The following is a 57,671-nucleotide window of genomic DNA, read 5'->3' as shown; positions in this document are numbered from 1 at the left end:
TGGATGGTATAATTAACGGTGGTCAATGTCGAAATCGCGCTAAAAAACACGACTCCGAACCGGTCGAAAAAGGCCGTCTGAACGAGCGTATTGCCTCTGAATAACGCTGCATTGAAGCCGGTTGTATTAAAGGGAACGCCTCTGTTGTCTACCCATAGCACCGTCAGACGGTTAAAGGTCGGCCCGCTTTGCTGGCTGCCCGGCGACGTTTTTTTGAGCAAAATCTTATTGACATTTTTCGGATTGAACAAAGGGGGTTTTGCACGGTTTTCCATACTATCACTCCTTCCCGCATTTATATTAGAATATGCGAGATTGGAAGTTTCGGTATGGTCATCCCCCTATGTCCTCTGCCTAAATCGATAGGTTCATAAACTTATAGTTCCTTGACGATTGTGATATAGAGCTCGTCCTTCAGCTCCAGCTCATATGGCGTAGCCGGCATCGTTCCGTTCGCCTCCATGATGATGCGTACGCGCGGGCGGTGAACCGCCAGCTCATTGTTTTCCGTTACGACGCCGACTTGCCCCGTACTAAGCAGAAGCGAGGTCGCAACCGGATAAATCGATATATGCCTGCAAAACAGCTTGATAAGGTCCAAATCAAAAAACGTGCCTCCAGCGGCGAACAAAAACTCGATCGCTTCGCTCGCCGTGTACCTCTTCCGATATGGCCGAGGCGAGGTTAAAGCATCAAACGTATCCGCTAGGCCTACGATTTGTCCGAAAATATGGATATCGTTTTCCTTTAATCCACGCGGATATCCCGAGCCGTTGTAGCGTTCATGATGCTGAAGCGCGCAATGGGCGGAGACGATCGATATATCATGGTATTTCCGCAATATATCAAAGCCGTCCTTCGCATGCGCCTCCACGACCTTATGCTCTTCCGGGGTAAAGGCTCTCGTTTGATTCAGCAGCTTGGCCGGCACTTTTGTCATGCCGATATCAAACAAAAGAGCGCCGATCCCAAGCTCTTCAAGCTGATTGCGGTTAAATCCCTTGGCTATGCCCATAATGCCTGCGAGCACCGCTACGTTAAAGGAATGCTGAAACAAATAACCGTCCATTGCATGGATACTTGATAAATTCACAAGCATATTGGGCCTCGTTGCCAGGTCCTGCATAATCTGCCCGAAGACCGCTCGGAAATTCCGCCCCATGTCGGGCGCAATGGTTCGTCCCTTCGATACGGTCTGGTCTTTGAAGGAGTTCATCGTCTTATAAATGGTGTCGACTGCCTGCTTGCGCGTTTCTTCGCGGATCGCATCCTCGGGGATAATATCCGCTGTCATTCCATCCTCTATGAACAGAAAGTCAATGCCTAAGTTACTTAATCGATCAATATAACGATCGTTCAGCTCCACCCCTTCTCCCAGAAGAACGTTTCCGTTTTCCTGAAATATGGGCTTTGCCACCTTGTCTCCCGGCTTGACCATTCCAATTTGCACTTTTCTCATTAGATTAGTTCCCGCCTTCGATAGTTTAGCGCTTGTAACCGGATAGCATCTATTTTAGCAGAACTAGCTTCGACTGACTATGCCGATCCCATTGAAAAAAAGCCTGAACAAATTGTTCAGGCCCCTAGGCTAATTTCCGTTTCACGATTCGGTTGCGTCCGTTATATTTCGCTTCATATAGGGCTGCATCCGCCTGGGCGAGCAGCTCCCGCAGGAAAGCTTTCGGATCGGCTAGGTCAGCCGGCTCGAAATGCTCGATCGATATGACGCCCATGCTAATCGTAACCGATACCGGCGGCTCGCCGATTCCCGTGCTTATTTTGTTCTGCTCGACGGATTCCATAAGCAGCTCTGCAATGATATCTGCTTGCTCACGATTCGTATGCGGCAAATAAACGGTAAACTCCTCGCCGCCGTAGCGAGCCAATATATCAGTGAACCGAAGCGAGCCGCGAACGGCATCGACGGTACCGCAAAGCACTTCATCGCCTACCAAATGACCGTACTTATCGTTGATGGATTTGAAATGATCAAGATCGAACAGGAAAATAGAAAAAGGAATGCCATAACGGATGTTCGCTACCACCTCTTGCTCCAGCTGATGGAGCAGATATCGCCGGTTGAAGCAGCCTGTCAAGCCGTCGGTAATCGCCATTTGCTCCAGCTTCTTATTCGCTTGGAACAGCTCGTCCTGCATAATAAGCAAATCCCGGTTGCGATCATGAAGCTGCTCATTCTGGCTGTTCGTTTCCTCTACCAGCAAACGAAGCTCTGTCACGTCCTGGAAGGTCAGCACCCTTCCGACTGGCATTTTTTTATGATTGAGGATCGGTGCGGACTGAACGATAATATGGCGGTACTTATCATAGGTAATCGCGATTTCGATTTCCAGCCTATCCAATGGCCGTTTTCGCTGCTCTTCGAAAAACGCCATGAATTCCCGGGACACATCTCCCTTGAATTGCGGGCCTAGAATAGCGGGGTTGAATTTATCTCCGATTCTCAGCCGAAAAATCGGCTTAATGACCTTGTTCAGCTCGATAATGATATCGTATTCATCCAATACGATAATACCCATCGACATCGTATTCATGACATCTCTTTGAACCGTTTGGATGATATCAAGCACCTTATGCCTTCCGATGGCATGTACCAGATAAATGGCCGCGAACGCCATTCCTACCGAAATGAGCGGTATATACCGATTGATTTCTTCAATAAGGATGATATTCACGATTAAATCAGCAAAGGCGAAAGCAACCAATACGATCATGCCGTTAAAGGCTGTCTTGATTACCGTACGCTGCCGATCTGAGTTTTCTCCCCGAAGCTTATAGAACATCACGATAAACGAGACCGATACGTAAAGAATCAGCTGCACGATCATAATCCAATATAAGGGACCATGCTGGAGCTGCTTGAGCGGACTAAGCTTTTCGTTAATGCTTAGAAACATGCCGTTCGGGTTTGCGACAACCGCGGCGACCGATATAAGCGCGGGAATCGCCAAAACGAACAACCGGCTCTTTCGTATCACATACGATTGGCCGGTCAGAAAGAGAATAAAGGCAAACCATCCGAGACCAAGCAGAGAGAGCCCTACGTAAGAAGCGGATAGATAAAATAGCTTAAAGCTGGCCGAATCCACCGTTTGCGCGGCAAATTGCGAGAAGGTCCAACTCATAAAGACGACGTGCAGAAAAAGGTATATGCGATGCAGTACCGTGACGGTGCTTGTGGCAAACACGTAGAAAAACAAGCCGAGCAGCACTAGAAACATACTAAAGTCTAGCCAGATCATCCATTCCATTACGGTTCACCCATTCATTAGATAGCCATCTTCTTCCATTGTATCAAATGTTAATTCAAGCGACAATTGCTTAATATCAAAAATCTCAAAGTTTAACGATCGAATTTCATGCCTTATTCGGAAGTAGAATCCGGCCATCGCCCTTCAAGCATTTGCTCGAGAGAAGGAGAAATGCTCAGAAATTGGCGGAATTGCTTATATTGCTCCCATTTCTTCAACGAAGGCTTCTGCTCGTCGGACCTCACTGCCCGAATGAGCAGGTTTTTGGGCGTATGCTCCGGATCTACAAACTCCAGCATTTGAACCTTGTAGCCAAGCACCTCCAGCAGGGTTCCGCGGGCAGCGTCGGTAGCAAGCGCCGAGAAGCGCTCTTTCAACAAACCTTGAGAAAGGATCGGTGCGAGCACGTCATTGCTTACCTGCTTGAACAGCTCGTGCTGGCAACATGGAACCGACATAATAACCGAAGCGCCCCAATTGACCGCCTTCGCCAGCGCCGCATCTGTCGCCGTATCGCAGGCATGCAGCGTAACCACCATATCCGCTTCGTGGAGCTCCTCATAATCAGCGATATCGCCGACTAGAAATTTCAGCTTGTCATAGCCAAGCTTCTCAGAAAGCTCGGAGCAGAATGCGATCACATCCGCCTTCAGATCCAGACCGATAATGCGTATGTTGCGCTGCTGTTCGATTGCAAGCAGATGATAAAGCGCAAACGTCAAATAAGACTTCCCGCAGCCAAAGTCGACAATCGTCAGCTCTTTGTCCTTTGGCAAATACGCAAGCACATCCGTCACCATTTCTAGAAAGCGGTTGATTTGCTTGTATTTGTCCTGCTTTTTGGCGTGGACCAGCCCTTCCGGCGTCATGATGCCGAGCTCAACTAGAAACGGAGCCGCCTTGCCCTCGGCAAGCACGCGCTGCTTCTGCCTGTTATGCTGCTGGACGCTTTTTTGAGCATCTCCGGTTGGAGGCTTCTTCAGAATCGCAGCTTTGCCTTTCTTGCTAAAGAGCAGCTGAACATCCGCGACTGATGTTTTGATCAGCGCTTGCCTGTAGTGATCCTGCAGCAAAGCGATCATTCGCTCGCCCGCCTCGGACGGTGCAATATTGTCATGCGTCACCTTGTTGGCGAAATGGTATTCGAATTGGTAGAACAGGCCATTTTTCATCTCAATGGGACGAATGATTGTTTTGGGAGCTGCGGTACCGTCCTTGCGTTTTGGCTGGCTTAGCGATGCTTGCAGCAGCTCCTTGCCGCCGATCCAGCCAGCGATGTCTTGCTGCCATTGTTCTGTCATGATGCTGTCTCACTCCTAGTGCCTAATATAGCTAAACGCCGCTTCGCGCTTAGCCGGTTATACGTCATGATGCCCCGTCAATGATTCAAGCCCTAGCATTATTTCCTCACGCGGCAGTCCGCCTGCCTCAAGCGCACCGTCTGTATGCAGCAGCATTCGCCGATAAATGTCCTTTGCCTCCGCCAGTCCCAGCGCGTTATCCTCAAGCAGCTCGTGCATGAGGTTCTCGGCAAAATCGAATCGTCCTTCTTCCATATTCCACTCCAATAGCAGCCGCTTGGATTTCATAGGCAATTCATACGGAAGGAGCTTGTCCTGCAGCTCCTTGATCATCTCGCGGGGCTCGGCAAACGTTGGCTCTGCGCCGGCAAGCGCTAATCTCACAAAGAGGTGAAGGGATTTCAAATAAGCGAAGAAGCTCTCGTCCTCGCGTCCCAGCTCCGCATTGACCTCCGCTTCCTGTTTCATCAACAGGGCGATCGCTTGCAGGTGGTCCGTTTCCAATATCCCGTTCGTTGTCATCATTTTCATTAAATCCTCGTCAGACAAGGATCGAATCAGCTTGCTGCTCAGTCGGAACTTCTTGTCGAGCAGCTCATCGATGAAGAGCAGCGCATCCTCATGCTTGCGCTCGCGCCTAAGATTTAATATTTGGCCTACCGCTTCTGTCATCTGCTCAATCATGCGCATGAAATAGTCGCGTTGAAACATCTGGTTCCCCCTCTCCGTGCCTGCTACTGCTTCGCGCTCACGAAGCTGCGGATCGCCGCGATCAATGCCTTTGGCTGTTCGACCATCCCCATATGGCCGGCACTGTCAAGCTGTACCTTCGTTGTTTGGGCGTTTACCGCTGCATACGCGCTCTCTAGCGGAATCACTTTATCATTTGCGCCAGCTACGAGCAGAACAGGCAGCTCAGACTGCACTATGACGTTCTTGCGGTCTTCCCTGGCCTTCATCCCTTTAGCTGTCGCTACTGCACCACGCAGCGATGTGCCATATCCGATCTTTTTGCCGCGCTCAACCTCGCCTTGCAGCGCTTCTACGTTAGCAGGCGCAAAAAGCTTTGGAATCAAGCCGTCAATGAATGCAGGCACGCCGTTTTGCTCCAATGCCGCAACGGCTTTATCCCGGTTTTCCTTCGCAGCTTCGCCATCCGGTAGCGCTGTCGAATGGATAAGTCCAAAAGCAGACAGCTTCTTGTTGTATTTCTCAGCGAACGCCAAGGTGATATAGCCGCCTAAAGAGTGGCCTAGCAGCACCGCATTATGAACATTTAGCTTAATGAGCAGCTCTGCGACGTCGTCCGCATATTTCTCCATCGTATAGACTTCTTCTTCAGGCGCTGAGCTTCTGCCATGGCCGCGAGCGTCCGGCGCAAGGATACGTACCGATTGCTCCAGCTCCTCTACGATATGCTCCCAATAGGCAGAGCTACCGCAATAGCCGTGCAGCAATACAACAACATCAGTAATGTCGTCGGCCGCGCCTCCGTCATGGGGATGGGAGTCATAATACGCAAGCTCTAAGCCGTTATTAAGCAATACCTTGCGCTGCGCGATTGAATCTATTTCCCAAGCTTCTTCTTTACCCATATTTCTCATACTCCTTTATACAATCGGAATTTTCCATTCATTGATGCCCGCTTTGTCCTGTTCCATTTCCTCATCCTTGATCCATGCTGTCTCAATTGCGTCTACCGCATCGCGTGCCATACGCATGACCTGGTAGAGGGATGTCGTCTGCAGCATCCAATAGGCTTTGGGACCGTTCGCATTAACGACGCCGGCGATGCTGAACTGCCCGATCGGAGGCAGCCTGCGGCCGATTGCTTTGCCCGGCTGAAGCGGGCCTTCCGCTACCAAAAAGCGGCCAATGGAGGACGGCTTGCCCAAACAGGCGTCGATTGCGATGACCGTCGCTTCCTGCGGAACGACTTGCACTGCCCGCTCGACAGCGTGTGCATCGCATGGCGACTGCAAGGTTCCGATCACGTGCTTCCAGCCGCGCTCCTTGAGCATGCTCCCGATGAGCGGCCCCAAGGAATCTCCGGAGGACCGGTCACTGCCGATACATACGAAAACGATGCTGTCGCGATCACTGTGCTTTGCTGCAATGGAAGCAAGAAAGGGTTCTATTTCGAATTTCGTTAGCTGTTCCGTGGCCGTGCACCTGCCCTGTGATCGTATACTTTTCATTTCTGTTTAATTGTATCCAATTTTAAGATACTGTTCAATTTGTAGTCATTGCCGATTGAAACATGATACAATTGCAGCATTGCAAACACGTACGAAGAAACCATATCCTTCGAGACCTTTTCGGCTCGAATACCATTCAGGAGGCACTCCATGACTAATTTAGACCAGCAAACCCAAGAAAACGTCGAGTTTATGATCGATGTCATTAAAACAAAGCTCAAAATGGCTTCCGCTGCCGCTATGCAAGCATCCAACTTCGACCTCGGCAAATATGAAGATATAAGAGATCTGTATGAGGTAGTCGCATCCAAGGAAAAATTCAGCATAAGCGAAGTTGAAGCGTTAGTATCCGAGCTTGGCAAGCTCCGCATCCAATAAGAACATTTTTAAACAATATATTCCAGTATCAGACATTTATTTTCATATTGCGACAAAAGAAGAACCGAGCCTGGCAACTGCGCCTAGCTCGGTTCTTTTCGCCAATCAACTAATTCTGTTCTTCCTCTTCCGCTTCCACGCCTACGATCGACAGCTTAATAGAAACCTCTTTATGCTCGCCTTTAAGGAAATGGGCAATTCGCTCCAGCTTATCCGCAAGCTCCGGGCCGCTCAAGGCCATATTCAGCTGATAGTCAAAGCTGTCTGCTGGCAGCTTGCGCTCTGACAGTGCATTAGAGCCGGACCATCCACGGTCTCCGCCTGCGTTCGCCCGTGCGATCAGCTGCTCCTGAACAGGGTAAAATTTATCTGATTTATTCACAACTCTTTCATAGATGCGCAGCTTCTTCAGCAGCATGTAATATTGCGCAGAGTGTTTGAAATTCCAAGCCTCGCGGATATCCTTAAGCGTATAATCCATCTTCCAGCGTTTAAGCTTCTCTACTTGCTCATCTGTGCTCAGCTGCAAAAAGTCGTCCAGCGGCAGCATTTTTTCGGACATCTTGACCCCTCCGATAAATAGTTTATAGAGTTATAAATATAATAATTCATAATGCTTTGTTTATCATATAAAAAATACCATAAATTTTGTCACTTTACAAATTAATATAATTTCACTTTTCATAAATATACATCCGTTTTATCACATGCAGATCAAAAAAAGAAAACCTCCATACCCTCGCAGCAAGCTCTGGGAATGGAGGTCTAGCTATATTAAGCTTTCTGAAGCCCAATCGACGTTAAGAATCGCTCAAATGCCGCTGTGCCGGCTTGTGTCCGTTTATATACGCCAGCATCCTTCAGCACGTCAAGGAATTTGTCGCCTGTCTCGGATTCGACGATGGCTTTGGCTTGATCAGCCGTGTTTGCCGTACCGAATTGCTCGATAAGCGACAGCAGCCAGCCCGCGTGTTGATGAAGCGGATGCTCCGCTGCTTGGAGCGCCGCCGGATCAGCCGCGGAACCCTCTGTTAAGTAAGCAGCGATTTGTCCCAGCTCATCCTTCAAACGTCCAGGCAGCACCGCTAGACCCATTACTTCGATTAATCCGATATTCTCTTTCTTAATGTGGTGAAGATGCTTATGTGGGTGGAAAATGCCATCCGGATGCTCCTCGCTTGTGCGGTTGTTGCGAAGCACCAGATCGATCTCATATTCTCCGTTGTCCCGCAAGCGGGCGATCGGCGTGATCGTGTTGTGAGGCGTTCGCTTCCCGCCCTCTTCCTCCGTGAATGCAAGCACGTCAGCCGATTCGTCGCTATAAGCTCGCCACTCATCGAGCATCCGGCAGGCGGCGCTGTGCACGTCTGCCTTGGAGGACCCGTTGACCCGCACGACAGACATCGGCCAGTTCACGATACCAAAGCGCACGCCGGGCAGCTTCGGATCAACGAACAGGATATCTGTAGAAGCAGCCTCCATCGGGAACACATGCCTTCCGCCCTGGAAATGGTCATGGCTGAGTATGGACCCGCCAACGATCGGCAAATCAGCGTTGGAGCCTATGAAATAATGCGGGAATAGCTCAACGAAGTCCAGCAGCCGCGCAAAGGATGAATGGGAAATAACCATGGGCTCATGCGCGCCTTTGAAAATGATGCTGTGCTCATTGTAATAAACGTATGGAGAATATTGGAAATACCATTGCTCATTCTGAAGAGTAAGCGGCAATACGCGTAAATTTTGGCGAGCAGGATGATCAGGCCGTCCTGCATAGCCTACATTTTCGATGCAGAGCAGGCACTTCGGATATTTTGCTTGCGGCATCGTTTTGAGCAGCGCGATTTCCTTCGGGTCTTTCTCCGGCTTCGAAAGATTAATCGTAATTTCAAGCTTGCCGAACGCCGTATCATGCAGCCAGTAAAGGTTTTTGCGGATACGGTCCATTCGAATATAGTTGGAATCGATGCTGAGGTTGTAGAACGCGTCCGTAGCCGCCTTCAGCCCTTCCTCCTTCGCCGTGCTCTGGAACGAAGCACTCGCCTCGGATGGACGCGGCAATAGCATGCCCATTATGCGTGCATCCAGAAGATCGCGATAGGTCGTCGTATTGTCAGGAATCAATCCAATCGCAAAGCCATAATCGAGCAGCGGCTCAAGCAGCGGAACCGCGCTGTCCAATTGCTCAACGATGGCTTCTCCTTCGTAAGCTTCAGTGAAGCCGAATAAATCGAGCAGTTGATTTCTTGCTGCATGCGTGTCCAATTGGCCCGCAAGCAGCTTGCGCTGTTCTGCGAATTGCAGCAATCTTTCTATTAGAATCAGCGCATCCTGCGCGGATTGCGCTTGTTGTTGGTTTGACACTTGTTGTTGCCCCTTTCCGTTAAGCCCGTTTCCTACTTGTCGCCATAGCCGTTTGGATTGGCTTCATGCCAGCTCCAAGCGCTCTTAATGATATCCTCCAGCTTGTCGCGTTTCGGATTCCAGCCGAGCTCTTTGCGTGCACGGTCTGACGAAGCAACGAGCGTCGCCGGATCTCCTGCACGGCGAGCTTCGAATACCGCCGGAATTTCTTTCCCCGTAACGGCACGCGCAATCTCAATCACTTCCTTAACGGAGAAGCCCGTTCCATTGCCAAGGTTGTATACCGCGCTGTCCGCGCCGCCGCGCAGGCGATCTACCGCAAGCACATGCGCATCCGCAAGGTCGCTTACATGAATGTAATCGCGGATGCACGTGCCGTCCGCTGTCTCGTAATCCTCACCGAATACGGAGATGTGTGGACGCTGTCCAAGCGCTGCTTGAAGAACGATTGGAATCAAGTGCGTCTCCGGGCTGTGATCCTCCCCGATTTTTCCGCTTTCATGCGCCCCAGCCGCGTTGAAATAACGAAGCGACACGAATTTGATATTATGGGCCACGTCGAACCATTTCATCATTTTTTCCATAGCCAGCTTCGTTTCGCCGTAAGCATTGGTCGGAAGCGTACGGTCATACTCGTCGATCGGCACGTTCTCCGGCTCGCCGTAGGTTGCCGCCGTTGACGAGAAAACGATTTTTCGAACATTGTATTCATTCATTTTCTCCAGCAAGCATAGCGTACCGAATACGTTGTTGTGATAATACTTGCCCGGATCCTTCATGCTTTCGCCTACGAGCGAATTCGCGGCAAAATGAATAACCGCGTCGATTTCGTTTTCTTGGAATACCGTATCCATGAACGCCGCATCGCGAAGGTCGCCCTCATAAAGCTTGCCTCCAAGCAATGCTTTCCGATGCCCCTGCTGCATATTATCGACGATTACGATTTCTTCTCCGCGCTCCTGAAGCGCTGCTACCGCGTGCGAGCCAATATAGCCTGCTCCGCCAGTTACTAAAACGGCCATGATTCATTTCCCCTCTCTATTCGTTTGTGTCTGCCTGGATCTGTTTGTGTCTGCCTGGATCTATTAGACGAGACGTTCTACGCCATTGCCGATCGTACATACATAGAAATCAGCCGTTAAGCCCGTTGCTTCGTTGTATTTGCGGCCCACTTCTTCTTGGAACGCATCGATGCTGTCTTCATGAACAAGGGAAACCGTACAGCCGCCGAAGCCAGCACCCGTCATGCGGGAGCCTAGCACGCCCGGTACCTGTCGCGCCGCCGCAACCATCGCGTCAAGCTCGTCGCCCGTTACTTCATAAAGATCGCGCAACGAGTCATGCGAGCCATTCATCAGCTGGCCGAACTCTGCAAGGTTATTGGCTTTGAGCGCTTTGATCGATTGCAGGACGCGGTCGATTTCTTCTACAACGTGCTGAGCGCGTTTTTGCACCGTTGCATCCTTGATCAAATGTTTGGCGGAATTGAATTGCTCCAGGCTCAATTGGCCAAGCAGCGTAATAGCAGGGAATGCCGCTTGCAAATCGACAACCGCTTGCTCGCACTGGGCACGGCGCTCGTTATAGGCCGAATCAACAAGGCCGCGGCGCTTGTTCGTGTTTCCGATTACGAGCTTGTAATTTCCTGAATCGAAAGGAATCAAGTCATATTCAAGCGTATCGCACATCAATAGGATCGCGTGATCCTTCTTGCCGTTTGCCACGGCGAACTGGTCCATGATGCCGCATTGCACGCCATTGAACTCGTTCTCCGATTTCTGGGAGAGCAGCGCGATTTTCACCTTATCGGTCTCAAGGCCTTCGAGCGTTTGCAGCGCGAATGCCGTAACGACTTCGATGGAAGCAGACGAGGATAGTCCTGCGCCGTTTGGAATTTCCCCATGATAGAGCAGATCGTAGCCGCTGCTGAATTGCACGCCTGTTTGTTGCAGCTCATAGACGATGCCCTTCGGATAGTTCATCCAGTCATCCGCCTCGTCATACGCGATGGAATCGATCGAGAAGCTTTTAGAAGAAGGAAAGTTTGTTGTTGCCAGGCCGAGCTGGTTGTCTGCACGCTTGCGTACAAGCAGCGTCGTTCCGAAGGTCAGCGCCGCCGGAAAAACGTAGCCGCCATTGTAGTCCGTATGCTCGCCGATTAGATTGACACGGCCCGGAGCATGGAATACGGCGATGTCGCCCGCTTCTCCGCCGTATTGCTGTATGAATTGCTGTGTTAGCGCGTCAATGTTTGCCATTTGCTATCACGTTCCTTTTTATCAATTTAGTGTGAGTTGATTGCAACTTCAGTATAAGGGAATGAGGGATGAAACGAAATGGCGCCAAATGCTCATTATATGGATTTATGTGACTTTTCACGTCTTAAGCGGACATGCTATGATTATGTAAAACCTACATTCGGTCACATTCCTAATTCATTATGAAGCAGGTGAAAAGTAAAATGCAGCAGGATATGTATACGGTTGCCTCCAACCCGGTTATCTCCCTCAGCGACGCCTCGCCGCTTAATGTGCTGTTCGCGGGTGAAAGCCAGACGAAACCTCTCCATCGGCTTGGACCGAAGGTTTACGACTTCTATTTGATGCATACCGTCCTAGAAGGAAGAGGCCATTTCATATGCGACGGCATTAGGCATGAGCTGCATGCGGGCCATACCTTTCTAATTGAACCGGAACAGCTGATCAGCTACGAGTCCGACAGCGAATATCCGTGGCGGTATCGCTGGGTCGCTTTTAAAGGATCGCACGCGTCTCACCTCGTTGCCGCTGCTGGCTTCGCGGAAGGGCGCCAGGTAGTGTTTACGCCAGACAAGCGCCGGACGGGAGCGCTGTTTCGCCAGATTTTCGAGACATTCCGGCGAGGCGGCGCCGCAGCGGACATGAAGGCCGCTGGCTACCTGCATCTGCTGATTGCTGAGTACAAGATATTGCTGCATGCTTCAAGCAGCGGCTCGCTGAACAGCGGACAGCCAGAGGGAGACCATTTGCTGCAGCAGGTTGTCCATTATTTATCGACCCAGTACGCGCATCCCGTCTCCATTGCCCATATGTCCGAGTCCCTTGGGTATAACAGAGCATACCTGTCGCGTCTCTTCAAGCAGCGAACCGGGCAATCGCCAGTCTCCTTCCTGCTTAAGCTTCGCATCGACAAAGCCAGGCATATGCTTCGCGAGCGGCCCGAGCTGACCATCGAACAAATTTCGGCTTCGGTAGGCTTGCAGGATGCGCTTTATTTCTCCAAGCAATTCCGCCGTCTTTACGGACAATCCCCTACAGCCTACCGCAATGCCATGAAGAGCCTAACCGATTAATAGTACCGTTTTCCGGCATGCTCTAGTATGGTCTTCCGGCCGCTTCATATTCGTCATTTCGGGTAATACTACCTTAGGGAGTGATGAGCCATGAAGGAACTATATACCGGAAAACTATATTGGCCGGTAACATTAAACGAAACGATGGAATATGAGCCGCTGCGAACGAACAAGAAAACGCAGGTTGCGATCATCGGCGGCGGCATGTCCGGATCGATTTGCGCAGCCGAATTCGTGAAGAGCGGACTAAGCACCGTTATGCTTGAGCGAGGCCAGGTTGCGGGCGGAAGCACTTCCGCCAATACCGGCTTGCTTCAGTTCTGCAATGACATCATGCTCACCGATTTGATCGACCAAATCGGTGAGCATGATGCGCAGCTCTTCTATAGGGCATGCAAGGATGCCGTGGATTCGCTTGAAGAAGCAGCGAGGAGCCTCCCGGTTGACGTAGGCCTTATCAGGAGAAGCAGCCTCTATTATGCTTCAACGGAGCAAGACTTACCCAAGCTAAAGAAAGAATTCGAGGCATTGAGCGCTTGCGGCCTGGATGTTGAGTTCTGGGCGCCTGAACAAATCGAGGCTCACTTCCCCTTCCGCAAATCGGGGGCAATCGTTGCACACGGAGATGCTGAGGTCAATCCTTATCAATTCGTTAACGCGGTTGCAGACGCCGCTGCCCGCGCCGGACTCGAGATTCACGAGAATACCGACGTTGTCGCACATGAGACCCTCCCGAATGGGCATCACCTGCTAAGAACGGCGAGTGGCTATGAGGTAGAGGCCGAGCATGTCGTCTATGCGGTTGGATATGAGCCTGAGGAGCTGCGCGGCAAGCTGATCAAAGCGGAGCTGAACCGTTCCTTCGCGATCGTTACCGGCGTTCAGTCCGATTTCCGGAGCTGGCATGAGCGGTTTCTAGTGTGGGAAACCGCTCGCCCCTACTTATACATGCGCACAACTATCGATGGGCGAGTAGTCGTTGGCGGGCTAGATGAAGAGATCGAGCAGCCGCTGCATAGCGATAAGGAGCGAAAGAAACGTAGCGAGAAGCTGCTTGAACAGCTCCAGGCTCTCTTTCCTCAGCTGCAGGCTCCGATCGAGTTTGAATGGAGCGCCACCTTCGGGGAATCACGTGACAGCCTGCCTTTTATCGGAGTCGACCCATCATGGAGCAATGTGTATTACTGCCTCGGCTATGGCGGCAACGGCACCGTATACAGTATGATTGCAGCCAATTTGCTCCGCTGCTTGATTCGCGGCGAGGAACACCCTTTAGCGGAGATCGTCAAGCTGGATCGTCAATCCTTAACCAAGGTTTAAAGAGCATCATAAGTCCAATAGAAGAAGCCTCATCTATCCGCAAGCACCTTCTTGCGTAATAAATGAGACTTCTTTTTTATTCCTTCTCTTATATCCTTATGCTCCTGCAACGATCAATGAAGCGCTGCATGTCCGGAAAACGGCTTCCGCCGCGCCCAGCCGCGATAAATCCGGCCCGCCATCCTTATCGAGCATCGATTTGGTCTCATCGGTTTCAACCATCACGATGACCGAGCCGCCCTGGAGCGCTTGCTTGCATATTTCCGCTTCTTCATCATCAAGGCCGAGCGCTTGGAGCGCGCTAATATGCTCGTCAGCCCCGAACAGCCAGGCTGCGGCAAAAGCATTGCCTCCTACCGTATACGGAGCAGTGCCGTATCCCGTCATGCCAAGTACCGCATTCGTCCCATTACCCGCGTAGCCGGTTGCCGCAGCCATTCCGAATATGCTGTTGCCTTCATGCTCGGACACGTCTTCAAGCTCTCGAAGCTCGTCAACATGGACGTCGCTGTCAGCCTCGATGCGCCTTGAATGCTCGGAATCCTTGGCAAGCACCTTCAGCTCGCCTTTCGTAAAGCCCGCTTGCTCCAGCTGGTTGATCGCAGTTATGGCTTGTTGTTCCGTAGCAAATACGCCAATTTTCCTTGCCATCGATTATCCCTCCTGATTACAAACCAAATAAAAGTACACTTTATAGTTCAAGCTAACGTTGGTATGCCCTGTTTTGGCGGAATAAGTCGCATTGTGTAGAATGATGGCGCAGAAACATAAAGGATCGCTTGAATCCAATGATCAGGTTGTGCATCGATGCAGTTCGCGGTATGATGAAGCAATAGATATTGGAAAATCGGACAAGCAGGAGGCAAAGCGATGATCCATCGGATGCTTCGCTATCCCGCAGGATGGGAATGGCATGTACTGCAGCAAGCAAGGCAGCAAACCGTCAGGGATGAGCCCTTGCCCAGCAGAAAAAATGCGCATAAATTAGCAGCCTCTTCGCGAGAAGAGCAAAGAGCCGTTAAAGCCTTTACGAAGCAAGAGCAAGACGCGGCAGAGCAGCACATGGATGAACTAAAACTGCAATTTCCAGAATCCGCAGCTTGGGTCGACGAGTGCGCGGGCAGGCGAACAAATAATATATCCGTTGGGGAAACTTCACGCTCAGGCAAGCTGCTTTATGGCACCCTTATGTTCCAAGTAACGGATGACCAAGCAGACGTGCAGCCCTTCCACTTCTGGCTTACCGATAAGAAGCTGCTAACGATGCATGAGGATATGCGCTTACCGCTAAGACTGCAGGCCGTTCAGCATGCTCCGAAGCTCGAGAGCTGCGCGACTGCTCCCGAAGCGATGTTCATTATGCTCAGCATTATACTGGATACGTTCCATGCCGGCTTGGATGGATTCGAGAAACGGCTTGGCGAGCTGGAGACCACGATGCGCCAAGAGAATCGGACAGGTCTCATCGATATCATCTTTGAGCGGCGTTACGATCTGCTGCATTGGAGCCATCTATTCATTCCGGTACGCGAAGTGCACAGCGCTGCCAAGGAAGCGTTCATGGACGACCTGACCGAATCGGACAGCTTCCAAAGAATTACGCACAAGCTAGAGAGGATTGAAGCGCTGCTCAAGCACTATGCGCTGGAGATCGATACATTGATATCCATGGACGATGCCATCTCTAACTTTCGGGGCAACGACATTATGAAGACGCTGACGATCTTTACCGTATTATTCTTGCCAGCCACCATTATAGGGGGCATATGGGGCGTCAACTTCGAGAATCTCCCTTTCAAGGAATACAAATGGAGCTTCGCAGCAATGATCGGAGCCATTGTCATCATTACGTTGTGCATGTACGTTTGGCTGTGGAAGAAAGGCTGGACCGGCGATCTGCTTAATGGACGGTCGCCGAAGGAGATTGTAGCTGCCGAGGACGCACCGATCCAGGTGAAACGGTCCGACCGCAGGAAGGATAGCCGCGTGAAGGCATCGGCTTCCTCTGCTTCCGAGGAGAAGAGTCGGTCGCATAGGAAATAAAGCCGATTATGCCTAGCCGTTGTACCTAGCATATACATGACAAAAACCGTCCGGAGGGAATTTCCTCTGGACGGTTTTTTGTATGTTTAAACTTATAATTTCACCGGAAGTCCCGTGCGCGCGGAATCGTTAGCAGCAATCGTTACACGGTGCGTCAGCATCGCATCAGCATAGGTAGAGCGAATGCGTGAAGGATCTCCCGTCTTGACTGCATGCAGGAATGCATCGTTCTCCAGCCCATACGGATCCTGACGGTTCGCATATTCCGTTTTGCGGCCGGCTTCCGTATCGATCAATCCGCTATGCCCAAGCTCAAGCACGCCTTTATTCGTATAGATGTGCAAGCCCGAACGTTCTCCGGCCGGAATCGCGCATGTATTGCTAATGGTAGCAACTGCGCCTCCGGCTAGCTTTAGGGTAACGGTTCCTACATCCGGTACCGATACACCCTCCTCGACAGTGCTCATATAGCGCTCGCCGTAAGCAGCATAAACCTCGCTTACTTCACCTAACGTATAACGGAGCAGATCGACGATATGAGTGGTTTGCTCGACGAATTGCCCGCCGGAGCCTTCCATTTTACGCCACCAGCTTACCCCAGGCATCGAACCCATCCAATAGCCAAGTGCCATTAAAGCCGTACGCTCGCGAAGCAGCTCTTTGGCACGGTCTGTCCCCTCCATATAACGGAAGTGGTAGCCTGCTGAGGTAATGAGTTTCTTTTCCTCGATGCCCTTAAGGATTTCAGTCGGCAGCTCCTCGTCTACGCCGAGCGGCTTTTCGACGAGAAACGGGATGCCGCGCGCAATGAGCGCTTTCTCAATCTCGCCATGCGCGAATGGGGGCACGCATATATACACCGCGTCGAACTTACGGTCGTCCAACATATGGTGAATGGAAGAATAGCCTTTTGATCCTTCAAAGCGCCTGGCAGCCTCGTCGGCTTTCTGCTGGCTTGTTGCAACAAAACCTGTTACCTTTACGCCGTCTAGCTTGGCCAGCTTCTCTGCATGCATCATGCCGAACCAGCCTGTTCCCACTATACCTATTTGAAGTGTCATCTATGAATCCCCTTTCAGAATCGGCTTTCATCCACGATTATACTTGGAATGGTGTCGTAAAGTCTATGTTTTCCGCTGGTACCCATCTGCCCGCGCCTTCATACAATACAACATCGGAATGGACGTAAGGCGCATGAGCGGAGGGATGGATATGGGAGCAAACTCAAGAACTGCCCAGGCTCCACAGGAGCTCGATCTCAGAACGGCACTGTTTCTAGCTGCCGTTTGCGGTCAAACCTACATGCAGTACAATAATAATGACGGCCTGTTTCTTGTACCAAGAGGCTACAGCTTAGTCGGTGAATTCACGGCAAAAGCGTATGATAACAGCGAAGAACGATTCGGATTCGTTCTAACCTCCGAGAGAGCCTCCGTTCTCGCATTTCGCGGCAGCGGATCCGCCGTAGATTGGGTTTCGGACTTCATCGCTCAACAAACCTCCTATCGGCCCGTTAAAAACAACGGTCTTACGCATAAGGGATTTACAGACATCTATATGTCTGCCCGTACCCGCATTCTCGATTTATTAAAACAGCTTCCTTCGGATAAGCCCTTGTTTATCACCGGCCATAGCTTGGGCGGGGCGCTCGCAACGCTTGCAGCCATGGATATCGCGAGTAATTCCGCGTTTGCGGCGCCGATCATCTATACGTTTGGCGCGCCGAGGGTAGGAGATCCTAAATTCGCAAGCAGCTACAATGCCGCAATTGCGACCCATTGGCGATTTCAAAACGAATTCGACATCGTCCCCCACCTGCCTACGCTCGTCTACCAATCACCCAAAACCAAACAAACCTACTATTATATGCATGTAAAAGGCGAAGTCAAGCGCTCGTTTCGGATGGGGTCCGTCGCTGGGAACCATATTCTTTCGAGCTATTTCGCCGACCTTGTGAATGAGGATCCCGCCTTTGCCGTTTCAATTTGCGCCGATCCTCCCGGCTGGTGCCCGGACATTCAGCTCTAGCTTCCATTGTCTGTCCGCAAAAAAAATAGTGAAGCAAATCTCTGTCTCCATGAAAACATGTTCATGGAGAATGAGAGTTGTTTCACTATAGCCGAACAGGAAGTACATAGACCAGAATCGCAAAGAAATGAACAATCGATCCTCCAAGCACGAACAGATGCCATACCGCATGATGGTAAGGAAATCCTCGCCACACGTAAAACACGGTACCGAAAGTGTAGAGCAAGCCTCCAGTAATGAGCAGCTGCAGCCCTCCAGGGGCTAAGTGCTCGCTCAAGGGCTTCCAAGCGAAGACGATAATCCATCCCATTGCAATGTAGATGAGCGTTGAAGTAAATAAAAATTTAGAAGCAAAAAACGCCTTAAAGACCACGCCGATGAGAGCGGCTCCCCAAACGATGCCAAACAGAATCCAGCCAAGCTTGCCTTGTACGATATGGAACAGAATCGGTGTGTAGGTGCCTGCAATAAAGACGTAGATGAACGAGTGGTCAAGCGACTCGAATATGCGCTTCGCTTTTCCTGCCGGAAAGCTGTGTACAAGCGTAGAAGCCGCGTAAAGCAGAAGCATGGCCGTTCCGTATATCGTAAAGCTGACCACATGCAGAGCCGTTCCTTTCGAAGCTGCAAAAAAGATTAACAGCACAAGAGCAGCAACGCTTAGCGCTGCACCAATGCCATGCGTTACGGCATTCGCGACTTCTTCCTTTTTGGAATACGTATGTGTATTCGCCATGTGATTCCCCACCCCCTAAGTCGCACAAGCCTGCGATTAAGCCCATCTCTCGCCTGCCTGCCTCTTCTTTAGTGTAAAGGATCACACCCACCCTTTCAACCAGCCGCGCACGCGGTCAACCGTTTTATCGAGGTTGCAGATTGCCTCTTGGTCTGCATAATCCTCCGTGTGACGGAAATAATCGGCATGTCCCCCTACCATCGGAATGCCCTCGACATAACCAGGCGCGTACTTCATGCGATTCCATCTCGGCATCGTATAGCGGTCCCGGCTCCAGCCGCCCCATGTCCCGATTCGGCTAATCGGATCATTAAGCTTGCCCAGACTGTCAATGGAATGGAAATAGCTTACGTGGCTCTGCAGCTTGGGATCAATCGGCGTTCTTGGCGAGCCGACCTGTACGATGCGAAAGTCCTCGATTTTTTCCTGCTCATGAAGCATCTTCGCCGCCTGATAGGCTGCTGCTCCGCCACCGCTGTGGCCAATCAGCAGCATGCGCTCCCCGCTAAAGGTTTCTTTAATCTTTTCAAGAGCGTGCCTGCCTCCGATTCTGCCCGCAGTTAAACGGTTGGAGAGGTCGCTTCTGACCTCAAGCACCTGCCTGACTAAATTCCGGCTTGCATCGCCGTATGGGAAAATGACATGAATGGCAGGCTCGATGCCATCGGATTGGAACAGTTTTTCAAGCTTTATTTTGCATTCGGTAAAAATGCTATTGGATGTTGCGACACCGGCAAGCAAATAAATATTCATGCGTGATGGTTTGGTCGCCGTCATAACGAATCCCTCCAAAATCATGTGCGTATATTCATTATGTGGGATAGCAGCAAATATCATTCTTCGATCTATTTGTTATTTCCTTGAAGTTCAATTTTCCAGACAAACGCTGTTGCGGTCAGCTTATGCGTCCGGGCACATGAAAGCTGCGATTGATGCTTCTCTGCCCCTTTTTTTCTGCTCCCGTCCATTATTTTACGTTATGCGAGAGGAATAGGTGCCGGGAAGGCCTGGGCAAAAAGAAGAACGCCTAGCTGTTTCCAGCTGGCGCTCCTCCTTAGCTATTGCTGCGTTAAGCTTGCCTAGTCGGCAGATTATACGCCCATTTTTTTACGCTGGTTGTTTACTTTCTTCGTGTTCTGGCTCTTCAGTGCCTGCGTCCCGGTAGAAAGATGCGTTTGGCCAGGGGCTCCGCCAGCTTTCGTTTGCTTCTTCTGGGCAAGCAGCTGTTTCGCTTTCTCCGCTTGAGTCAGCTTCTTCGGCTGCTCTGCGGATTCGTTTTGTTCGATTGTAGACATAGGTTCACCTCGCTTCATGCGCTACGTATTTCTTATTCTACTACACTTATATATCTGGTAAAAGAGGCTTTGCTCAGGGTTGTGTGATTTGTTATGCGCAAGCCCGCCAAACCCAGCTGTCGCTCGATCGGTTCCGTCGTTACGATGACCGCGCGTTTCGCCCATCCTTTTATGCTCCCCAACATAGCCAGCTGCTCATTCTCCGGCAGCACGGAGCACAAATTGTATGGCATATCAACGATTGCCGAATCATACGTCCCTTCGAGAAACCGCATATCGCCAAGCTTAACAAGATCGGGATAGCCGAAATGGGCCAGATTGACCCTCGCTCCCTTCACCGCCAGCGGATTGTGATCGAAGCCGACGATGGCGATCCCCATTGATAAAGCTTCAATAAGAACCGTGCCCATGCCGCAGCAAGGATCGACAAGGCTAAGCCCCTCCGTCGCTGCACCTGCTGCTATATTGACGATCGCACGTGCTGCCCTTGTCGGGAGCGCAGTGGAATAGTTTTGCGGCTTGCTCTGATGCTTCAGCCACGCTGCGCTATTCTCCTCGAGCAAGCCGAAAAACCAGCTTCCATTTAGCTTGGTTAATCCAAACAACCGCTCAGGCTTTCGCATATCTGCTTTGCCGCGGATTACCGCGCCTGCAGACCGCTCCAGCTGTCTCTGCTCTTCGTAAGAGACAGCTGCGTCGCCCTGCGTATACAGAACCTTGAACGTCAAACCGTCTAGCTCTACGGATGATAGCTGAGAAAGAAGATGCTCCAGACTATCCGCTTGCATCGAAACCTCGATCCGCCGCTTCATGAAAGGGCTGCGGTCAACGGCGATATTTCGCCTGCTAAGCCATACGCCTCCAGAGGCTGGCTCTCCGAACAACAGCTGGAGCTCAAGCGCACACAAGGCCGCCTCATCCTCATGACATGCATACGTATAAATAAACATAGATGCCCCCGCTATCACTAATAAGTTACTCGTTCTGCGGCACGAACGCCGCTTTTTCTTGCTCGCCGCTTATTGCTTTTCCGGCTGTTCCCGGCAGGCTTCCTTCTTGAGAAAGCTCCGCCAGCTGCTTCTCCAACGTTTTTATTGTGCGCTGAAGCCGAATTTGCCGTATCATGCCAAGAAGACCTACCGTAAGACCGCCGAGCAGCGTCGATGCCAAGATTACAAGGATAAGCGGAAGCGTCGTTTTCGTAAATAGGAAATTAACCTGCACCGAATCCACGTTTATAACGGCGAAAATCGCGATTAGAAGCGCAAATACAAGCGCGGATATAAGAATGCTTTGTCCCTTCACCCCGATACCTCCCTTTTCCAGAAATCATACCATAAACCCCATCGATTCGCCTATCGCCAAGCTATGCTTGAGCAAACCGCCGCTTCCTTATTGCTTAACCGTATTTAGTATCACATGAAGCACAAGAAGAAACGGTTTCGCCGTCCTCTGCAAGAGGAGGGTATGCGTTTCTCGTTGAAATAGAGGAATACTTTATCGCGCGTAACCAATAATTTCTTAAATTTTCAAAAATACGGGTGTCGCCTGACACCAGAGCCTGTGCTGCCATTTCAGGCGCGCAAGCTTGTCTTTGACCCGTCTTTGCGAAGCTGTGTCCTACCGATTCTAATGATTATAAACAAAAGCACCGCAAGCTGCGGGAGAGTAGTCTCCCAGGTTGGGTATACGCCTATCGCGCCAATTGTCGGCAGGTTAGAAGCCGTGTGAGACGGCACCCAGCCCGATACCTGCAAGGAGTGGATGCTTTCTCCGAGAAAACGAACGACTAAGTAATAGATAAGTACGGACGCCACTAGGAAAAAAGGGCGTACCGGAAGCTTCGCGCTGAACCTAATGATGGCGTAGCCGAGCCCCAGCAGCAATATGAATGTAACACCGAAGCCGAGCGCGAGCTGAAAAGGCGCAATCGATGGTGCCATGCCGACATAAAAAATCGTTGTTTCAGCACCTTCGCGGAAAATGGCTAGCCCGGAAACCGCAAACAGGGACCATAGGCTTCCGCGTGCCAACGCACGGTTCATTTGCTTATCAATGTATTGGTTCCAGTTGCGGATGTTGGACTTATTATGCAGCCAATTGCCGACCGTAATCATAAGCGCCACGGATAATAAACCGGCAATGCCTTCTACCGATTCGCGAGCGCTCCCCGCTGCAACCTGGGCAATCGCATATGTTAATAGGACAGCCATGATGCCGCTCAGCAATAGCCCCACCCACACGCCTGACCATACCCACTTTCGCTTGTCCTGGTTACCCGTACGCTGCAAGTATGCAAGCAGCGCCGAGAGAACCAGTATTGCTTCAAGCCCCTCCCGGAGCAGGATCATACCCGCATCCCAAGCCGTGTATCGCGTTTCCTGCATCATCGGCTCCAGCTTGCTCAGCATTTCTGCAATGATCGCCTCTGCTTTATCCGCAGCAGGAGGATTCGATGCCAAATATCCGCCTGCCTCAGCCATCTGAATTTCAATGCGGCTGTACACCGCTGCAGAACGGAGCTGAACTTCTCCTTCGATTGCCGGCCATGAAGCAATGAATGCATTCATTTGGCCTGCCGCTTCGGGATAATGGCCGAGCTGAATGTCGTTTAACGCCTGTGCCAGAATGTCTACGGCATCCGCAACAGTCAAGCCCGATTCCTCCGTAGCGGCCGCGACATTGCCCGCCACATAATCATTAACTAGCTGAATGAGTGCGGCTCCCTCGGTCTGTGCTTGCTCGGCACGGGGCGGATCGGCTTGGATAGCGATGCGCAGCATGCTCATCCTTGTCTCCAAGCCTCCGTATACAACATGGTTATCCGCCCTTACGGCCGGCTCGATCTTAGGCCAGCTCGCATTCATTTGTTTGTAAGCGGCATTCGCCTGCTCCCATTCCCCTGCTTCAACATGCGCAAGCAGCTGCGCAATCAATGGAAGCAAGCTTGCCGCAGCAGCTTTCCCGTCAAGCTGCGGGACTTGCTCTTGTACGCTTTTCACATAATTGTTCAATGCCTTTGCAAGCGCAGAAAGCGACTGCTTGCCGTTACCTTCATCTGCCGCGCTGCCGGCTTCCGCCAGCGCTTTCGCCGCACCCGCAAACGCCGAGTCTACAGCGGCCGACTCCTTGGTGGATGCTGGATTCAGCTGCTTCCACTTTGCCGCAGCGGAGTCTACGTGGACGCTTGCTTCCTTCCACTTGCCTTGCCCGGCTTCAACCAAAGCGCTGCCGACGAGCGGCAGCAATTGGTTCAGCTCTGCCGCCTGCGCTTCTTCCGCATGAACGGGCATAACCGTTGCCCCTAATAGGACGAATAGAAAAACAACGGAGACGAAACGTTTCAGATGACGTTCCATTCCGCTGCTAAGTTGTGCGAACATGCTCGTCCGCTCCTTTCATTCCGAAGAGCTTCTATGGTTTCATTGCGAGCTCCCGCATCTAAAATAACGTTTCTCCGATATAGCCGCCTTCTTTGACCCCGGGGAAGCAGGCAAATACGGCGCTTCCCGTATGCACGATATACTCGTTCAACAGGTCGCTCTGGCCAAGCTTTTGCTGCATGGGGATAAACTGCTTACGAGAATCGCGATTATAGCAAATAAAAAGCAAACCAGCATCGAGTTGACCCGTTTTGTTGTCCATGCCGCTTGAATACGAATAGGAGCGGCGCAGGATTTTCACCGAACCGTCACCGTGCGCGAGACGCACATGAGCGTTCATGGGGATGACTGGCTTGCCCCTCTCATCCTTTTGGTTCAGATCGAGCTTATCCCTTTCACGAACAGCGCCGAGCGGTGCGCCGCTAGCGCGATGCCTTCCAAAGGTAGCCTCCTGATCGCCAAGCGTCGAGCGGTCCCATACCTCTACCCGCATCCGAATCCGCCTAACCGCCATATAGCTGCCCCCGTTCATCCAAGCCGTGCCATCCGCAGCAGAAGCCCATACAACGCTGTTCATCTCGGCCTCGTCCGTTACATCGGGGTTACCCGTTCCGTCACGGAACCCCATCAAATTCCGTGGCGTCGCTCCCGACGGATCGGAGCTGCTTGTGCGCTGAAAGCCCTCCTGCGTCCAGCGCAGCACGGCTTTCCCACGGGCAATGCGGGCCAAATTGCGCAGCGCATGAAAAGCTATCTGGATGTCGTTGGCATTGACTTGAACGCCAATATCGCCGCCGGACCATTCCTCGCGCAGCTCATCTCCTCCGAATGCAGGCAAGTCAATGAGCGGTGAAGGCCGTTTCCCTGCCAAGCCGTATCTCTCATCGAAAAAGGATGGGCCAACGCCAAAGGTAACCGTTGTCCGCGAAGGGGATAGCCCCTCTGCCTCTCCCGTATCCGATGGCGGCAAGTTTAAGTTGTCGTTCGCATCACCCAGCAGCTCCCCCCTTGCCAACGACGCAGCCGCTTTGGTCCAATCCTGAAACAGCTTGCGTACGTCATCTATCGCAGCTGCCGTTAAGTCAAACGCAGCAAAGATGATAAAATCCTGTGCCTGCGTCGTAATTCCGGCTTGATGCTTGCCGTAGAAGCTGACAATGTCACCTGCTTTGTCTTGGGAAACCTGCGAAGCTGGTTTCGCCGCACTGCGCATCTGTCCCGAGAATAAATTGCCGACTCCGGTTGCTCCCAGCAACAAGCCGGCCCCGCCAACACCAGCCAGCCGCAGTAAATCCCTGCGGCTGATTTTTTTATCTGAGGTTGTGCTTTCCGTTTGATCTTCATTAGATTCTGTAGGTTTGTCCATGCGGCTATGCCTCCAATATGGTCCCCATTTGCGAAAGCGGCTCTGCGAGCGCATCGATGAGCTGGCTTAGCTTTTTCGTATCCTCTTCTTTCAATTCCAAATAGGACACATAGCCGTCTCCCGACTTATAACCCGCAAGCGCCGACTCCAGATCAGCAAAGCCTTTGCCAATCTGCTCGTCTAGAGCTGCATCCTTCTTATTCAATTCACCCTTAACAAGCTGATAGATTTTGTCTGCACCTTCCACATTCGCAGCGAAATCGTACAAATCCGTATGCGAGTAACGTTCTTCCTCACCCGTCACTTTAGAGGAGGATACTTCATTCAGCAGCTCTACCGCACCCGTTACGAGCAGGCTAGGCTCCACCTCGACGGTTTCCATCAATGCGCGAAGCAGCTTGACATCCTCTAGCAGGCGATCGGCATATTCTCCCATGCCCTCTGTCGAGTTTTTCTCCCACAACCCTTGCTCAATCCGGTGAAAACCGCGCCAATCTTTATCCTCAACGTCATTTTCCCGTGCATCGATATTGGGATCTAGGTCGCCAATCGCTTCCGCTATCGGCTCGATTCGCTCGAAATACATACGTGTAGGAGCATATAGCTTCTTGGCCGTTTCCACGTCGCCGTCTTTCACGGCCTTTACGAACTTCTCCGTTTCTATTATAAAAGTGTCTGCCTGCTCAATCGTAAATTGCCGGTAGCTCTCTAGAATCGGCGCCCATGCGTCGTCCGCTGCAGCCGTTTCATTCGCCGCATTCGTCGAGACCGTCTCGTTGGCTGGTTTATCATTCTCTACAGCATTTGAGCCGCAGCCCGTAAATACGATCGTGCAGGCCACTAAAAAAGACATGACTTTGAACTTCATTATGATTGCTCCTCTACTCCAATGGTTTCGATCTGTTTTATTCTGTAATGAAGTATATTCGTTAATGATAATCATTGTCAATTAAATGTTTTAGTACTAAATAAAGCGGCTTCTCCCATTGATCCTGCCTGAGAGAGCCGCTTGCAGCTAATTCATATTTGCTTCATTCAGCATTTCTATTCCAAGGCCCAACCCATTACAGTGGAATGAATCGTTTTACCTGTCATAATTGCCTGATCCATCAAAAGCGCAAGATAGTGGTCCTGAGCAGCCTCTGCCAAGCTATAAAAGGACGGGCCATTCCCTGCGGCGAAATCACCCATTCGGAGCAAACAGGTCGCAATCGCGATTTCGTCATCGCTGAGTCTTGCCGGAGCGGCAGGATTGCTGTACAGCCACTCCCCTTCCGCCATTACACCGCGATGGTAATAGCCCTCCAGGTTTCCATGGTGGCCCTTATCCACGCGGTGAAGCTCCGCATATATAGGAGTAGCAAAATCATGCAAATAACTCATTTCGTTATCTACGAGCTCCCCTTTGCTGCCCCTAACCAGCATTCGGCTTCGGCGAACCCATGAGAAATATTGATCGCCCGTGAAATCGTAAACGGCCAGCTTATTGCCAAAGCGGAAGGTTGCAATTCTTTGAATGGACGGAGCCAGCTGCTCCTCCTGCGGATCGCCTTGACGGCTTGGCCCTTTCATCAGCATCGATTCGAACTCCTGCCCGCTAATCTCTGCTGGTTCGAAGCCTATCCCCAAGAGCTGCCTAATCAAGCTAATTCCATGATAATCATGGGCAGCCGAAACCTGTACCTGCGACACCTCGCCAAGCTTCCCGGATTGGGCAAGCTTGATCCGCGCTGCGTGCATAGGCTGAAACAAATACTGCTCTGCTACTTGGATTTTGGCGTCCTTCGGCATGGTCTCGAATAACGCTTGTAGACCTGCTATATCAGCCGCTGGAGGCGTCTCAGCCAAGACGGGTATTCCTCTCTCCGCTAGTTCAACCATAATCTCAGGCGCAACCGTCCGTGGAACAGAAACAACCACAAAACCGAATTGACTAGACTCCTCCATCAACTGCCGAAGCGTACGGACCGTCCTTATGCCCCATTTGGCCTCCAGCTCCAATCCTTTTTGTTCATCCCTTACCATGATGGCATGAATATGGAACCGGTCAGGCATCGCTTTAGCGATCCTCATATAAAATTCCGCGCGCCAGCCGCCGCCTACGATTCCGAAACTGATTATCGACATTTTTTCGTTCAACCTCCGTGTTTGAAAGTCATTGGCATCGGGTATAAAAAGAAAAAAGACCTCTTCATGAGAGATCTTCTTTATGCCGTTCTAAAGGTGCCCGTTGCTTTAATTTCCTCTGTGACGCCCGTATAGGCATGCAGCTTGCCGTGATAGACTAATTCAAGCAATGTCGTATTCTCCAGATCGGCCGGAGTAACGAACAAAGACGGCTTATTGACTAAATTCACTCCGCTCTCCTCAAACACAGAAGCAACGAACTGTGAGCAAAAATAAGCATAATCCCGTTTCATCTCAATGTTGAGCATGATGCCCAGCATGCCAAGCAGATTGTACTTGTATTGATCGCGATTCTTCTCCATATACTGAATCTGGTTTCTTATGTTTATATAGGCACAATGACTAATCGTGCATCTGTATAGTGCGCAGGTCGAATGTTCAAAAAACACGCCTCGTACGTCCTCTTTCACGAATCCGGCAAAAAACGGATTGCTTGGGTTTTTTCTCCCAAAGCTGTAGACCTCATTCAAATCGCTGTCAAAAGCAATCGACGCATGGTTCAGCATGTTCTTTGTATACCATCTAATTGTCTTCGAAAATAATGTCCCCGTGTTCGTTAAGAGCACATAGATTTCCTTTTCTCTATTCATGCCGTACTACCTCCACATTAAAGAACTTTCATCTAGGTATTAACTTTAATGCAGGAGAACTAAATTCTAAACCTGCTCAGGTAATAGGCCTATCCCCGACCTTAGTCCAGTTCTGTAAGCATAGTGTGACAGAAGATCGTCTACCAAACTCTCCTACTTGCATAACCTTACTCCATATTACTGGATTTTCTCCTTTTACTCAATAAGAAAGTCGCCCTTTTCTCCCTCATGCTTAAAAAAATGTTAACATTTGCATATCTGAGAGATGATATAGTAGGAAAAGATTTACGTCTTGCTTAAACTATTTATATGCGCGCGAAAATAATTTAGTATAGTCGTTTTGCTTTCATTCAATGGCAGCGGAGGGTTTATCTATGGAATGGTTTAAGCGTTATAAAGAACAACTGGGACAAGTTTACTCGCAGGCCGAGCATTCCATCGCACAATTCCCCGAGCCTCTGCGGACATTGGGGCTTGCCTATGCAGACAAACACAACCCGGTTAAGGATCACGGCGGCAAGGACTACATTTGCAGCCTGCTTCCCTATTGGGTCAAGGAGCCTAGCGGCATCAGCGAATTGGAGTGCGAGCGGCTTGCTCTAGCTAATGTATATGGAATGCTTTATTTTTTTATTCAAGATGACGTGATGGACAGCCAGCCTTCCTCCTCCTGGAAGGAGCAGCTTGCCCTTGGCAACCTTCTATTACATGAGATGCTTAATGTATTACGCGGGCTATATCCATCAGACTCTCCGTTCTGGGAATATTATAACCGTTATATTGCCGTTTGGGCTGAGAGCGTAACAAACGAGGACCGCGAGGATTACTTTGTGAGCAATCCTATCCGCACCGCCGGCAAAGCCGGTCCCGTCAAAATCGCAAGTACAGGCGCGCTCCTCTTGGCAGGCCGTACTGAGCTGATCGAGAAACTTGAGCGTGCCATCGAAATCGTGCTGATGACGCTTCAGATGGCCGATGACTATGCCGACTGGAAGGAAGATCTGGCGGAAGGCAGCTATAACGGCCTGCTCGCAATGATTGCTGCGGGGAGAAGCCCAGGCGAATTGCCTTTAACCGAAAAGGATGCAGAGAATGCCATCTACATTCGGGGATGCATGCAGCCATACGTACAGATCGCCACTGATAATCATAAGAAGCTGCTCGACTTGGATGCAGGCGTGAGTGAACTGGTAGACTTTCATCTGTATATATTAGATCATTTGAACCAAATCCGTGATACGTTAGAATCAAACAAAAAAGCGCTTCTCAAAGGCGGTTTCAATTACTTTGTGACCAATTCCGCTATTTTATAGGTGCAATAGATTCTATTATTTGTCGAATATTTGAAAATTTATATAGAATTTGTCGAAAGGGCATGATAGACTGGGTATGGTAAACTTATACATATTCGGAAGGGTGATTATTGTGTCAACAAGACAAGATCTTCAAGAACAAATCATTAAAAAAGCTTGGGAAGACGCCGAATTCAAAAAACAGCTTATTGCCAATCCGAAAGCAGCAGTCAAAGAAGCCTTTGGCGTAGATCTTCCCGACGCAATCGAAGTTGAAGTTGTTGAAGAATCCGCTAATAAATTTTACTTGGTACTTCCGGAAAGCCCTGCCGCAGTAAAAAGCGACGCTCATGTAGCCTTTCCGAGATGGCCTAATGAATAAAAAAATCGCCCACTGCTAATCGCAGTTCAGGGCGTTTTTTTCTCATATGGGAGAGAGATAGTGGCTTCTGTACCTATCCCTCTCTTGCTGCTGAATTCCAACTTCCCCTTCATCACCTCAATAATCCGAAAAGTAACCATTAACCCTAGTCCAGTCCCCTTTGATTTTTGAGAATAATAAGGCTCTCCTAATCTTTTCAAATCTGCTTCATTCATTCCTTCGCCGTTATCTTTTATCCTGATAACCACACTATTACTATTCTGATTTTCATACGCTTGAATATGAATTACACCATTTTGTCCCAATGCCTCAATGCTATTTTTAATAATATTAATAAGCGCCTGTTTAAACTTAGATGAGTTCCCACGTACGTACAGATCCGCTGCTAGATCCACAGTTATAACTCCCCCTTGCATTGTAGCAAGCGGTATAAGAATACCTTCAATTTGCTGAAGTTCTTCACCTATATTCAACACCGTCGTATTCTCCATTTGTGGTTTAGCAAAAGTAAGGAAATCAGTAATAATCTCTGAGGCGCGATCAAGCTCTTCAATCGCCAGTAGCATAAATGTTTTATCTTTTTCATCTGTGGACTTACCACCGATTATTTGAAGAAATCCCCTTGTAACCTGCAGCGGATTTCTCACTTCATGAGCGACCGATGCTGCAAGCTGGCTAATAATATCCATTTTTTCAGAGCGTTGCAGCTCATTATTAAAAATTTCGACCTGCTTTGAATATTTAATAATTTGCTCATAATTTTGGAGACTTCGACGAATGAGAATGATAACTAGAGAACATAGAAAGCAAAGTACTCCCCATTTCCAAATGAACATATTATAGTTCATTTTCATGAAAAAAAACCATGATAACTCTAAGATTCCAATAAACGCAAACAAACCAAAACCAATTGATAATATGATAGCTTCTTTATTTTTACGTTTACAATACATAGTAAGCAATATGATTAGCAAAACGTTGCTTATTAGAAGCACAGCCGCAAAAGCAACAGCACCATATGTAGAATACCAGTTTCTAACATCAGCAAATATAAATCCCATAACAAAAAAAACTATATTTATGATAGCAAAGCCTATCTGTATTTTTCTAAATCGTGCAATTAATCCGTAAGGTCCCATACCAAAAAGCTTTTCGAAAAATATAAAAATAGAAGGCATAAGGAGTGTTGAGGATATATCGAATAAATGATACGCCAACATACCAATCTCAGGGTACAACGTCTCTAAAAATGGAGTCGATGTTAATATCATCATTCCTATAGACAAAATAATAAAAGCCAATGAATTAACAGCTGTAAAATATGTTTTTCTAATAAATAAAAAACAAATGAGAATAGCAGAGGCTATAAAAACAAGTGATACGCCTAAAATCACATCGCCAATCCCATTTTTCATATTCTCTTTTTCAATCTGCTGGTATTCTCCTATTAGAATATCGCCTAGAACGCCAATGGGTTTTATTTTTCGATTTATCTTTATGTATACCATCTGATTGCCTTCGTCTAATTGTAAAGGGACGATAATTTGATTCGTGTTATTTGTATATGTACGGCTGGACTCGTATACCTTTTCCCCGCGTATATAGATATTCAACTGCTCTCCATTTAAATTACTGATCGATAAAGTAGGTCTCGTTAAGTTAAATGCGGGAAGTTGGAAACGTAACCATGCAGCTTCAATGTTACTTGGTACTTCAGGAATACTATCTCCCTTATAGAACGACATCCATTTTTCTTCATTAACGAGAGATACCGCATCTTGAAGCTCTGAATTCGGATCTTCCTCCCACATCATTTCCCATTCCGTAACCGGAACCGCTGGCTTATCAGATAAAGCATAAGAGGTATTCGCCAAAAGTGGCGATGTAAAAAACAATAAAACCATAGCTACAACAATGTATTTATTTAACCCCTTCATCGGACACCTCTATACAAATAATATAAGCTATCTACCCTACTATATTTCGACAATCTTCGATTTATTACCTTCATCCATTTCCTTTTTTACCAAAAATAATAATTTGAAACAAATTTACCCTATACAAATATTAACGCCCAATTCTAGTATACGATAGCTTATTTAAATTAACAGCATGCAAATAAGGACTTTTAGACCACTTTTCATACTTTTATTATATTTTAAAGGTTCCATAGCATCTATTATATGTCGAAAATACATTTTTCATATAGATTATGTCGAAATTTCCTGATACAATTAGGAAGGAAGTCTTATACATATTTGAGAGGATGATCAATGTGACCGCAGAGCAAACGTTGCAGGAACAAATTATTCAAAAAGCATGGGAAGATGCTGAATTTAAGAAACAACTACTTGCAAACCCTAAAGCAGCGGTGAAAGAAGCTTTCGGCATTGATGTACCAGATTCTATTGAGGTAGAAGTAGTAGAGGAAACAGCAGACAAATATTATTTCGTGCTTCCGCAAAACCCTTCAGACATAAGCAATGACGGCGATCCAGACGGAGCCGCTTGGCAATAGACAGAAAAATAGCGCTTGATTGCCCTTGAGCAATCAGCGCTATTTTTTTACCATTGGGAACTGAATGGTAGCTTCCGTCCCAACTCCTTTTTCACTTGTAAAGAAAATGCTCCCCTTCATGACCTCAATAATTCGAAAGGTTACCATTAACCCTAAGCCCGTGCCTTTTGTTTTTTTGGAATAGTAAGGCTCTCCCAGCTTCTTCAGTTCATGCTCGTTCATCCCTTCACCGTTGTCTTTGATGCAAATGACTACATGACGGTTATCTTTTGAATAAGCTTTTATGTCGATTGTTCCGCCTTTATTTAGCGATTCAATACTATTTTTAATAATGTTAATCAGAGCTTGCTTGAGCTTGGACGAATTGCCATGCACATATAAATCTGAAGCCAATTCAACCTTGATGACGCTGCCTTGCATGTTAGCCAGGGGAACGAGAATCGCTTCAATTTTCAAAATTTCCTCTGCTACGTTAAGCGTAGTCATCTGGTCCAACTCCGGCTTGGCAAACATCAGAAAATCCGTAATAATTTCCGATGCACGGTCAAGCTCCTCGATCGCAAGCACCATGAACCCTTTCTCTTTCTCATCCCTTGGGCTCTTGCCCAGCACCTGAAGAAAACCTCTCGTAACTTGCAAAGGATTGCGCACCTCATGGGCTACGGAAGCAGCTAGTTGACTGATGATCTCCATTTTCTCCGAGCGTTGCAGTTCGTTATTGAACACCTCGAGCTGCTGGGAGTATTTCAGTACCTGATCGTAGCTTTCAATAATTCTTCTGGCCAATATAAATAAGAGCGAGACAAGGAAGGTCAGGATTCCCCATTTCCAATAAAACATCTCGTAGTTCATTTCGCTTATGAAATACCAAATGACTTCTATCACGCCAATAGCTGCAAATATGCCAAAACCCGTTGCCATAATAATTGCGTTTTTATTCTTCTGGAAGCAAAAACGGATGAGTAAAATAAATAGCAAACCATTTCCTATGATAATCGTTCCACCGAAGGTAATAATGGTAGCTGAGGTATACGCGCTGCCAATTTCGCTCGAAGTAAAGGAAAGGAATAACCAAATAATAGTAAGGATAGATACGATAACTTGCAGCTTTCTGAATCGGCTAATGATCCTCCATGGCCCTTTTCCGAAAATTTTCTCAAAAAAGAAAAACAATGACGGCATCAATAAATTAGAGCCTATGTCAAACAGATAATACATCACGCTTCCATAATGGCTGTACATCGTGTGCACGTATGGGGATAGAGATAGAATCATTAAGCTTATCGAGAGAATGACAAAGCTAAGCGAAACTAAACCCGCGAGATAGGTTCTGTTCAAAAATATAAAGCAAAGCAGCAGTGCCAAGGAGACAAACAGCAAAATAGATCCAAGAATAACGTCATAGACTTCCTTCTTCAAAAAGTCCTTGTTTAGCGCTTGTCCCTCTCCAACTTCAGGCTGTTCCTTAAATCCAAGCCAGTCTGAATCGGTCTGCACAAACAAATAAACGTATTGGCCAGACTCTGCATCGCTTAGTGACAATAAGATCTCGTTTTTGTTAAACGGGTAATTCCTGCTTGATTCATATACGACCCTCTGATCCATGAAGATCATAACATCCTTGGCCGTTAGCTCCGTTATTAAAACAGCCGGCCCAGCCAGCGCGTAGTACTCCGGAAGCTTAAATCTAAGCCAGGCTGCGCGAATGTGGGCAGGCTTGTCCGGCAATGCGTCACCGAATGCAAACGATTGCCACTCTCCCGCCGTCGGGGAGCCGTTCGCTTCTTCTATGTCCGGAACGGAGTCTTCATCCCACATCAATTCCCATTGCGTTATGTTATTCGATTCTGTTTGTGCTTGCACATTGGAGGCCGCCACCGAAAAAGCAAAAAAGGTTAGCGCCGCTATAATAAGAAAAGCAACAAATCTATGTATAGCCTTCATTCCGCACCTCAACCATTAATCAAATTATGTGCTATAATTCGACATTCTTCGATAAAACTCCTACTTCCATTTTACCGCGTATACAAATAAATAGTAAACAATTTCACGCCAATTGCGAAAAAAAAAATACCCCCCGATCACTAAGATCACGGGAGGAAGGGCTATCCCTTTCATTAAACCATACGTTTCTTAATTGCCACGCGTCGAAGCATCAAAAAATTCATCCCCACTATGCACGCCATCACGATAACCGCAAGCACGACCACTACAGCGATCGGGTTGCGATCGACCTCGAACACGGTCTGCATGAGCCTTCCCATCCAATCGGATGAGAGGACCAGCTCCATTGCCATCGCGGGCAATAGGGCAGCAACGGAGATAATCACGCCAATCTGCCACCGGAATCGAACAAAACCTGAGCCGATGATCCAGCCGCTTCCGAAATAAGCAAAGAACAAAAAGAAATATTCAAAGAAAATACCTATTAATTGGTCGGAAGAAGAGAATATATGCGGATTTTTAAGCGCTTGCGTCCAATTGTTCTGCTCATAAACCATTTGCTCAATCGGATACCCTGCTGTCATGACTAACGCAAAGATGGCCGATATCAGCGTTACCAGGAAACTGCCGCCGATGATAAAATGCTTTCTCGTCACGCCGCTGGAAACGAAGCTGGCTAACGATAATGGCGTCAATAAAATGCCGATAACCATAAGAAAGATTTTGGGCGAGCTGGACGCTCCTTCCCATGCGCTTTGCGAATCAAACCCTTCACTGTTAAACATATTGGAATTCAAGAACACGGCAATGCCTAGAAATATAGAGATGAAAACAATCCAATAAACGATGAACGTCCAACGATAGGTGTACAGCAGCTGGCTGGCTACATTATGGGCGGGATGCTTTCTCGTTCTGCTCATTGCTCATCCCCTCCTTCCTTGTCAGATGTACGAATAAATCCTGAAGCGAGACCGGACCTAGCTCAAGTCCAGCGGCAAGCGCACGTTTGCGATGCCCCTCCGTCAGCTCTCCGAACACCGTCACCGACTTCGTTCTGCCCAGCATCTGCTGCCCTAGTATGGTCAGCCCCTCAGTGATTTGGTCGACCGCCTGTTCCGGGCCGGTAATCGAAGCTCCGCGCGATTTGAGCACATCCGTCTCCTCGTGCATAATAAGGCGGCCTTGATCCAAGATAAGCACCTCCTCGAACAAGGAACCAACCTCCTCGATCAAATGGGTCGATAAGATAAACGTACGCGGCGTTTCCATGTAATCCTTCAGGAGCTCATCGTAAAACGCATAACGCGACGGCGCATCCATACCGAGATAGGCTTCATCGAATATAGTCACCGGAGCACGGCTAGCGAGGCCGATGGTTACGCCAAGCGCAGATTTCATTCCTCGCGAGAGCGCTGACACCTGTTTTTTTAACGGCAGCTCGTATAACGCTATTAAGTGTGCAGCGTATTCGCTGTCCCAATTCGGCCAGCAGCTCGCCGATAGCCGAAGAACGTCAGATACGGAGGAGCTGTCTGACATATAGCCGCTTTCCTGGATAAAGCAAACCTGCTCCATTATTTTCGCGTTCTCGAATGGCGCTTCTCCGCCGATGGTTACATTGCCATTCGTTTGTTCGCGATATGAAGCGAGGATAGACAGCAAGCTTGTTTTACCGGAGCCGTTCCGACCGAGCAAGCCATAAATCTTACCGCCTGCAAGAGAAAAAGTCACATTTTTGATCGCAGTAAACGAACCGTATTTCAATTGCAGATTGTTAACCTCAATGCCAAGCGTCATGATTCATCGCTCCCTTTCGCCTGTTCGATTCGTCCAATGATCTCGGAGATCGGCACGCCGATGGTTTCTGCTTCCGCCAGCATTCGATCAACGACCTCTTCGAAAAAACGCTCTCTACGCTGACTAAGCAATGACTGCCTCGCTTCACCGCTAACAAACATGCCAATCCCCCTTTTCTTATACAAAATGCCTTCCTCCGTCAATAAATGAAAGCCTTTCGCTGCCGTTGCCGGATTAATCCGGTAAAATGCCGCATACTGATTCGTAGACATAACCTGCTCATCCTCTTGTAGTACTCCGCTAACGATATCGTCTTTGATTTTGTCTGCTATTTGCTGGTATATGGGACTACGATCATCAAACAAGTGATCACCTCTTTACTTGTGTGGTTCGTTACTTATGTAACTAACCATATAACACAATGAATTCCCTGTCAACAATTAGTAATGAAAGCTCGTCCGGTATGCTGGAGCATACACATAATAAAAAGCTGCCTCCAGGAGGCAACCACCTCCCGAAAACAGCTTTCCGTTTACCTATTGGCTGCAACCTGCCGGTGGCCAGCTTAAGATTCGCCGGCTTGCATCCCTTTCATCCATCCCAGCAGCTCGCTGCTGACAACCTCCAATTGTTTCTCGGGCTTAATGCCCGCCGGCTTGTCTCCCTTCTGGGTGCCATATGAACCGAACTGTCCATGATTGCCGCCTTCAACCGTAACGTACTGCGTCTGGCTCGGCATATATTGTTTTCCTTTGCCCCATGCTTCCCAATCCAGAACCCCATCATTTGATGCGGTTATTTGGAGGATCGGGAACTCGGCATCCGCTAGGCTCCCTTTTTTATCCGCATAAGCAGCCAGATAAAATACGCCGTCTATCTGGTCCATGTGCCCTGCGGCATATCGTGATGCAAACACGCCACCAAGCGAATGCCCGCCGATGACGTAGCTTTCGTCTGGGTGCTCGGCAAGGAAGCTATCTGCTTTGTTCGTTCCCGTAAACGCTAAGTGAAGGGGCATGCTAGCGATATATACCCGGTGCCCGGCTTCAGCCAGTTTGCGAGCAAGCGGTGCATAGCTTTTAGGATCTACCAAGCCTCCCGGATACAAAATAACATTCGGCTGGATAACCGCATCCTTATCTGCTTTCGGTTGAAAACGATAGCCGGCTTGTCCGATGCTGACCTCGACTTGCTCATCGCTTTTCATTGCAGCCTTCGCCGCATCGGATGGCGTATAGAGCATGACTTGGTAAACGACAGCAAGCAATAATAACAGCAGCAAGGCAATAGCTCCTGCCCATATTAGTCTCTTCCGCTTCCGCCACTGCTTAGGCTCTTGTAACGCTTGTGATTGTTGACTCATACCTGCACTCCCTTTATTCCAGCATGCTCATGAGCAGCTGTTGTGATTTCAAAGCTTCCTCGGCGTCCACTTCAAGCACATTCATATTCTGAACGCGGACGATCTCACCCGTTTGAACGATCTCAAGCTGCTCAAGCCCCGTGCCTGCATGCCGATGCATGGCGGTGGATACCGTGTAGCCTTCAGACGTGTCGAAATGATGCTGCGCGTGCAGAAGCTGCTTCTGCTCATTCGTTCTCACCGTGCCCGTTACTGACGTTAAAGATCCCTTCGCAAGCCAAATTGCGGTATCTACAACATGAAGATAGTCATCGAGCATCGTGAAGACTGCAATAGGCAGATAAACCTTCTGTGCAATGCCTCCCAGACCAACCATACCGATACGCGGCTTGCTCATCTGCTAACGCCTCCCGTTTTGTCCAGCCTTTATCATACGCTAGAACGCATGTCTCTAGCAAAGCATGCCTGCTAGCCTAGCTTTCTTCGCGGAATTGATTATCAACGAGCAACGAATCGGATAAAAAAAGGATATTTCTCCATCAGGCGAAAGCCTGCTAAGAAATACCCTTTTGACCCTATTCGCTGCTTATCAAACCTAGTCCTTGCATCATGTTGTAAATAAGTACGGCCCCCTGCGCGCGATTTGCTTCGGCAGCCGGGCTAATTCGGCCCTCGCCCGTACCATTCATCCATTTATGCTTTACGGCATAAGCTGCTGCTTGGCGCGCCCAAGGCGCAATTTCACCTTCATCGCTAAATTCTTCTAACCATTTACCCGCTTCCTCAGCAGGCAAAGCTTCCTCGTGTCCGGCATACTTGAGCGCATTGAAAAGGATCGTCACCATCTCTTGGCGGTTTATTACGTCGGAAGGCCTGAAGGATCCGTCCTCATATCCATTGATGAGCCCCAAGCGATAACCCGTCATGACAGCATCGGCATACCATTGCCCATCCTTCACATCTATAAACGCAGCTGCTTGCGCAGGAGCTGGCTTAACGCCTACCGCCCGCAATACCATCGTTATATACTGCGCGCGAGTCACCTCGCCAAACGGCTGAAAGCTCTTGTCATTCATTCCTTGCACGATAAATTTGTTGCTTAACGCTTGGATGGCTTTTATCGCATAAGCTGCATCCTTCCCGTCCTTAAAGCTGGTAACATGCCTCCATATCGTGTAATTGCCGCCATTCTTCAGCTTCAGCTCCGCTTTCCCTTCTCCATAGCTGGCCGGGACGCCATACACGCTTTCTTTCATACCGCCCGTTAACGATACGGCAGCCAAATCCTGTTCGGCAACACCCGTACGTAGTTGAAATATGAGCTTAGCATAACCAGCTTGATATTCGAGCGGCCTGACAGTGCCGTCGGCGTTCCATGCTTCCAGCTTCAAGCCAAGCAGCGGGGAACCCACCGATTCTGAGCTATTTAACTGCATGACTCGTTCAGCTTCCTTCGTTTCCGTGCTTGCGCCGCCAAAGGCATGCAACGTAATCCGAATCGAGTCGGTCAAAGGGTCCACTTGCTTCGCTAACTCCTGAAGCGGAAGCTTCAATGTGCCAATAGCAGTCCGCAGCTCTAATTCGGCCTCTGGGGTTTGCTTTGCCAGCTGCGCGATCGCTGCCGGAATCTTCAGATCCACCTGGTCCACGGAGCCAGGCAATACGCCAATAATAACGGATGCAGGCAGCGGTTTTAGCGCAAGCAGGGCATCCACGCCGCTTTTGCTTATCGTAATCTCTGCGGAACCATCCGCTGTCTGACGCGCAACTGCGTTCTGCAGGATGGCTTGTCCGGCTTGGCCGCCTATGGACTGGTCGAGCAGCCCGCTTCCAGGCGTCGGAGAGACGCCACCCGTGCCGCCGTCTCCGCCAGTACCTCCATCTCCTCCATCACCGCCACTGCCTCCATCTCCTCCGCCTGGTTCGCCTGCTGAACGTAACACAGAAAGCTCATAGCTGCGAATTTGGCCGTCCCTCGCGGTAACTGTTATTGCAATGGATTCCCTCTCTCCTTCCGTCAGCGCGATGGCTGCAGAGGGCGCTCCGCTTTCCACAAACTCGCCATTCACTTCTATGCGAGCCCCCTCCTGCCTCGCAGAAGGCGTAATTGAAATGCTCGAGACTTTATTTTCGACTTTAGCCGTGTACAGGCTCCTACTACCGTCGAATGCTTCGTTTAGCGATCCGGCAGACAAAGCGATTCCCGCTAATTGATTTTGCAAAAACTCGAATTTTTGGAGCCGGTTGTTATTGCTCTCGGTTACCAGAACATTACCGCGCAGATCCACCGCGATGCCTCGCAAACCATCGAAGGCTCCTTCTTGCTTGCCCGTTTCTCCCCAGCTTTCCAGAAGCTCTCCGTTAGGAGCATATTTCAGGATGCGATTATTCACGCTATCGCCAATATACACATTGCCCACAACGTCAAGTGCGATATCCGAAAGATATCCAACATCGTCTTCGCCTATTTCCGCCCACTCGGCTTCGAGAGGCTCGCCCGTAAGCGTAAACGTCTGTACATGGATGGAGTCCGTCACATATACGATGTTTCTCTCGCTATCCACTGCAATGCTTTGAGGCCTAAAGCTAAAAAAACCGCCGCTATAATCCGGTTTACCGGCAAAGCTGGCAATGTTCTCTCCTGCAGAATCAAACACTTCAATGGTATGTCCGCTTGTATTCGCGACATAAACGTTGCCTTCGCGGTCGAACGCCAAGTCGCGCGGATCGCCAAGCCGATTGCTGACAACGGCAATCGATTCATCCGCCGGATCATACTTAATCAGATTGCTATTGCTTGTCATATACAGCTGACCTGCCTCATTAACCGCTAGCCCCAAAGGAGAGAAATCGGACTCGGCGCCCTTTTCCTGCACATAACCCAGCTCGCTATTAAGCTGCTGTACGCGATTATTGCCTTGATCCGCTACAAATACGTTGCCGTCAGCGTCAACTGCAATGTCTTCGGGGATATAGAATTGTCCCGCCTCGCCGCCTAGGCTCCCCCATGTATCCAAATGCCCAAGTGAAGCATCGAACTTCTGAATACGATAATTATATTGGTCCGCAATATACACGCTTCCGTCGTTCGCTAGCGTTATCGCTTGCGGCGAATCGAACTGCCCATTGCGTCTTCCTTCCTCCCCAACCACAGCAGCCTGCCACTCCGAGTCGAAACGCACGAGAAGGTTATTGCTTCGATCCGTCACATATAGATTGCCTTCCCCGTCTGGCTCGATGTCTCCGATTTCGTCAATGGCTACCGGAGCCTGCTCTCCATCCCATTGATCCAGCAGCAAGCCATCGCCGCTTAGCTTTAGAATGCGGTTGCCGTTCTCAGCAACGTAAAGCTGCCCCGATGCATCAACGGAGATGCTTGACAGGCGGTTGAAGCTGCTGCTTCCTTCCTCCGCTGTCTCATAGGTCGTCCAGCTCCCGAAATCGGACTCCCCCTCTTCGAGCAGCCATATTTGATTCAAGCTCTCATCCGCTGCATAGACTCTCCCTGTCGCCTCATCAACGGCAATTGAAACAATGTAGCCGAATTGTTCCGCTCCGTTCCATTCCTCCACGATCGTGAAATCGTAGTCTGCGCCCACTTCCAGCTTAAATATCGCAGTTCCGTCAGTCACATAAACAAAACCGGCTTTAGATACAATCAATTTACGCGGGCTAAAATCAGCACCGTCAATGCTTCCGAGCTCGCCGAGCTTCTCTCCCTCCGCATTAAATATGCTGATTTCCCGCTTGTTCCACTCCGTGACGTATACGTTTCCGTTTCCGTCTGCCGCAACGCCCGTTATGGATTTGAAATAATGGGCATTCTCCGGTGCCATCCGCTCGAAGCTGTAGCTTCCGGTCGTCCCTTCCGCCGCTGCGATGCCTTGTCCCATTCCTGCCCAGCCGCATGAGAACAAGGATGCCGCTAACGCCAACTTTGCTGCTCGGCTCCCGCCTACTAATCGAAACAATTGTCCCACTTCCCTCATCGTGATTTTTCTCCTGTATTAGAGCGCTTTATCGCTTTTATTGATACTAGCAACTAATAAACAGCAAAACGATTGACGAAAGTTAACTTTTGCTCGATTTTGTCGGAAAAGGTAGCCTATAATAGAATAATAGACAATTTTGTCATCACTAGCGGAGGCATTATGAACCCATCACTTCATCACGTATTTTTGCAAACCAAAACCGTGCTTCCGGTTATGCGTTCAAACCTCGTTACCCGAAATCGACTAACCGACCGGCTGAACGACGGCACTCAGCGCAGATTAACAAGCATTTGCGCTCCTGCGGGCTTTGGTAAAACAACGCTTCTGAGCCAATGGCTTCATCAAACAAGCGTACATGCAAGCTGGCTTTCTTTGGATGCACGCGATAACGACATGATTCGTTTCTGGCGTTATGCCGTGCAGGCAGTCGCTTCGATGCCATCCGTTCAGCCCATGGAACATTTTGCCGGGCTGCTGCCGCTGCTCTCCTCCGCATCCATCGATACTTTTTTGGACGCCTTTATTAATGAGCTGCATATGCATAATCAACCGATTGTCCTCATCTGGGATGACTACCAATATATACAGCACCAAGACATTCATAGCAGCACGGCTTATTTCATCGACCATCTTCCGATAAATGCCCATTTGGTCATTGCTTCGCGATCGGAGCTGCCTTTCTCCCTCGTCAAATGGACGGCCAAATCCGAGCATCTGGACTTTAATATCGGCCAGCTCCAATTCACGCGGGATGAAACGGAAACCTATTACAAAGACACCGCGCTGCTCCCTTTAACAGCCATACAGCTGAATGGCATATTCGAGAGAACCGAGGGCTGGGTTACTGCACTCCAGCTCATCTCCATCTCGCTTCAAACGGAGACCGATTACGACCGCCTCATCGCCAGCTTCACCGGCGGTCACCGCGCCGTTGCTGACTTCATGTTTCAAGAAGTATTGACCGGGCTGCCTGAGGAGATGTCTCAGTTTCTGCTTCAGACCGCTATGCTGGGGCGCATGGATGCCGAGCTCTGCAGCGTGATCACGAAGCATCCCGATTCCCGCTGCATGCTGGAGCAGTTGAAAGCCCGGAGCCTATTCCTGATTTCGCTCGATGAGCATAACGAATGGTTCCGGTATCATCATTTGTTCGCTGAGTTTTTGCAAAATCGATTAAAGCAGCTTCATCCTGACCTGTGGATGGCTTATAACCGTGCCGCAAGCATCAGCTTGGCCGAGCGCGGATTTACCGTTGAAGCGCTAGACCATGCCATTGCTGCGCATGACTCTGCGCTTACGGAAGAGCTGCTAGAGAAGCATGCGCCAGCACTGTTAATGCAGGGCGAATTCTCCAGCCTGCTGCGCTGGCTGGACTTCTTTCCCCATACGCCAGCTGGAAGGACGCATGAAACCTCGCTTCTTCACGCCTTCGTGCTCATCGTTAACGGTCAGCCCGACCGCGCAGAGGAGATGCTTGCGCATATTGAACAGCTTCCCGAAGCCGCCCACGACCAGCAGATGCAAAGCGGCCTATTATTCGCGAAGTCGAACCTGCTGTTCTCAAGCGGCAGATTCGAGAAATGGCTTTCCTTTGCCAGCAAAGGCTTAGATGACATGCTCCCGCATAGCTCGATTTATTATAATTTCAACTACAATCTGACGGAGCCGCTCGTTCGGCGCACTTCCTTCGGCATGAACGGCACGCTCACCGCAGACACCGAGCAGATCGCAATACTTTTTACCCATACGCTCAAAGCGCATAACTGGAACGAATCGCTAATCAACCTTTACGTGATGCAATCCCTCTGCGAAGGCTATTATGAGTGGAACCGCCTGAAGGAAGCTGAAGCTCTACTAGGCATCATTGACCGCGCGGCTCGATCGAGCAAAACTTTCGGGCTTTTTGTGCCTAACCGCATCACCCAAGCCATGGCTTACATGGCGCAAGGACTTTCCTATTTGGCCCATGATACGATCGATGAAGCAATGCAATTTGCTTTGCTTGAGCAAGCTAGCCTACATTGGAAGCAAGCTCTAATCGCATGTAAAATTCGCCTGCACCTGTTCGATGGAAGCATTTCCCTTGCCAAGAAGGAGCTTCCGAAGCTGCAAATCTCCCTGAAGGAGAAGCCGGTCTTCAACCGCTATTTCGAATACGTGACGCTTGCGAGGCTTCTGCGAGCGCAGCGGAAAGAAACCGAAGCGCTAAGGATTGTTTCCTATCTAAAGCCTCAAGCCATGAGAGAAGGACATCTGGTGAGCACCGTTGAACTGGCCATTTTTGAAGCTTGCTTGATGGATCAGCTAGGCCGCAGAAAAAACGCGCTCAGCATTTTGCACGAAGCGCTTGCGCTGACTGAGCCGTTCGGCTATTTGCGGAGCTATGCGGACGAAGGCGAGCGTATGCGGGCATTGCTCCATAGCTATATGAAGCAACGCCTGCTTACGCCGGAAGCATTCCCTGCTGGCTCTGTCTCGGAGGACTACGTACAAAGGCTATTGCAAGCCTTTCCTGCGAGAGGTGCCAAGGCTTCCTCCGATTCAAAGCTAGAGGAGCTTAGCCGCAGCGAGCTTCAGCTCCTTCAGCTTATCCGTCAAGGCGCTTCGAACAAAACGATCGCCCAGACCCTCATGCTGTCCGAGGGAACCGTCAAAGTCTATCTCTCTCGTATTTATGTCAAGCTAGGCGTTTCCTCGCGTACGCAAGCTTTGCTTGCCGCCGAAGAACTGCAGCTGCTGAAAGAAGATTAGCTCACAGCTAACATAAAATACCCAATCTTTGCCGGAAATTTGGTACACTAATAACAAATTTGTTTGTATAAGGATGATGACAATGTCGGATGACAACGGCCGCGACGATCTTGCCGATCGCCGCCGCAACAAGCTGAAGGTGCTTCGTTTCGATAATAATGGCAAGGATTTAGTAGAATCCGAGAAGCCGGAAGAAAATTTCGCGGACGTCGGCGGGCTTGAAGACGTGAAGAAGAAAATCCGCATGAACTTCATATTGCCGCTTAAGCAGCCCGAGCTCTTCGCGGCTTACGGCAAGGAGGCTGGCGGTAGCCTTCTGCTCTACGGGCCTCCCGGCTGCGGTAAAACCTTCCTTGCGCGCGCGGTTGCAGGCGAGATTGATGCCAATTTCATGCATATCGAGCTTCAAGCCATTCTTGGCATGTACGTCGGGCAAAGCGAGAACAACCTGCATGACATATTCGAGAAGGCGCGCGAGAACAAGCCCTGCGTTATTTTCATCGATGAATTGGACGCCATGGGCGGCAGCCGGAACCAGATGCGCCAGCATCATGACCGCATACTTGTGAATCAGCTTCTGATGGAGCTCGACGGGCTGCGTACCTTTAATGACCAGGTATTCGTAATCGGTGCAACCAATACGCCGTGGTACCTCGATTCCGCACTGCGCAGACCAGGCCGATTTAATCATATGATCTTTGTACCGCCGCCAGAGGAAGCCGAACGGGCTGCCATTCTGCAGCTGAAGCTAGCAGGAAAACCGATGTCCTCGCTTGATTTGAGTAAAATCTCCAAAGAAACCAAGCATTTCTCGGGTGCGGACTTGGAACAAATCGTAAAGGATGCCGTCGAATGCGCACTGGAGCGCACGCTCGAAACTGGGGAAATTCAGCCCATCGTACAGGATGACCTGAAGAAAGCGTCCAAGCAGCGGAAAGCGACCACGCTGGATTGGTTCGCGACAGCCAAAAACTACGCCACCTTCAGCGATGTTAACCAAGACTACCAGATTGTTTTGGATTACATGAAGCAGAGCGGATTGAAATAATGACGATAGAGCGAGGAAATGACTGGGATGGATAATTGGGATGAAGAGCTCCAGAATAAGCGTTACCAGGAAATCGAACAACTCATCGCATGGAAGAAGCTTGATGAAGCGCGGAAGCTAGCCGTCTCCCTCATTCAGGATACGCCGGAAGACTCGAACGCTATCGCGCTGCTCGCCCATATTTGCCTGCTTCAGGATCAATATGATCAGGCGCTTCATTGGGCAGGCCAATCCCTTCGGCATGATCCGGAGAATACGTTGGCCTGGTTCGTGCGAAGCAATACCTACTACACCATGGAGCACTGGAAATCTGCCATGGAGGCGATCGTCGAAGGTCAGCGCATCGATCCCTACGAGCCCCATTATTATTTCCTGCGCGCCAATATATGCAATAAGACGAGCAAATTCGAAGAAGCGAGAGACCTCTTGCTGAAGGCGCTTGAAATATCGCCCGAAAATGCTTTGTATCTCGCTAATTTAAGCTATAATGAAGCGCTCCTTCGCAATTTCTCCGAGTCAAGGCTGCTTGCGAGCAAGGCGCTGCGCCTTGAAGTCGAATCCGATCTTGTTTATCTCTACCTTGCTTGGTCCGCGGAGAGACGGAATGATTATGATGACTACCTGATCATGCTGAAAAATGCCATACGGCTGGACCCCGATGATCAGCAAATCCGCAAGGAATACATGGAGGGACTCCAAAAAACATACAAGCTTTACCGTGTTCTCCTCTACCCTAGCACCTTAGCCAAACGAATGAAGCCTTGGCAGGTGCTCGTCATATGGATTGGGCTTTGGATTATTTTCAGGCCGCTCGTCATTGTCTTTATCGTTCTCTATTATGCTACCTATTGGATTACGCGCTTAATGGTGCATGTTAAGCTCTTCGGCTGGAACTTTCGAAAATAACCGCTTTCCGAACCGTTACAACCCAAACTTGTGTTTGAGCTAAAAAACATCGCTCGCGCTTCTAAGCGTCGTTAGAAGCGGAGCGATGTTTTTCGTTTCATCCTATCTTGATTTCGAACTGGAAGCTGGTTAACGCACGCGAATGCTTATGATTTCGAACGGTTTAAAGCTCAGCTGTACGGCACCATTCTGAATGTCCAGTAGATGGAGATCCTCTTCCAATAAATTGACGACAGCCGCCTCCCTTGCAGCCAGCGGCAGCCGCAGCGGCAGCCGCAGCGCCACCATCTCGCGTCCTCCAGCTGATTCATATAACCGAAAGATAGTTCCTTCTCCCCGCTCGGCAGCCTTGATCGTATCCAAAATGACATGTCTGCTCTCAAACCGCACCAGTTCTTGCTTCGAAGGCAGTGCGCTTGGTAGCCTGAGCAGATCGGATTCGGCCGCAGCGGCGGCTTCGCCTTCCACTACCCGCACCGGATGATTAAGCTCCATCGCATGCCGCAGAACATGGGCATTGCGCCAATCCTGCTCATGGGGATACAGCGAATAGGTAAACGCATGTACTCCTTGGTCAGCAGTCATGTCCGGCCATCTTGGAGCCCGCAATAAGGAGAGCCTCATTGTGCTTTCTTTAATGTCATAGCCGTATTTGCAATCATTCAGCAAGCTCACTCCGTAATGGCCCTCGGATAAATCCGCAAAACGATGTCCGCAAACCTCATATTGCGCCTGCTCCCAGCTCGTATTCGTATGCGTCGGCCTCTCCAAAGCGCCGAAAGGAATTTCATAAGTAGCCTTGCTGGCAACAATGTCGACCGGAAAAGCTACCTTCAGCAGCTTATGCTCCTCCTTCCAGTCGACTGTCGTTTTGAAATCGACACGCTTCTTATCATGATAAAAAACAATATGCTGTATGATGAAGGATTTGCCCAGCTGCCACCTAAAACGAAGCACGTCCTGCGCTTTCCCTTGGACGATAACCTCCTTGCTGACCAGCTGTGCGGAGGCTGCTCGCTGCGCCTCGAATCTTGGGTCGATATCCCATGCATCCCAAATTAAAGGCTTATCGAAAAACAGCTGAAATTCATTCGCCTTCTCACCGGTCAAGACCAATTCGCGGCCCGCGGACTTATCATGCCAGCGAATGATTTCGCCTTGGGCATTAAATGCGATTGCATAATGCGTCGTTTCCCATGAATCGCCCAGCTCCGGCTTAACCGTTACGCCCTCCGTCCCTGCTAACGGTGTCGGCCTGAGCCAAAGCGTCGTATAACCGAAGGCAGGAATGTTCTTCACGCTAATATCCAGCGTTACTTTGCCGTCTTTCCCTACATGTTGCAGCAGATCGCTTTCAAGCAAATTTCCATTCTCATCGAATGCTGCGCATGGCTGACGTTCGTCCGTTAGCTCGATCGATACCATATCATCCCTATCCCAGCCTAAGCTGTTGAATACGAAATACGGGATGCCTTCACCTTGCGCATGAATGCCCCTTCCGAGAGCCGTCAGGCTTTGCTCCAAGCACGCTTCGCCAAGCTTGAACACCTGCTCGTACTCTTCGGCCGATGTCACATACGTCTCCGGAATAGCCGTGCCCGGAATGATATCATGGAATTGGTTCAGCAAGATAAGCTTCCATCCCTCATGCAGCATCGCCTGTGCCGCCTCCGCTTGGCCTGGCTCGAAGGCGTCTCGAGCCAGGCTGCTCCAAATTTCCGCCTCCCGGTATAGAACTTCGGCTTTTCGGTTGCTCCGCTTATTGCGTGCATGGGTCGTATAGGTGCCGCGGTGCAGCTCCAAATATAAATCGCCATGCCACTTCGGAAATTCCTCCCTACGTTCCCAGGCGTTTCCGAAAAACTCGGCTGCCGTGCTGAAATGGCCGCTGGGCAAATCGACCATCAGCTCGGAGCGCTTGGCAAGCTCCACCATTTCTCTAGTCACGCCGCCTCCGCCGTCTCCATGGCCATAAAGCAGCATCAGCTCATCCAGCTTGTCCTTGTGCCGGTATGCTTCCCAATGCTCATGAATGTCCTTCGGCTTTGTATGCACGTTCAAGCTGTGGCTCAAATAGGATAAGACAGACGTGCCGTCGATGCCGACCCAGTGGAATAGATCATAAGGAAAACGATTGGTGTCATTCCAGTTTAATTTGGTTGTCATAAAATAATCGACGCCTGCCAGCTTCAGCAGCTGCGGCAGGGAAGCGCAATAGCCAAACGTATCGGGAAGCCATTCGATCGCGGAGGTTTTGCCGAATTCCTCTTTATAAAAGAGCTGCCCGTATAGTATTTGCCGCACAAGGGACTCCCCGCTCGGAATGTTCAAATCCGGCTCGACCCACATGCCGCCAACCAGCTCCCAGCGGCCTTCGGCTACTCTTTCCTTGATTTGCGCATAGAGGTCGGGGTAATGCTCCTTCGCGAAAGCATACAGCAGCGGCTGACTCTGCGTATAAACGAAATCCGGGTATTCCTGCATTAGCGTGTTCATCGTGGAGAACGTTCTGCTTACTTTGCGCACGGTCTCCCGAACTGGCCATAACCACGCAACGTCGATATGCGACTGGCCGACCATATGTACCTTGCCGTTAACACCCTGCGCAGGCGCGATCGCTTTGACCTGCTTGGCAAGCCTTTCCTCCAAACCAGTCAGCCAGTCTCCGTCTATGCCCCCGGCATCCAGCTGACGTTCGGCCTCATCCATCGTTTCATGCAACGCCTCCTTGATCCTCAGCCTTTTCAGATCCTGCTCCGGCAGCAGCAATGCAGACTCATAGACGGCTTTCATGCCATACATCAGGCTTTGCAGCGGTTTATTGACGCGGACAAGCTGGATCCGGATATAAGGTATCGGCGGAGCAATCGTCGCCTGCGCATTTAAAGGATCGACCGGCTCGGGTATCGGGTCGTACAGCTCGATTTCAATATAGGGATTACAACCGGCTCCCTTCATGTGCAGCGGGACAAAAGAGTGGTTGCGGTCTAGGCCGTGGTACGGAACGCCGTTTACTTTCAGCAGTCCCTCGCCCCCGCCATCTACGGCCAGTCCGGCAATATCCGATTGCCATGCATATGGAATTTCAAGCCGTTTTCGCAAAAAATAAGTCACGCCCTGCGTGCTGTTCAAAGGATCCATGGCCTGAACGAAGAAATCATCTGACTCGTATTCATAAACGCCGGGCACGATATAACGCGCTTTCCTCATTTCCCAATCGGGAAGCGGGATTGCCTCCTTCCACTGCATGCCTGCCAGCTTCTGCAAAAAGCGGTTTATTCTATGCATGTTTACCCTCATCCTTTACCATTAAGCTTCCGCTCACGAAATCCTCGGCATTTTTTCCGACCATGATTATAAACTCACCTTCTTCTACGACCGGTTTGAAGCTTTGATCGATTAGCTGCAAATGCTCGCGAGAAATCGGGAATGTCACCGTCTTCGTCTCGCCAGGCTCCATTTGCACTTTGCGGAAACCCTTCAGCTCCTTATTCGGCCGCGTTACCGAGCTGGTCTTATCCGTTACATACAGCTGTACGACTTCCGAGCCCGATACCTGGCCCATATTAGTCACCTCGATTTGAACGGTTGCTTCTTCGTCAGGACCGATTCGCTGCGGAGAGATTTGCAAGCGTCCATACCGGAATTCCGTGTAGCTAAGCCCGTAGCCAAACGGATACTGCGGCTTGTTGTCCATTTCCAAATACCGCTTGCCTCTGCTCCTCTTGCCGTTATAGTAAACCGGCAGTTGGCCCACATGCTTAGGTACGGAAACCGTCAGGCGTCCCGAAGGATTCACATCGCCGAATAAAATATCGGCAATCGCATTCCCGCCCTCTTGCCCCGGATACCATGCTTCGACAATGGCGTGGGCATGCTCGTCAATCCATGGCTCCACGATCGGACGGCCATTGATATAGACGATGATGACCGGCTTTCCTAATTTATATATTTCTTGAACGAGCTCCAGCTGAACGCCAAGCAGCCCGAGACCAGCACGGTCGATCCCTTCGCCGCATTCCATGTCGCTCCATGCATGCTCGCTAACCACCGATGCACCAGTACGCAGATCAATCGTGCCTTCGCCGAAATCCCGAGCGCTGGAGCCACCGATTGCCATAATGACAACGTCTGCTTGCTCCGCGCAGGAAATCGCATGCTCGAAGCCTTCTCTGGCATCGCCCCTTATCCGGCAGCCGAGCGCGTGAAGCACCTGCTCGTCCGCGCCGCTTCCCAGCTTATTGCGGATGCCGTCCAGCAGCGTAACAATTTGGCCGCGCTGCTGAGGCGAGGTATAATCGCCCAATTGATTGTACCTATGGTCGGCATTCGGTCCAATAACGGCAATCCTGCGCATATCTTTTTTTAACGGAAGCGTCTGGTCCGCATTTTTTAATAACACAATGCTCTCCTGCGCAATTTGCCTGGCGAGCCGGACATGCTCGGAGCATCCAATTACCTCTACCGCTTTTTCAGGATTAACATACGGATTCTCGAACAGTCCTAGCTTGAATTTAATGCTTAAAACGCGTCTTACGGCATCATCCAGCTCGGTTTCTTCCAGCAAGCGCTTTTGCAGCGCCGACTCCAGATGCTTGCCGAACATTTCGCCCGACATTTCCATATCGACGCCCGCTTTCAGAGCGAGCGCGGCCGCATGCTCGCCATTCTCGGCTACGTCATGTCCCCATGCCAGCATGTTGATGGCGCCGCAGTCCGTAATGACGAAGCCGTCAAAGCCCCACTGCCCGCGGAGCAGATCCTTTAATAAATAAGCATTGGAGGTGCAGGGAATGCCGTCGATTTCGTTATAAGCGGTCATTACGGAGAGAGCGCCTGCCTCCACGCCCTTGCGGAACGGAAGCAGATCCGATTCATGCAGCTCGCGCATGCCCATATGGACAGGTCCCGCATTTCGTCCACCCTCCGAGCTGCCGTAAGCGACAAAATGCTTAAGCGTCGCAATGACGCTTCCCTCCGCATCCAGCCTTTCTCCCTGCAGCCCCTCCACTGCCGCCACCGCCAGCTCGCCGATTAAAAAAGGATCCTCGGCGAAGCATTCCTCCGTTCGGCCCCACCGTGGATCGCGCACGACGTCCAGCACCGGCGAGTACGTCGCTGCCCCGCCTTGGCTTCTCGTTTCCAGCGCAATAGCCCGGCACATCTCGCGGTACAAATCGACATTCCAAGTGCTTCCCACTGACAAAGGCACAGGAAAGACGGTCGCGCCTATTGCCATATGGCCATGCGAGCACTCCTCACCGAACAAAATCGGAATGCCAAGCCGTGAGTTTTCGATCGCGAAGCGCTGGATATCATTAATCGCCCTTGCCCCTTCTTCAGGCGAGAGGCCGTTCTCAAGCGTAACCTCCGTCCATGGATCGGCACGCAGAACGCCATATAACGAGCCTATCCCGCCGTCCTTTACCTGCATTTGGAAATCGTCCGACAGTATGGCCTTTCCATTTTCCTTCACATATGTTTTCCAGCCAAACGGTTGCAGCAGCTGGCCAATTTTCTCATTTCGCGTCATTTCCTTTAGCAGATGCTCTACCCGTTCCGGGATCGGGAAAGATGAGTCCTTGTAGCTCATAGTTGATTCTCCTTATCATGCTCCATATATAGCAGCAGGAAGCATACCCTAAGGTTATACTCCCTGCCAGCCATTCGTTATTCTTATTCTGCTTTTTTGATCGCGTTGCCGTAGATCTCAATATATTTGGCGAGATTCAAGCCGTCAAAGCCTTTCACGTAGGCATCCCAATCCTTCTGGATGTCTTTGCTGCCTATAATGAATTGAGCCATATTGGTTGTTACATAATCTTGAATCGATGTCGTCAATTGCGATGCGGCATCCGTGTCCTCCGGACGAATAAAGACGCCGGACGGGTAAATCTCTTTTGGCGAATAAGGGGCGAACGCGTTCGTTGCTTGCGCAAGGCGCGTTTCGTAGCCGTCAGGAGCGAGCGGATCCTGTCCTACGGCAAACAGATCGCGGAATTCCTTCGTCAAGTCCTTCGGGCCCATCAAAGACCAGCTGTCATTGCGGATAGCGTCCGGATCAGCTACCGGAATCCCTTTAAAGCTGTATTTGGCAGCTTGGCCGTCAATGTTTTTCTCGTCGGCTTCCGCTGTTTTCCAGCCAATTCCTTCTTCCGAGCCATATTCGCTCTTAATCGCGCCTTCCTCGCTGAAGGCATAATCCATCATTTTAATCGCAGCGATTTGCTGTGCCTCGGAAGCTTTGTTCGTTAGGGCGAATTGGAATTCGCTAATGCCCTGCGATGCGCCTGCCAGCTGCACGCCGTCCGGTCCTTTGAGCGGCGGTACGATTACCCAGTGCTTATGTCTGCTTAGCTTCTCATCGTACGGGTTGACCAGATAGCTAACGAGCGCAGTCGTAATCGAGCCTACGATCTCGTCGCCCTCGCGATTGCCAAGCTGGCCGATCGCTTGATCGTTTTGGGTAAATGCCGCCGGATCGATTAGACCGTCCTTATACAGCTTATTCATGTAAATTAAGCCTTGCTTCCAGCCTTCCTGGTTAGCCGCAAAGCCGACTTTGCCATCGTTCAAGGTCAAATATTTGCCATTATCGTTATAGATGAAGGAATTCATTAAATAAGCGTCGATGTTGCCGTTCCATACGTTTTTGTTCGGTGCGCCCGTAAGCGGGATTTCATCGGCCTTGCCGTTTCCGTTCGGATCCTTTTCTTTGAAAGCTTTCAATACCGCATAAAGCTCGTCTGTCGTAGTCGGAACAGCCAAACCAACCTTATCGAGCCACTCTTGGTTCATCCAAAACTTTTGCGAGAACGTACAATGGTAGCATTCATTAAGGCGCGGAAGAGCGTAAATGTTGCCGTCCGTTGCCGTAATGGCGTCTTTAAAATACGGTTTCTTCTCCATCATCGCTTTAATGTTCGGAGCATATTGATCAATCAAATCGTTTAAAGGAAGGAATACGCCTTGCTTGCCGTAAGTCAGCAAATCCGTATGCGAGAATTTCCCCTCGAGGAAAACCTCCGGGTAATCACCGCTGGCAAGCAGCAATTGACGGCGGTCCGTCAGCGCGTCCGCAGGAGCGAGATCCCATTTTATTTTGACATTGAATTTTTCCTCCACGTGCTTCGTATAGCTGTTGTCCTCTAAGGGCGCTTTCCCTTGGGGAGCAAAAAATGTCATCGAAACCGGCCCTGCTTCTTCGGTTGTATTTTTGTCTTCGGTGTTCGTAGCCGCATTATTGCCTTCATTGCTTTTTCCGCAAGCCGACAAAACCAATGTGACGCATAATACGAGTGCAAGCATGCTGAAAAATGTTTTTTTCAAATGGACCCCTCCTAAAATGGTAGTTATATCCTTCTCGCTTCCTGCTTACTAGTCCAGCCGCGCATCAAGAGCTCGCCGCATCACCTCCCTAGTATAAATGAAAACCCGCTCAACCTTTCAATGAACCGATCATGACGCCTTTCACGAAATGCTTTTGCACGAACGGATACATAATGAGCACCGGGACCGAAGCTACGACGATCAACGCGTATTTCAGCACCTGCTCGAAGCCTTGCACCCGCGCCTGCTGGGCGGTATTGGCCAGCATTTCCGGATCTGACGCATTCAGAATAAGCAGGTTTCGCAGCACGTATTGCAGCGGGAACAGCTTCTCCGACCGCAAATAAATGAGAGCGTCAAAGTACGCATTCCAGTGTCCAACCGCATACATGAGAGTCATTACCGCGATAATCGGCTTTGACAGCGGCAGCACGATGCTAACCAGGTACCTCAAATCTCTGCAGCCGTCAATTTGCGCCGCTTCGGACAATTCATGCGGAATCGAGGATTGAAAAAACGTTCGCGCCACGATGACCTGGAATACCGAGAACGCGCCCGGCAGCCACATCGCCCAGCGAGTGTCCAGCATGTCCAAGTCTTTGACTAGCAGATAGGTAGGAATGAGTCCTCCGCTGAAGAACATCGTAATCATCATGAGGATCATGACCAGATTTCGGCCGTAAAAGCTTTTGACCGACAACGGATACGCAAGCAGTATCGTGAACAATAAATTGATTAGCGTGCCGAACACCGTATAGATGATGGTATTGTAATAACCGTACATCAATTGAGAGCTGTTGAAGATCGATTTGTACGCCTTTAAGCTGAACTCCACGGGCAGCAGCCACACCTGTCCCGATACGACAGCTCTCGGCGAGCTGAAGGATGAGCTAATAATATAAAGGAGCGGATACATGACGGCTAACATAAGCAGCGCCAAAAAGATGTAAATGGCTAACAAAAACATGCGGTCCCCGAACGATTCCTTTATTTTTTTGGATTCTATCATGTTCATCCCTCCCTACCATAAGCTGGTTTCCGATATTTTCTTCGCAAAGGAATTGACGAGTAGCAGCAAAATCAAATTAATGACGGAATTGAACAAGCCGACCGCCGACGAGAAGCTGAAGTTCGCCCCGACGAGCCCCACTTTATACACGTAAGTGGATATAACCTCAGAGGAGCTTAAGTTGAGCGGATTCTGCATCAAATAGATTTTTTCAAAGCCGACGCCCATTACGTTTCCGAGGCTAAGGATAAGCATGATAACCGTAATCGGGATTAGCGAGGGAAGATCAATATGAATGATTTTTTTCCATCTGGAGGCGCCGTCTACTCTTGCAGCCTCATACAAGGAAGGATCTACGCTGGCAAGCGCCGCAATATATATAATGGAGGCATAGCCCATTTCCTGCCAAACCCCCGACCACACGTAAATCGATTTGAAAAATTCCGGAACGCCCATGAAGTTGGTCATTTCCCAGCCCAAGAAGGAAAACAATCTGTCTATGACGCCGACATGGGGCGTAAGCATGAGCATAACGATCGAAACCATGACGACGGTAGAAATAAAATGCGGCGCGTAAGTGACCATTTGCACCGATTTCTTGAATTTCCCCGTTCGTACTTCATTCAAAGCAAGAGCGAGCATGATCGGAATCGGAAAGCCGGCAAGCAGCGAATAGAAGCTGACGCCTAAGGTGTTTTTTATGATCAGCCAAAAGTTCGGAGAATTGAAAAACGTTTCAAAATGCTTCAGCCCTACCCATTGACTGCCCCAAATGCCCTGTATGACGTTAAAATCTTTAAATGCGATCTGCACGCCGAACATCGGCACGTATTTGAAAATAATTAAATAGAGGACTGGCAGAAGAACCAAAAAGTACAATTCCCAATGTTTCTTTATTTTGTTCCATGCCGACAGCTTTCTTTTGAAGCGCAGATTGTGAATGTTCGTCTTCTCTAACGCGTTCGCCTGTACATGATTCATTCGCAGCTCTCCTTTGCAGCAATGTTACGAAGCCATTATTGCCGTTGTCGATTATGTCCTGCCCATATATCGATTCTAGCCCGTTTACGAAATCTTCATCAATTCGTAAGATTCCTGCACATCACCTTTTTCTAAATGGGCGATATCTGCTGCTAGTTAAGCCGATTCATGCATTTTTCACATATCATTCATAATTCTCCAGCCTAGAGCGCCTAAGCATTCCGCGCCTTTTCCAGACAATCAAAAAAAAGAGCCCCGAGTATGCGGAACACCGCGCTCAAGGCTCTTTCCTTCATGAATCCCCGCTGCTTAACTGCCTTCCCCAAGCTGCTTTCGAAAGTCGCGCGGCGATAAACCAACGACATTTTTGAAAGCGCGGTTAAAGGAATTGTAATTGTAATAACCAACCTCGCTGCTAATTTCCTGCATCGGCTTTTGCGTTTTCAAGAGCATTTGCTTCGCGTTGGCGATTCGTAGGCCAATGAGGAAGTCGACGAAGTTTTCCCCGAATTCCTCCTTGAACATTTTGCTCAAATATTTGGAGTTGAATTGGAACCTGTTGCTCAGAAAATCAAGCGAAAGCTCGGAATTCGCATAGTTTTCTTCAATATAAGTCCGTATCTCCATAAATAGCGTCTTGTTGCTATGCGATTCCCGCTGCATCTGCATCTTCTCGTTCATAATGGCGAAAATGCTGCTGCAGCCCTGCTGCAAATCATCGAGGTTATCCCAGCGCATCGCCAATTCGCGCAAATCGGTATGAACGGCCCGCCAAATATTGCGATATTCCTTCGATAACTCAAGCACCTCGCCCTCCAAATGATGGACGAAAAATTGCAGCAGGCTCTCGATTTCTTTGCGGGGCAGCAGCGAATCCCTGATCTGATCGAAAAATAAGTTCAAATATTTCAGCCATTCATTCTCGGCAAGGCGCAGTGACTGCGAAAGCAAATAGATGGTTTTGAAATACTCTTGAATTTCGGTCTGCGGCCTTATCGTATCTTCCAAAGCTATGATCCGGTTGCTTCCGAGAACCGCTTTATACTGCAAGCAATAATTCGCCTTCTCGTATGAGCCGCGCAGCTCTTCCAGCGTATTCGCCGGCTCTCCGCGCCCAATCGTAATATTGAAGCTGACATTTTGCTCAATCCAGGTCCGGCACTCTTGGATGATATAATCGTTTTTCTCCATTGCGTCCGCTTCTGACGGCAGCCAAAGGATGAAGGATACCCGGCGATCGGTCGTCCATTCCGCCCATACCGTCACGCCAAGGTTTTTGGCCGTTTCGTGAATAACGCTGTAAAGCGTAAATTTCAACAGCGATTGATCCCTTTCGTTGTAAATCGCCTGAAAAGCGAAATAATCATCGATTTCAATGACGTGAACCGTCGATATTTTCCCCTTTACGTCCAAATCATAACTGCGAAGCTCGGAAACCCAGGCTTCATCGGTCAAATGAACGGCACCCTCAAGCACCTGATGAAAATGATATTTCTTTTGCAAAATAAGCTTCTCCCGGTATTGCTGCTGGACTTGCTTCGTTTCGCTCATCAGGTTTTCAAGCGTGTTTTGGATAAAAATAAATTCACTCTCGGAAGCCGCTCCCGCTCCTTCGCTCTTGGACGAATACGTCTGAATGAGTGATACGAGCTGCTGAATCGGCTTATAGTTCCGTTTGGTCACGTAAATAACCCATAGAATACCGAACACCACGACGGCAATCGCAAATACGACCCATACATTGTAAAAGGTAAGCACGAACTTAAGGCCATTCTTGTCCAAAATACCGCTATTAATCTCCCACCCCGTGTACGGAGACGTATAATTGGCTAAGACCGGTCCCGTAGCCGATGGATCTACTTCATCCCCAAGCAGATTACGGCCGTCATCGTCTATCATGCTGACAAAGCTGATATCGGAGTTATACATGCGGCTAACCGTTTCCTGCAGCTTTGTTAGGCTGACATTGACGACAAAATAGCCCTGATTCACTCCCATATTGAACGGGGCCGTCCGTACTAAGCTGATGACGTTTTCGGCGTCGATGTCGGAATCGGAAAACGCTTTATACGTTCGCTCTCCCGACCACTTAGCGCCGCTTTCCTGCTCTTCATATTTCTCGATAAACGATTTATCCTGAAAATCCTCGTATGTTCTAGGAACATCGCCAAATATAAATTCATCTTTGAATCGCATGAAATAGATGGAGTCAATAATCGGATAGTTGAATTTCAACTCATCCATCACTTTAAGCGCTTTAATATTGGCAGCCACATCCATGCTGTCCCTGCTAAAAAAATGGCTGATATCGGGATTCGTCAATATTTCCCGTACGACCTGATAATCGATTGCCTTTAATGAATTATCCGTAAAAAGGATGACCTGCTGCGCCAAAAAATCATTGGCCTTTATCGCTTCTCTTCGATTTTGTTCATTTAGGGTTTGGAAAAAAACGACAAATAAAATCATCGTCACGATAAAAAAGATCGGTAGATACGATAACAACAAACGGCGAAACCACATTTTGTTCAACCCTTGTATCACCTTCCTCTTGTTTACCTATAAGCGTA

The 57,671-nt window shown here is 49.6% G+C and carries 48 protein-coding genes (1 of these 48 only partly in view); 11 read left to right on the top strand and 37 right to left on the bottom strand.

The features are described from left to right. The 7 genes from AC0YN3_RS27900 to yyaC form a co-directional block, all read right to left on the bottom strand. A protein-coding gene (locus AC0YN3_RS27900) for a hypothetical protein (protein WP_475778174.1) crosses the window boundary here: on the bottom strand, positions 1-275 show its 5' portion. Its footprint begins 79 nt before the window's first position; the window shows 275 of its 354 coding nt (coding positions 1-275); it begins with the start codon at positions 273-275; its stop codon lies off the left edge, out of view. A gap of 101 nt (positions 276-376) precedes the next feature. Continuing rightward, positions 377-1,459 (bottom strand): HD-GYP domain-containing protein, encoded by a 1,083-nt coding sequence (locus tag AC0YN3_RS27895; protein ID WP_475778173.1) that lies wholly within the window; start codon positions 1,457-1,459, stop codon positions 377-379. 124 nt (positions 1,460-1,583) lie between these two features. Continuing rightward, positions 1,584-3,269 (bottom strand): histidine kinase N-terminal 7TM domain-containing diguanylate cyclase, encoded by a 1,686-nt coding sequence (locus AC0YN3_RS27890; RefSeq protein ID WP_475778172.1) that lies wholly within the window; start codon positions 3,267-3,269, stop codon positions 1,584-1,586. Between the two features lie 113 nt (positions 3,270-3,382). After that, a complete protein-coding gene (locus AC0YN3_RS27885; protein WP_475778171.1) occupies positions 3,383-4,570 on the bottom strand; it encodes a class I SAM-dependent methyltransferase in 1,188 nt (395 codons plus the stop codon). A gap of 57 nt (positions 4,571-4,627) precedes the next feature. Continuing rightward, positions 4,628-5,281 (bottom strand): DUF6483 family protein, encoded by a 654-nt coding sequence (locus AC0YN3_RS27880; RefSeq protein WP_475778170.1) that lies wholly within the window; start codon positions 5,279-5,281, stop codon positions 4,628-4,630. Between the two features lie 23 nt (positions 5,282-5,304). Next, complete coding sequence (locus tag AC0YN3_RS27875; RefSeq protein WP_475778169.1) at positions 5,305-6,165, bottom strand: alpha/beta fold hydrolase; 861 nt, start codon at positions 6,163-6,165, stop codon at positions 5,305-5,307. A 15-nt stretch (positions 6,166-6,180) separates the two neighbouring features. Beyond that, positions 6,181-6,768, bottom strand: coding sequence for a spore protease YyaC (yyaC, locus tag AC0YN3_RS27870; RefSeq protein ID WP_475778168.1), 588 nt, complete (start codon positions 6,766-6,768; stop codon positions 6,181-6,183). Between the two features lie 150 nt (positions 6,769-6,918). Between yyaC and AC0YN3_RS27865 the strand changes: the two genes are divergently transcribed. Then, the gene (locus tag AC0YN3_RS27865) at positions 6,919-7,146 is read left to right on the top strand and encodes a DUF1128 domain-containing protein (protein ID WP_183562328.1); all 228 of its coding nucleotides are present in this window, start codon (positions 6,919-6,921) and stop codon (positions 7,144-7,146) included. 109 nt (positions 7,147-7,255) lie between these two features. Here AC0YN3_RS27865 and AC0YN3_RS27860 read toward each other — a convergent pair whose 3' ends face one another. From AC0YN3_RS27860 to AC0YN3_RS27845, 4 genes are all read right to left on the bottom strand, one after another. Continuing rightward, positions 7,256-7,708 (bottom strand): hypothetical protein, encoded by a 453-nt coding sequence (locus AC0YN3_RS27860; RefSeq protein WP_475778167.1) that lies wholly within the window; start codon positions 7,706-7,708, stop codon positions 7,256-7,258. Positions 7,709-7,920: 212 nt separating this feature from the next. Next, the gene (locus tag AC0YN3_RS27855) at positions 7,921-9,510 is read right to left on the bottom strand and encodes a UDP-glucose--hexose-1-phosphate uridylyltransferase (protein ID WP_475778166.1); all 1,590 of its coding nucleotides are present in this window, start codon (positions 9,508-9,510) and stop codon (positions 7,921-7,923) included. 32 nt (positions 9,511-9,542) lie between these two features. After that, positions 9,543-10,532: a UDP-glucose 4-epimerase GalE gene (gene galE / locus AC0YN3_RS27850; RefSeq protein WP_475778165.1), complete on the bottom strand. Its 990-nt coding sequence runs from the start codon at positions 10,530-10,532 to the stop codon at positions 9,543-9,545. A 63-nt stretch (positions 10,533-10,595) separates the two neighbouring features. Further along, the gene (locus tag AC0YN3_RS27845) at positions 10,596-11,768 is read right to left on the bottom strand and encodes a galactokinase (RefSeq protein WP_475778164.1); all 1,173 of its coding nucleotides are present in this window, start codon (positions 11,766-11,768) and stop codon (positions 10,596-10,598) included. A gap of 203 nt (positions 11,769-11,971) precedes the next feature. Here AC0YN3_RS27845 and AC0YN3_RS27840 point away from each other — a divergent pair, with 203 nt between their 5' ends. Then, positions 11,972-12,841 (top strand): helix-turn-helix domain-containing protein, encoded by an 870-nt coding sequence (locus AC0YN3_RS27840; protein ID WP_475778163.1) that lies wholly within the window; start codon positions 11,972-11,974, stop codon positions 12,839-12,841. 90 nt (positions 12,842-12,931) lie between these two features. After that, a complete protein-coding gene (locus AC0YN3_RS27835; RefSeq protein WP_475778162.1) occupies positions 12,932-14,161 on the top strand; it encodes an NAD(P)/FAD-dependent oxidoreductase in 1,230 nt (409 codons plus the stop codon). Positions 14,162-14,257: 96 nt separating this feature from the next. Here AC0YN3_RS27835 and AC0YN3_RS27830 read toward each other — a convergent pair whose 3' ends face one another. Beyond that, positions 14,258-14,812 carry a general stress protein gene (locus tag AC0YN3_RS27830; protein WP_475778161.1) on the bottom strand — a complete coding sequence of 185 codons (555 nt, stop codon included), beginning with the start codon at positions 14,810-14,812 and terminating at the stop codon, positions 14,258-14,260. A 219-nt stretch (positions 14,813-15,031) separates the two neighbouring features. Here AC0YN3_RS27830 and AC0YN3_RS27825 point away from each other — a divergent pair, with 219 nt between their 5' ends. Further along, entirely contained in the window at positions 15,032-16,204 is a 1,173-nt protein-coding gene (locus tag AC0YN3_RS27825; RefSeq protein WP_475778160.1) for a magnesium transporter CorA family protein, read from the top strand. A 92-nt stretch (positions 16,205-16,296) separates the two neighbouring features. Here AC0YN3_RS27825 and AC0YN3_RS27820 read toward each other — a convergent pair whose 3' ends face one another. Further along, positions 16,297-17,265: a Gfo/Idh/MocA family protein gene (locus AC0YN3_RS27820; RefSeq protein WP_475778159.1), complete on the bottom strand. Its 969-nt coding sequence runs from the start codon at positions 17,263-17,265 to the stop codon at positions 16,297-16,299. Positions 17,266-17,416: 151 nt separating this feature from the next. Here AC0YN3_RS27820 and AC0YN3_RS27815 point away from each other — a divergent pair, with 151 nt between their 5' ends. Beyond that, positions 17,417-18,232 (top strand): lipase family protein, encoded by an 816-nt coding sequence (locus AC0YN3_RS27815; RefSeq protein ID WP_475778158.1) that lies wholly within the window; start codon positions 17,417-17,419, stop codon positions 18,230-18,232. 85 nt (positions 18,233-18,317) lie between these two features. On the opposite strand, the gene trhA is transcribed toward AC0YN3_RS27815, so the two are convergent. The 10 genes from trhA to AC0YN3_RS27765 form a co-directional block, all read right to left on the bottom strand. Further along, positions 18,318-18,968 (bottom strand): PAQR family membrane homeostasis protein TrhA, encoded by a 651-nt coding sequence (trhA, locus tag AC0YN3_RS27810; RefSeq protein ID WP_475778157.1) that lies wholly within the window; start codon positions 18,966-18,968, stop codon positions 18,318-18,320. Positions 18,969-19,049: 81 nt separating this feature from the next. Next, positions 19,050-19,745 carry a lipase family protein gene (locus AC0YN3_RS27805; protein WP_475778156.1) on the bottom strand — a complete coding sequence of 232 codons (696 nt, stop codon included), beginning with the start codon at positions 19,743-19,745 and terminating at the stop codon, positions 19,050-19,052. Between the two features lie 314 nt (positions 19,746-20,059). Further along, on the bottom strand, positions 20,060-20,263 hold the full coding sequence (locus tag AC0YN3_RS27800) for a hypothetical protein (RefSeq protein WP_475778155.1): 204 nt from the start codon (positions 20,261-20,263) through the stop codon (positions 20,060-20,062). A 32-nt stretch (positions 20,264-20,295) separates the two neighbouring features. Further along, on the bottom strand, positions 20,296-21,213 hold the full coding sequence (locus AC0YN3_RS27795) for a TRM11 family SAM-dependent methyltransferase (protein ID WP_475778154.1): 918 nt from the start codon (positions 21,211-21,213) through the stop codon (positions 20,296-20,298). Positions 21,214-21,238: 25 nt separating this feature from the next. Continuing rightward, positions 21,239-21,568: a LapA family protein gene (locus AC0YN3_RS27790; protein WP_475778153.1), complete on the bottom strand. Its 330-nt coding sequence runs from the start codon at positions 21,566-21,568 to the stop codon at positions 21,239-21,241. Positions 21,569-21,837: 269 nt separating this feature from the next. Beyond that, positions 21,838-23,646, bottom strand: a complete 1,809-nt coding sequence (locus AC0YN3_RS27785; RefSeq protein ID WP_475778152.1) for an FTR1 family iron permease — start codon at positions 23,644-23,646, stop codon at positions 21,838-21,840. A gap of 58 nt (positions 23,647-23,704) precedes the next feature. After that, complete coding sequence (efeB, locus tag AC0YN3_RS27780) at positions 23,705-25,012, bottom strand: iron uptake transporter deferrochelatase/peroxidase subunit (protein WP_475778151.1); 1,308 nt, start codon at positions 25,010-25,012, stop codon at positions 23,705-23,707. Between the two features lie 4 nt (positions 25,013-25,016). Further along, entirely contained in the window at positions 25,017-25,880 is an 864-nt protein-coding gene (efeO, locus tag AC0YN3_RS27775; RefSeq protein WP_475778150.1) for an iron uptake system protein EfeO, read from the bottom strand. Positions 25,881-26,056: 176 nt separating this feature from the next. Beyond that, complete coding sequence (locus AC0YN3_RS27770) at positions 26,057-27,139, bottom strand: Gfo/Idh/MocA family protein (RefSeq protein WP_475778149.1); 1,083 nt, start codon at positions 27,137-27,139, stop codon at positions 26,057-26,059. A gap of 80 nt (positions 27,140-27,219) precedes the next feature. After that, positions 27,220-27,789: a hypothetical protein gene (locus AC0YN3_RS27765; RefSeq protein ID WP_475778148.1), complete on the bottom strand. Its 570-nt coding sequence runs from the start codon at positions 27,787-27,789 to the stop codon at positions 27,220-27,222. A 374-nt stretch (positions 27,790-28,163) separates the two neighbouring features. Between AC0YN3_RS27765 and AC0YN3_RS27760 the strand changes: the two genes are divergently transcribed. Beyond that, complete coding sequence (locus AC0YN3_RS27760) at positions 28,164-29,102, top strand: hypothetical protein (RefSeq protein WP_475778147.1); 939 nt, start codon at positions 28,164-28,166, stop codon at positions 29,100-29,102. A 112-nt stretch (positions 29,103-29,214) separates the two neighbouring features. Further along, positions 29,215-29,463, top strand: a complete 249-nt coding sequence (locus AC0YN3_RS27755) for an NHLP leader peptide family RiPP precursor (RefSeq protein ID WP_475778146.1) — start codon at positions 29,215-29,217, stop codon at positions 29,461-29,463. Between the two features lie 26 nt (positions 29,464-29,489). Here the strand turns inward: AC0YN3_RS27755 and AC0YN3_RS27750 are convergent, their stop codons facing one another. Continuing rightward, entirely contained in the window at positions 29,490-31,400 is a 1,911-nt protein-coding gene (locus AC0YN3_RS27750; RefSeq protein ID WP_475778145.1) for an ATP-binding protein, read from the bottom strand. 329 nt (positions 31,401-31,729) lie between these two features. Between AC0YN3_RS27750 and AC0YN3_RS27745 the strand changes: the two genes are divergently transcribed. Beyond that, on the top strand, positions 31,730-31,981 hold the full coding sequence (locus AC0YN3_RS27745; RefSeq protein ID WP_475778144.1) for an NHLP leader peptide family RiPP precursor: 252 nt from the start codon (positions 31,730-31,732) through the stop codon (positions 31,979-31,981). 39 nt (positions 31,982-32,020) lie between these two features. Here AC0YN3_RS27745 and AC0YN3_RS27740 read toward each other — a convergent pair whose 3' ends face one another. The 7 genes from AC0YN3_RS27740 to AC0YN3_RS27710 form a co-directional block, all read right to left on the bottom strand. Next, entirely contained in the window at positions 32,021-33,844 is a 1,824-nt protein-coding gene (locus AC0YN3_RS27740; RefSeq protein ID WP_475778143.1) for an ATP-binding protein, read from the bottom strand. A gap of 254 nt (positions 33,845-34,098) precedes the next feature. Then, positions 34,099-34,845 (bottom strand): hypothetical protein, encoded by a 747-nt coding sequence (locus AC0YN3_RS27735; RefSeq protein ID WP_475778142.1) that lies wholly within the window; start codon positions 34,843-34,845, stop codon positions 34,099-34,101. Continuing rightward, positions 34,814-35,722: an ATP-binding cassette domain-containing protein gene (locus AC0YN3_RS27730; RefSeq protein WP_475778141.1), complete on the bottom strand. Its 909-nt coding sequence runs from the start codon at positions 35,720-35,722 to the stop codon at positions 34,814-34,816. Before AC0YN3_RS27730 ends, AC0YN3_RS27735 begins: the two co-directional genes overlap by 32 nt. Next, entirely contained in the window at positions 35,719-36,087 is a 369-nt protein-coding gene (locus AC0YN3_RS27725; protein WP_475778140.1) for a GntR family transcriptional regulator, read from the bottom strand. Before AC0YN3_RS27725 ends, AC0YN3_RS27730 begins: the two co-directional genes overlap by 4 nt. Positions 36,088-36,287: 200 nt before the next feature. Beyond that, on the bottom strand, positions 36,288-37,085 hold the full coding sequence (locus AC0YN3_RS27720; RefSeq protein WP_475778139.1) for an alpha/beta hydrolase: 798 nt from the start codon (positions 37,083-37,085) through the stop codon (positions 36,288-36,290). 13 nt (positions 37,086-37,098) lie between these two features. After that, complete coding sequence (locus tag AC0YN3_RS27715; RefSeq protein WP_475778138.1) at positions 37,099-37,482, bottom strand: hypothetical protein; 384 nt, start codon at positions 37,480-37,482, stop codon at positions 37,099-37,101. A 178-nt stretch (positions 37,483-37,660) separates the two neighbouring features. Next, entirely contained in the window at positions 37,661-41,074 is a 3,414-nt protein-coding gene (locus tag AC0YN3_RS27710) for an S-layer homology domain-containing protein (protein WP_475778137.1), read from the bottom strand. A gap of 162 nt (positions 41,075-41,236) precedes the next feature. Between AC0YN3_RS27710 and AC0YN3_RS27705 the strand changes: the two genes are divergently transcribed. The 3 genes from AC0YN3_RS27705 to AC0YN3_RS27695 all read left to right on the top strand — a co-directional run bounded on the left by AC0YN3_RS27705 (position 41,237) and on the right by AC0YN3_RS27695 (position 45,782). Next, on the top strand, positions 41,237-43,828 hold the full coding sequence (locus tag AC0YN3_RS27705) for a winged helix-turn-helix domain-containing protein (protein WP_475778136.1): 2,592 nt from the start codon (positions 41,237-41,239) through the stop codon (positions 43,826-43,828). Between the two features lie 82 nt (positions 43,829-43,910). Then, a complete protein-coding gene (locus tag AC0YN3_RS27700; protein ID WP_475778135.1) occupies positions 43,911-44,876 on the top strand; it encodes an ATP-binding protein in 966 nt (321 codons plus the stop codon). A gap of 27 nt (positions 44,877-44,903) precedes the next feature. After that, positions 44,904-45,782, top strand: a complete 879-nt coding sequence (locus AC0YN3_RS27695) for a tetratricopeptide repeat protein (protein WP_475778134.1) — start codon at positions 44,904-44,906, stop codon at positions 45,780-45,782. A 129-nt stretch (positions 45,783-45,911) separates the two neighbouring features. On the opposite strand, the gene AC0YN3_RS27690 is transcribed toward AC0YN3_RS27695, so the two are convergent. The 6 genes from AC0YN3_RS27690 to AC0YN3_RS27665 all read right to left on the bottom strand — a co-directional run bounded on the left by AC0YN3_RS27690 (position 45,912) and on the right by AC0YN3_RS27665 (position 57,624). Next, positions 45,912-49,070: an alpha-mannosidase gene (locus AC0YN3_RS27690; protein ID WP_475778133.1), complete on the bottom strand. Its 3,159-nt coding sequence runs from the start codon at positions 49,068-49,070 to the stop codon at positions 45,912-45,914. Next, positions 49,063-51,375: a glycoside hydrolase family 3 N-terminal domain-containing protein gene (locus AC0YN3_RS27685; protein WP_475778132.1), complete on the bottom strand. Its 2,313-nt coding sequence runs from the start codon at positions 51,373-51,375 to the stop codon at positions 49,063-49,065. The genes AC0YN3_RS27690 and AC0YN3_RS27685 overlap by 8 nt, the downstream gene beginning before the upstream one ends. An 83-nt stretch (positions 51,376-51,458) precedes the next feature. Continuing rightward, positions 51,459-53,111 carry a type 2 periplasmic-binding domain-containing protein gene (locus AC0YN3_RS27680; protein WP_475778131.1) on the bottom strand — a complete coding sequence of 551 codons (1,653 nt, stop codon included), beginning with the start codon at positions 53,109-53,111 and terminating at the stop codon, positions 51,459-51,461. 109 nt (positions 53,112-53,220) lie between these two features. Next, positions 53,221-54,120 (bottom strand): carbohydrate ABC transporter permease, encoded by a 900-nt coding sequence (locus tag AC0YN3_RS27675; RefSeq protein ID WP_475778130.1) that lies wholly within the window; start codon positions 54,118-54,120, stop codon positions 53,221-53,223. Between the two features lie 12 nt (positions 54,121-54,132). Further along, complete coding sequence (locus AC0YN3_RS27670) at positions 54,133-55,101, bottom strand: ABC transporter permease (RefSeq protein WP_475778129.1); 969 nt, start codon at positions 55,099-55,101, stop codon at positions 54,133-54,135. Between the two features lie 309 nt (positions 55,102-55,410). Then, positions 55,411-57,624, bottom strand: coding sequence for a helix-turn-helix domain-containing protein (locus AC0YN3_RS27665; RefSeq protein ID WP_475778189.1), 2,214 nt, complete (start codon positions 57,622-57,624; stop codon positions 55,411-55,413). Positions 57,625-57,671: the final 47 nt, after the last annotated feature.

It is taken from the genome of Paenibacillus sp. J22R232 (assembly GCF_056269165.1).
The sequence above is the reverse complement of the archived record's forward strand: the minus strand, read 5'-3'. Positions and strand labels throughout refer to the sequence as shown.

What these genes read in the sequence shown, in the direction of transcription:
- AC0YN3_RS27895 (WP_475778173.1), bottom strand. Translation starts at nt 1,459, where the DNA reads ATGAGAAAAGTGCAAATTGGAATGGTCAAGCCGGGAGACAAGGTGGCA.
- AC0YN3_RS27890 (WP_475778172.1), bottom strand. Translation starts at nt 3,269, where the DNA reads ATGGAATGGATGATCTGGCTAGACTTTAGTATGTTTCTAGTGCTGCTC.
- AC0YN3_RS27885 (WP_475778171.1), bottom strand. Translation starts at nt 4,570, where the DNA reads ATGACAGAACAATGGCAGCAAGACATCGCTGGCTGGATCGGCGGCAAG.
- AC0YN3_RS27880 (WP_475778170.1), bottom strand. Translation starts at nt 5,281, where the DNA reads ATGTTTCAACGCGACTATTTCATGCGCATGATTGAGCAGATGACAGAA.
- AC0YN3_RS27875 (WP_475778169.1), bottom strand. Translation starts at nt 6,165, where the DNA reads ATGGGTAAAGAAGAAGCTTGGGAAATAGATTCAATCGCGCAGCGCAAG.
- yyaC (WP_475778168.1), bottom strand. Translation starts at nt 6,768, where the DNA reads ATGAAAAGTATACGATCACAGGGCAGGTGCACGGCCACGGAACAGCTA.
- AC0YN3_RS27865 (WP_183562328.1), top strand. Translation starts at nt 6,919, where the DNA reads ATGACTAATTTAGACCAGCAAACCCAAGAAAACGTCGAGTTTATGATC.
- AC0YN3_RS27860 (WP_475778167.1), bottom strand. Translation starts at nt 7,708, where the DNA reads ATGTCCGAAAAAATGCTGCCGCTGGACGACTTTTTGCAGCTGAGCACA.
- galE (WP_475778165.1), bottom strand. Translation starts at nt 10,532, where the DNA reads ATGGCCGTTTTAGTAACTGGCGGAGCAGGCTATATTGGCTCGCACGCG.
- AC0YN3_RS27845 (WP_475778164.1), bottom strand. Translation starts at nt 11,768, where the DNA reads ATGGCAAACATTGACGCGCTAACACAGCAATTCATACAGCAATACGGC.
- AC0YN3_RS27840 (WP_475778163.1), top strand. Translation starts at nt 11,972, where the DNA reads ATGCAGCAGGATATGTATACGGTTGCCTCCAACCCGGTTATCTCCCTC.
- AC0YN3_RS27835 (WP_475778162.1), top strand. Translation starts at nt 12,932, where the DNA reads ATGAAGGAACTATATACCGGAAAACTATATTGGCCGGTAACATTAAAC.
- AC0YN3_RS27830 (WP_475778161.1), bottom strand. Translation starts at nt 14,812, where the DNA reads ATGGCAAGGAAAATTGGCGTATTTGCTACGGAACAACAAGCCATAACT.
- AC0YN3_RS27825 (WP_475778160.1), top strand. Translation starts at nt 15,032, where the DNA reads ATGATCCATCGGATGCTTCGCTATCCCGCAGGATGGGAATGGCATGTA.
- AC0YN3_RS27820 (WP_475778159.1), bottom strand. Translation starts at nt 17,265, where the DNA reads ATGACACTTCAAATAGGTATAGTGGGAACAGGCTGGTTCGGCATGATG.
- AC0YN3_RS27815 (WP_475778158.1), top strand. Translation starts at nt 17,417, where the DNA reads ATGGGAGCAAACTCAAGAACTGCCCAGGCTCCACAGGAGCTCGATCTC.
- trhA (WP_475778157.1), bottom strand. Translation starts at nt 18,968, where the DNA reads ATGGCGAATACACATACGTATTCCAAAAAGGAAGAAGTCGCGAATGCC.
- AC0YN3_RS27805 (WP_475778156.1), bottom strand. Translation starts at nt 19,745, where the DNA reads ATGACGGCGACCAAACCATCACGCATGAATATTTATTTGCTTGCCGGT.
- AC0YN3_RS27800 (WP_475778155.1), bottom strand. Translation starts at nt 20,263, where the DNA reads ATGTCTACAATCGAACAAAACGAATCCGCAGAGCAGCCGAAGAAGCTG.
- AC0YN3_RS27795 (WP_475778154.1), bottom strand. Translation starts at nt 21,213, where the DNA reads ATGTTTATTTATACGTATGCATGTCATGAGGATGAGGCGGCCTTGTGT.
- AC0YN3_RS27785 (WP_475778152.1), bottom strand. Translation starts at nt 23,646, where the DNA reads ATGTTCGCACAACTTAGCAGCGGAATGGAACGTCATCTGAAACGTTTC.
- efeB (WP_475778151.1), bottom strand. Translation starts at nt 25,012, where the DNA reads ATGGACAAACCTACAGAATCTAATGAAGATCAAACGGAAAGCACAACC.
- efeO (WP_475778150.1), bottom strand. Translation starts at nt 25,880, where the DNA reads ATGAAGTTCAAAGTCATGTCTTTTTTAGTGGCCTGCACGATCGTATTT.
- AC0YN3_RS27770 (WP_475778149.1), bottom strand. Translation starts at nt 27,139, where the DNA reads ATGTCGATAATCAGTTTCGGAATCGTAGGCGGCGGCTGGCGCGCGGAA.
- AC0YN3_RS27765 (WP_475778148.1), bottom strand. Translation starts at nt 27,789, where the DNA reads ATGAATAGAGAAAAGGAAATCTATGTGCTCTTAACGAACACGGGGACA.
- AC0YN3_RS27760 (WP_475778147.1), top strand. Translation starts at nt 28,164, where the DNA reads ATGGAATGGTTTAAGCGTTATAAAGAACAACTGGGACAAGTTTACTCG.
- AC0YN3_RS27750 (WP_475778145.1), bottom strand. Translation starts at nt 31,400, where the DNA reads ATGAAGGGGTTAAATAAATACATTGTTGTAGCTATGGTTTTATTGTTT.
- AC0YN3_RS27745 (WP_475778144.1), top strand. Translation starts at nt 31,730, where the DNA reads ATGATCAATGTGACCGCAGAGCAAACGTTGCAGGAACAAATTATTCAA.
- AC0YN3_RS27735 (WP_475778142.1), bottom strand. Translation starts at nt 34,845, where the DNA reads ATGAGCAGAACGAGAAAGCATCCCGCCCATAATGTAGCCAGCCAGCTG.
- AC0YN3_RS27730 (WP_475778141.1), bottom strand. Translation starts at nt 35,722, where the DNA reads ATGACGCTTGGCATTGAGGTTAACAATCTGCAATTGAAATACGGTTCG.
- AC0YN3_RS27720 (WP_475778139.1), bottom strand. Translation starts at nt 37,085, where the DNA reads ATGAGTCAACAATCACAAGCGTTACAAGAGCCTAAGCAGTGGCGGAAG.
- AC0YN3_RS27715 (WP_475778138.1), bottom strand. Translation starts at nt 37,482, where the DNA reads ATGAGCAAGCCGCGTATCGGTATGGTTGGTCTGGGAGGCATTGCACAG.
- AC0YN3_RS27710 (WP_475778137.1), bottom strand. Translation starts at nt 41,074, where the DNA reads ATGAGGGAAGTGGGACAATTGTTTCGATTAGTAGGCGGGAGCCGAGCA.
- AC0YN3_RS27705 (WP_475778136.1), top strand. Translation starts at nt 41,237, where the DNA reads ATGAACCCATCACTTCATCACGTATTTTTGCAAACCAAAACCGTGCTT.
- AC0YN3_RS27700 (WP_475778135.1), top strand. Translation starts at nt 43,911, where the DNA reads ATGTCGGATGACAACGGCCGCGACGATCTTGCCGATCGCCGCCGCAAC.
- AC0YN3_RS27695 (WP_475778134.1), top strand. Translation starts at nt 44,904, where the DNA reads ATGGATAATTGGGATGAAGAGCTCCAGAATAAGCGTTACCAGGAAATC.
- AC0YN3_RS27690 (WP_475778133.1), bottom strand. Translation starts at nt 49,070, where the DNA reads ATGCATAGAATAAACCGCTTTTTGCAGAAGCTGGCAGGCATGCAGTGG.
- AC0YN3_RS27685 (WP_475778132.1), bottom strand. Translation starts at nt 51,375, where the DNA reads ATGAGCTACAAGGACTCATCTTTCCCGATCCCGGAACGGGTAGAGCAT.
- AC0YN3_RS27675 (WP_475778130.1), bottom strand. Translation starts at nt 54,120, where the DNA reads ATGATAGAATCCAAAAAAATAAAGGAATCGTTCGGGGACCGCATGTTT.
- AC0YN3_RS27670 (WP_475778129.1), bottom strand. Translation starts at nt 55,101, where the DNA reads ATGAATCATGTACAGGCGAACGCGTTAGAGAAGACGAACATTCACAAT.
- AC0YN3_RS27665 (WP_475778189.1), bottom strand. Translation starts at nt 57,624, where the DNA reads ATGTGGTTTCGCCGTTTGTTGTTATCGTATCTACCGATCTTTTTTATC.